Genomic DNA, 57,671 nt, shown 5'->3' with positions numbered 1-57,671 from the left:
ATGCCGTTACAGTTTCACCCCAGCGGTCATCCGGTTGACCCACAATTGCAACATCGAGAACACCTTCATGTGCATGTAGGACGTCCTCTACTTCACGTGGATAAATATTCTCCCCGCCGCTTATAATCATATCGTCCACCCGGTCATTGACATAAAGAAAGCCGTCTGCGTCAAGGTAACCAATATCCCCCGAATGATACCAGCCTTTATACATCGATTTCTCCGTTGCTTCTTCACGATTAAAGTAACCGACCATCATGCATGGCCCTTTGACAATAATCTCACCAGTTTCACCAACTGGAACAACATCATCCGGATCTGATGGACCATCCTCTCTCGTACGAACCACTCGAATATCGTGGTTAATGGCGGCTTGACCGGCAGATCCTGCTTTTCTTAACTGGTCATTCTCAGATAGAAAGGTTATCGCTGGTCCCATTTCTGTCATTCCGTAGGCTTGCACTAAACCAATACCAAATCGATCATGAAGAGCATGCACCAGAGACGGAGCCATTGGAGCAGCACCATACAAACCAAGCTTTAGACTTTCCGTATTGTATTGACTTAAATCTTCTTGCAGCAGCATGTTCCACATTGTTGGTGCTGCAAAAAACTTCGTTATCTTTTCTTGCCCTATTAACTGAAGGATAACCTTTGGGTTAAATTGGTGCAGAATAACATTGCTTGCTCCGACATGAATCCTTGGTAAAAAGGCACAATGGAGCTCCGCGCAGTGGAACATTGGAGCAGTCACTAGACCTACGTCCTCCGCCTCCAGCTTTTGAGCAGCAATGCAAAGCACACTTTGGTCTACCATGTTTCTATGACTATGCATGACTCCTTTTGGCCTTCCAGTTGTCCCGCTCGTATAGATAAACGCATAAATATCATTTTCATCAACCTCTGCCTGAATCTCTTCAATTGAGGAGGCAGCAAGTTTATCGTGATAGTTAGCTGCATAGGCTGGGGTCTCTTCATCAATATACCAAAAGGCCATTGATTCAAAACGATTTATGATCGAGGATATGACAGGCTCCAAAGCTTTTTCAAACAAAACCACTTTAGGACTAGCATCCGATAAAATAAACGCCACTTCTTCTGGCGTTAACCTGAAGTTTATTGGATTAAAGATAGCCCCAATTTTTGCACAGGCAAAGAATGCTGTTCCTAATTCCTCTGTATTAAACATGAATGTGGAAACCCGGTCGCCTTTTTTGACACCTTCGTTCAACAAAGCATTCGCTAGACGGTTTACCTGTTCACTCCACTCTTTATACGTATAGCGGACATTTTTCCTCACATCATATATTGCATCCTTGTTCGGGTATCTTTTTACCGTTAAATCAAAAATTTGTCCAATAGTGGTAGTCATCAGATTTCCTCCTTACAATCCTAGATTTTTGGCAATAATCGTTTTCATGATTTCATTTGTCCCAGCGTAAATACTAGAAACCTGAATATCACGGAATCTTCTCGCAATCTCGTATTCTTCCATATATCCATATCCGCCATGAAGCTGCAGGCATTCACCCGCAATTTTCTTTGCGGTATCCGTCAGCCTCCATTTCGCCATCGAAACCTTGGTTACCACATTTTGACCATTGATATGTTCAGCAATTAATTGGTCTAAAAACGCTCTCCCCATTTCTACCTCGGTAGCCATTTCTGCAATTTTAAACTGAGTATTTTGGAATTGGCTAATTGGCTTTCCAAAGGCTTCACGACTCTTCACATAGTCAATCGTTCCCTGAAGCATAACTTCTGCTGAAATTTGTGCTGCTATGGCAACAAGCAACCGTTCCTGCTGTAATTTATCCATCATATAGAGGAAGCCTTTGCCTTCATCACCTAGGAGATTTTCCTTAGGAACTCTACAATCCTCAAAAATCAACTCAGCTGTGTCCTGACTATGAAGACCCACCTTATTCAGTTTTCTACCTCTTGAAAAACCAGGCGTATCCCTTTCAATTAAAAGCAAGCTCACTCCTTTATGCTTAGGTACTGCATTGGAATCTGTTTTACAAGCTACTAAAATTAGATCCGACTGAATTCCATTGGTTATAAAGGTCTTTTGTCCATTTACTATATAATGATCACCATCTAGTTTTGCTGTAGTTTTGATATTAGCAAGATCAGACCCAGTTCCAGGTTCGGTCATCGCAATGGCCGTAATAAGTTCCCCTGTTACGCATCGTGGAAGCAAGCGTCGTTTTTGCTCCTCTGAGCCGAAAGTATTGATATAAGGAACAACGATATCATTATGCAGTCCCATACCCACAAGACCAGAACCGACTCTCTCTAACTCTTCATTTATTACAACCGAAAATCCCCAGTCGACACCACTGCCACCATATTTCTCATCTAAATCTGGACAAAGGAAGCCTTGCTCCCCCATCTTTCTCCATAAGGAGCGGGGAATCATTCTCTCCTCTTCCCATTTCTCATAATAGGGAACAGCCTCTTTCTCTAAAAATTTTCTTAAGGACTTACGAAAAATTTCATGGTCCTGTGTTAAGTATGGATGCTTCATATTGAATGCCTCACTTTCTATGTGTAACTGCCTGCCTTTTAAGCGTTGACTTGATTTAACTTTTGACGAAGCTGATAGTTTAATATTTTCCCAGAAGAATTACCTGCTGCATTTGGAACTTGTAGAATGTAGTTTATAAAGCGCTTTCATAAGAAGGGTAGCCTAATGTTGTTGGTTCGCCGATGGTAACCGCGGTTCCAACATTGCTATCATCTTTAGCTACGGTAATGACTTCTTCAAATTCAAGGTCACACACAACTACCTTCGCTTCTGATTGCTGTAATATTAGTGAACTTCTGAGGAGGTTAATAATGAATCATCCCAACCTATTGTAACAAAAGTATAGAATTTTTAGAATATTTAACTAAAAATTATTTACTAAACTTTTAATTCTATATTAATAAAGTCATGGGCCTTTTTGCATATTTTGTAGAATTATATATATTGAATATTCGAAAATTTGAGGATTATAATAGAATTTGGCAATATATAAATCTCGGATGGAGGAAATATCAAAATGAAGTTTAAAAGACTATCAGTTTTACTAACACTCATGTTAGCCTTTAGTACCTTCTTTACCACATTTGCTTTTGCAGAAGAGAACATAGACAAGCCAAACCTTGTCGCCCTTGGAGATTCAATAACATTTGGCTTAAACCTTGAAGCAGGCCAAACTAAAGCATCTCCGAATGCATTTCCTAGTTTAATAGCTGATGGTGAATTTGATGTTACAAACACTGGTGTCCCTGGACTAACGTCATTGCAATTAGCAGCTAAACTATCCAATCCAGATGAAGGAACTATCCTTGCTCTTAAATCTGCCGATATTTTCACTTTATATATTGGTGGAAATGATCTTTTACAGGCAACTGGAATATCTCAAATATTGAAAAGCCCCGTGCCAGTCAATTTAACTCCTGAGCAACAGATAGCATTAGTAGAAACTGCTATGAAGGCGGCAGAAGGAATCGCCAAAAACTTGCAAGATTCCATTGATGCCATAAGATTGCAAAACGAACATGCACCAATTATTCTCTATAATCTATATAACCCTATCCCGGATATTCCTGAAAGCGTTAATCCTTTTATTCACGGTCTACATATCCTTGGAAATCAGATTATTAATGGTGTAAATACAACTTTCATCAATCCGATTGAGAATCGAGAAGATGGTATTTTCTTAGCAGACGCATATACACCTTTCAACGGAAATCAAGCTCAGTTAATGATACCTGGAGACGTTCATCCAAACTTAAATGGACATCAAGCTCTTGCAGAAGCAGCAAACGCACCACTAGGATTAATCCTAATGGAAGAAGTTGCATTTGATTTATCTCCAGCAACCACTGAGGAAACAACTGGCCCAATAAGCATCGAAGTTTTATCAGGTAATCAGAAAGTTCTTGCCATGAGATGGCTGGAAAGTGAAAAGCCATTAACAGCAGAAGCATTTTATGATGAAAATGGTTCAGAGATTGGTAATGTAATCAATGAAAATAAATTTGAAGTAACGGAAAATGGAACTTACTATGTATATATGATGGATAGCTTATACAGAGAAAGTGTTAGCACCATTACAATCAAAAATATTAAATTAGCATCACCAACACCTACACCTGTACCGACACCGACACCAGCGCCGACTCCTGTGCCAACACCAGTAACGAGTGCACCTGTACCACAAGTAAAAGCAACTGGATATGCTATTCCGAATACGGCATCTCCTGCTTTTAATTTTGTTGCTGTTGGTTCAGTGGTTCTTTTAGCAGGATTTGTTACATTGCAAGTTCAAAGACGACGTCGACAAGACGCTTAAGCCAAATAAAAAGGTCAGCCCTCTTTCCCAAGAGGTTCTGACCTTTTGTTATGAAACAATTCTTTCCTTCGGAGCCACTCTTTTTTTCCTAACTTCTATCATCGTTAACACGATGGCAATGATTAAAAACAGACTACTGATCCGAAAGAGATTAGCAGTATCAGTGAATTGTGCTATTGTACCGAAGATAATACCGCTTAAGCCAATCCCTAAATCAAGTGATGAAAAGAACATTCCATTTGCCACACCTCTTCGATTTTCGGGTGTCATGGATAAAGTCCAGGACTGCAACGTTGGTAATGCACAGCCAAAACCGAGTCCAAACAATCCGCCCGCTATAGCAATCATTAAATTGGTTTGTGCATACGATAGGACCCACAGCCCAACAAAGGTAGCCAAAATACAGAAATAGACCATGCCGATTGGCCCTTTTTCATCAAACAACTTTCCTGCAAACGGTCTTGCCAACGTAGAAATAATGGCATTAAAAATATAAAATAAAAAGATCTGGTCAATGCCTCTTTCTTCCCCAAAGATGACGATAAAGGTTGAGACTGAACCATAACCAAGACAAATAATAAGGGTAATCAAAGATGGATACCAACTTGACTTCTCCACTAGTGAACCCAGGTAGGAAAATTTAAGATTTTCCTTTTTTGTTTGTAAAACGGCTTCAGGCGTTCGGTAGCTTACAAGTGCAAGCAGGACTACAGAAATAAAACCTAATATACCTGAAATAACAATGAGATTAGTAAAGGATGTAACATTGTATAAGAATATTCCTAGACTAGGAGCAATTATGAAACCAATTGTGGTTGAAAGCCCAAAATAGCCCATTCCTTCACCGAGCCTAGAAAATGGAATGACATCGACCGCCGCTGTGCCATTCACGGTTGTAGACCAACCCCACGCAAGACCATGCACGAATCGGATAAACAGGAATATCAAAACAATTCTTGATAATGGATAAAGAATAGTAATAATTAAAAGTATAATGGCACCAATTAATACAAGTGATTTCCTTTGCTTGTATTCAAGCATATACCCAATAAACGGCCTAATGAGAACAGCACCGATAGAAAACAACGCTGTAACAAGACCTATTTCCACTCCACTTGCCCCGATGGATTTAATATAGGGCGGCAATGTTGGTATTAGCATTTGAAATGACATAAACACAAAAAGATTCCCAACCATTAACATAATAAAAGATTTAGTCCACAAACGCTCTTTCAAGGAAACACCTTCCTAACTATTATCATTACGAATATTTGATTATTTCGTATTACTAAATAATAGCATAGACACCTTTTAAGATAAATAAGAATCATTTATGTTTCAGCGCTTCAGTTGCATAATCGTTATCATTTTTCAGTAAATTCAGGTATCATGAATAGTAGTAATCCAAATTAAAATGGAGGAAATATATGCAGAAAAGAAAAATCGTCATTACTCATACATTAGAACAAAACCTTATTGAACAAATAGAAGAAATTATCCCTGCTTGGTCAATCATTGTAGGAAAAGACAAGGAGATGTGGCAGAAGCATATACAGGACGCTGAAATTATTGCAGGCTGGAAAAAAGAGATAGAGAATGATAGCCTCGCCCCTCATTCAAAGCTAAAATGGCTTCAAACCTGGAGTGCTGGTGTAGATAGTTTGCCGCTTGAGTCACTAGCAACAAGAAATATCATTGTAACGAGTGCTAACGGCGTGCATGCTTATCCAATTTCCGAAACCATCTTTGCATTAATGCTTAGCTTAACGAGAAAGATTCATACATATGTTAGAAACCAACAAGAGAGAAAATGGCATAATTCTAATATGAAGCTGGAAATGCACGGAAAAACTGTTGGAATTATAGGGGTCGGAACCATCGGCAAAGAAGCAGCTAAAATTGCCAAGGCATTTGGAATGAAGGTTCTTGGGGTTCGACATTCTGGAAAGCAACAGGAATTTGTTGATGAGATGTACACCACCCATCAATTAAATGAAGTCCTTCCCAATTGTGATTATGTGGTAGTCACCCTGCCCCTAACCAAAGAAACCAACCGCTTATTCGGCGCCAAACAATTTGACCTCATGAAATCTTCAGCTTTCTTTATTAATATTGGGCGTGGTGAAATCGTGGTAGAAGATGATTTGATTTCCGCTTTACAAAGGGGACATATTGCCGGTGCTGGTTTAGATGTGTTTGAACAAGAACCATTAGCGGTTGATAGTCCTTTATGGGAAATGGAGAATGTGATTATTACCCCACACACCTCAGGTTCAACAGAGCATTATAATCAACGGGTTATTGAAAATATACTTATTCCAAACCTAAAAAACTATATTTCAGGTAACCGGCCTTCTGTTAATTTAGTAGATTATTCAAAAGGCTATTAGTAGAGGAGCAGTTGTATGCAAGAGATCACGGTAAAAAAGACTAGGAAAAGGCACACTTTATTTCTATCCTTAAAACTAGTAGTATCTGCGATTGTCATTTTCCTATTAGTTATTAATTTATTTCCAGTCAAACAAATCAAACAGAAAAGCTTTTTCAAGCATAATCGCCCATTGGTCATTGCACACCAGGGCGGTGAACTGTTAGCACCTTCAAATACCATGGCAGCCTTTAAGAATGCAGCCAATATGGGGGTGGATGTCCTCGAAACGGATATCCATATTACAAAGGATGGACACTTAGTTACGATTCACGATGCAAGTGTTAACCGGACAACCAATGGTCAAGGAAAGGTTGAAGATTTTACTTTAGCAGAAATTCAAGAGCTAGATGCAGGCTATCATTTTAAAAGTCTAGAAGGTAGCCATAATTATCGTGGCAAGGGTGTCTATATTCCGACGGTTGAGGAAATGTTTCAAACATTCACTGACATGAAGATTGAAATAGAAATTAAAGATGATAATCCTCCAGAAAGAATCGAGGAGATTGCTTCTAAGTTGTGGAAGCTAATTGAAGAATACCAAATGGAAGAAAAGATTTTAATCGGTTCCTTTGACCAAGATATTCTTAAAACTTTTGATAAGTATGCAAAAGGCCGTGTAGCCCTTTCAGCAGGAAGGCAAGAGGTAAAGAATTTTGTAGTTGCTCATAAATTTCTTTTACGTAATCTTTATGTACCAAAAGTGGATGCTTTTCAAATCCCTGTGGAAGACAGCGGTTTCGATTTAACAGATCAGAAATTAATCGATGGGGCACATCGACTCGGAATGGAAATCCATTATTGGACCATTGATGATCCAGATACAATGGAAAAACTTATTAACGCTGGTGCTGATGGTATATTGACCAATCGCCCCGATTTATTACTTAAACTAATGGTAGAAAAGGGACTGTAAGGGTTTTTGTTTTAGTGGAACTATCATGATATAATTCACCGAATACACAGAAAATATTAAGGGGAAATGAAATGGATTTCACGAATGTAAGTATAGTAGCTATCATTTTAGCAGTTGTTGCAAATATGGTCATTGGGGCACTCTGGTATTCCCCTGTCCTTTTTTCTAATATTTGGGTTAAGGCATTATGCAAAAAAATGGAGGATATCGATTCTAAGGGAGCTTACGTAGGTTATGGATTAACCACACTCGGGGGTATTTTCACTGCCGTTGTTCTCTCGTTATTTATTCAGTTATTAGATACGGTAACCATATTAGATGGAGCTTTATTCGGATTCCTGATTGGTCTAATCGCTGCGTTTAGAGAATTATCCCCTACCTTTTTTGAGAGTCGCAGCTACACATTATTCTTGATTAGTGCAGGCTATCATATAGTCGCCTTGACGGTTATGGGAATTATTATTGCTGCGTTTGTTTAATGCTAAAGGGTGCCGAATACGGCACCCTTTCTTTTTAATATATCGTTTGTACACCCTTGCCTGCTATTGTGGTCCATTCAAATTGACGCAGTCTAACTTCAAATAGTGTCAACGGATCACGGAACATTTCTGGGTTTGTATTCATTTTTTTTAGTATATCCTGATTCGTGGTTATTTGAGTTAGTGATTCCTCGATTGCTTCGTTAAGGACCTTCATTGGCTGTCTGAAAAACATTGTAATGTCTCGTTCTAATGATTTTTCAAATAGTTCAAATTGTTGGAAGAAGCGTTCAATCACAACCTGAGTTGGTTCAGAATAGCTATCATTTTTCACAAAGTCTTTGTATTTTTTATACAGCATGGTTTTATTTTGAGAAAATGCCCCAAACAGCTTCCCTGCGCTTTTCAATAAAAATTGTGAAGCGGTGTTGCGTAGTAAAATATTGACCTTTTCTAATTGGAAACGGCTCGTCATTCTATCGGTATCCCGACGCCAATCATCAAGCACCTTAAAGTCACATTCTGTGTTAATTCGCTCTTCCCCATACAAGCTATTCAAGCCTTCAGCCATTTCATTTAAGAAATCCTGTCCTTGCTCAAATTCCTCTTTGGAACTGATAATCCATTCTTGAAGGGATGTAAAATATTTTGGCATTACTTCTTGCTCCAAGTAATCTTGTATTCTAGTATTCATCACATCATTAAGCTCCAAATGAATCGTACTAATATCACTGTCTTCCTTGATTAATTCAGAACATTCTTGCAGTATTCTCGGTACATCGGCAGTAATTTTATTTTGAATGGATTCCTTAATCGCACGGTAAGACCTTGTGATTGCTTTTGTTTTTTGTGACTCGGCATCTTTTAATTGGTTAAGAGCACCATTTAACTTCATGACTACTTCTTCGTTCCAGCGAACCGACTCAATTAACTGATTCTCCACATCAATTCTCTTTTGCAGCAACCTGGAAATGGTGGTTCGAATGAAAAATAAAAGCTTTGCTAAGCGTTTATCTGCTATGTTTCTTTTATCCTTTAACGATTGAATAAAGCTCTTCAGTTCGACTAATTGCTGTCCACTTTCATATTGAGAAGAAAATGGTAATACTTGTGCTTCAGGTAAATAAGACTGAATCCTCGACCTAGTTTCGTCAAAAATTCTTATTGCTTCCTGCTCATTAGCAATCGTATCCATTTTATTCAAGAGAAAATGGATGGGAATATCGGGAGCAAGTTCATGAATTTGTGATAGAATCCCCTTCTCCTTATCTGTAAACGAAGCATTTGCATCTAAAACAAATAATACACTATCTGCCATTTGTAAATATTGCAGCACTTCATAGCGATCTTGGTGGCTGCCTTTTAGACCTGGTGTTTCAATTAGCGTTAGTTTCTGCTCATACAACAATGGAAAAGGCTGTTGAAATTCGATAATGGATTCCATTGCATTTCGGCGCCGATCCATTCGCTCTTGAAATTGCACGAAGTCTGCGAGGAGTACTGTCTCCTGATCGGTTATTTCATATATGTTTAAGTCCTCAAAGTCTTTAAACATAACAAGCGACGAAGTGGGGCTATCCTGTATCTCTTCCCCTAGAATGGTATTTATAAAGGCAGACTTCCCACTGCCACTTAATCCCGTAATCATCAAGTGATGGGTATCAAAATCATTCAACTGCTGGACCATCCATTTTAAGCGGTTGTTCTCACCCATATCTTGACTATTCGCCCAACGAATAATGGACTCAAAGAGATTTATACATTCTTCTAATTCGTCGATATGACTTTCTGTTTCGCCAATAAGATTTTCAGCCACACTGACAATTGACATACTAATACTTGTTGGAAATAGCTCATTCCATGATAATACCGCAGCTGATGCTATGACTGTATGTGTAGGAACGGATAATCGCAGCCAATTTGTTAATAGGTCTGGTACTAGGTCTTCTAGTGTTTTTATCGTCTGGCTGCCATTGATTAATGAAAAATACGTTTCATGATGGAGAGCAGATAACATCTGGAAATGGTTGTTATGACTAATATCAAGATTCAACAGAAGATGATTTAACTCTTTTAGCCATGTAAAATAGGACTCTTCACTTTTATAACTGTTCCATAGTGATGAAGTAAGCTCTTCAAACATCTGAGAATCCAAGGCATACAATTCAAATAGTCCCTGTGAGAAATAATTTGGATTTAAGCTTTTGGTAACGCCCTTATTTACATATGAATTCACTGTATCAAACCAATCAAGCGAACCCGTTCGTCTTGCTTCATTCAACGCTAGTTCAATACCATGATTCCAATCCTGCTGTTCCTCAAAGTAGGCACGGGCTACCGACGTCACATTCGGATAATCAGGGTTTGCATCGATTGTTCTTTTAATAATCTCGACTGCTGCCTCAGACTTTCCACGTTCAATATAAAGAGAAAACAACTGCAGGGCCACTTCTGTTTTTAATGTAGGATTATTTGTTTCTATGGAAAGATAAAGGTCCTCAGCATTTGAGAGCAGACCTGTTTCATAGTAGGCATCGGCAATATTTTTCCTCGCCCAAAGCTCAAGCTCCCCCACAATATTTTCCCATTTAAAAATAGCTGCCTCAAAATCACGATTGTGAAAATATATCTCTCCTTGCGCAAAGCGTATCGATGTTAAATCGGGCATATCCTTCTGAAGCTCTTCTTGATACACATCACCTAACACACGTATGGGCTGCAGGTTTTCATGTTCATTTATATACATTTGATAATATGACTTTTTGATTAACTGACTTTCCAACGTCATTTCCGTCCCTCCAATTACCACCACTTCTATGCATTCATATGGGAAAGAGGCAGAATTATTCCTCTATATGATTCGAACGATGTACTCACTTTTAGTCCCAATTATATCGATTCTATCAAACGATTTTATAATTAAGGTTTCAGTTATGTTTCAATTTGAATACATTGCACAAAAAGCGGCTTCTACTTTTGTCCCTTTTCACTGTATAATGAATCCAATCTACAAAAAGGAGCATTACTTTGGAAAAGGACGAAGCCATTTATTTAGCAGATTTGATTAAAAAATCAAAACCTGCTTCGTATGAAGTAAAAAAAATAGAAACAGTTAATGGAACGTTACCAATGTTTCATCAATGGACAAATGGGAAGCAAACCTTAGCAGGTTTTGATGTTACTCGGGTCGATAGCGACTCCAGCTATTATTTTCTATTCATCGATTGGCACCGCAATGACAACTATTATTTAGTGATTTATTTACATAACAAGTCCACCACCGCTGCGGAACTGCGAGTAATTGAACAAGTAGATGGAAGCCCTCATATCATATGGAAGTACAATCCTTTAAAGCGTGATGGGAAAAACAGCCAAAGAAAAGCTTATTTCAAGCAAATGTTCGGCTCAACAACCTTACAAATAAAAATTCCTGCCTCTCCTTTTGAAGTGGAGGAATTTTTCAACCAACTATTTAGACTCTGTCAAAACCGGATAAAAGCAGACAAGATTGTCGACGTTTTTGATTTTGAAGGATAATTATAGCAAAAACAGGGTGGCATCCAGCCTCCCTGTTTCTATAAAACCTTACTCAAAAAGGCTTTGGTTCGTTCTTCTTTTGGATAATCAAATAATTCATTTGGAACATTTTCTTCAACAATGAGTCCACCGTCCATAAAAATGACACGGTCCCCAACTTCCTTTGCAAAACCCATTTCATGTGTAACAACCACCATGGTCATGCCTTCTTTGGCAAGCTGCTTCATAACCTCTAAAACCTCGCCAACCATTTCTGGATCAAGTGCTGAGGTTGGTTCGTCGAACAGCATGATTTTCGGTTCCATCGCAAGCGCTCTTGCAATCGCGACACGCTGCTTTTGACCGCCTGATAAAGAATCGGGATACGCTTCTGCCTTATCCTCTAATCCTACTTTTCTTAAAAGCTCTAACCCTTTTTTTCTAGCTTCCTCTGCTGAAGTATTTCTGACCTTCATTGGGGCAAGCATGATATTTTCGATAACCTTTTTATGCGGAAAAAGATTAAACTGCTGAAACACCATCCCCACTTCTGTCCGTACTTTATTGATATCTGACTTCTTGTCGGTTATATCTATTCCTTCGATATAGACATGTCCATCTGTTATAGATTCTAATAGATTTATACAGCGCAGAAAAGTGGATTTACCAGACCCTGATGGGCCAATCACAACCACAACCTCTTGCGGCTTAACGGTTACATTAATATCCTTAAGAACTACATTGGTGCCAAAGGATTTTTTCAAATTTTTCACTTCGATCATTCTGTGGCTAGTCTCCTTTCAAGTCGGCTTAATACGTAGCTTAAAGAAAGTGTTAGTAAAAGGTAAATAAGCGCTGCTGTAATATATGGCTCCCATACACGGAAGTATTGACCTTGCATGGCTCGTCCCCAATACATGAGTTCAGGGGCCGCGACTAACGAAGCGAGAGAAGATTCTTTGATTAAAACAATAAATTCATTTCCTAGCGGTGGAATCATCCTCTTAAATGCTTGTGGAAGGATAACATAACGCATAGCTTGTACATGTGTCATTCCTAGAGAACGGGCTGCTTCCATCTGCCCTTTATCGATTGATTGAATTCCTGCACGGAAGATTTCTGCTATGTATGCGGCTGAGTTTAAGGATAGAGTTAGAATAGCAGCAGCAATACCATTTGTTCCCCCTGTAAACAGCGGTACTACCGCAAAATGAATTAACATAATTTGTACAAGCATGGGTGTACCACGGAATAAAGTGATATACACACCAAAAGGGAATGATAAAAATTTATTTTTCATCATCTTTCCTAACCCGATAAACAAACCAAGGATTGTCCCTATTAAAATACCCGCTAACGAAAGTCCGATTGTCAGCAGCGTCCCCTTAAGAAAAAAGGGTGCGTATTCAACTAAAATACTCCACTGAATATCCATTCATAATCCCCCTATAAATCCGTTGACCTTCTGATAAATGATGTAAGGCTAGGTATGAAACCAAAAATTGCGTAACTTCTAGTTTAAAAGAGTTACGCAATTTTCATTCTTATTGTTGGTCTTTTAGTAGTTGTACATCTGGATCTACCTTGAACCATTCCTTATAAATTTCTGCATAAGTTCCATTATCAAACACTTCGTTTAGCGCTTTATCGAAATCTGCTTTTATCTTACTTCCCTTCGAAAACATTAATCCGTAGAACTCTTGGGCAAATGCTCCCTTATCTTCAATGATGATAAATTTATCATTAGGATTATTTTTTGCATATTCTTCAATTACTGTATTATCCGCAACAACCGCATCTGCTCCACCAGCCTTTAGCTCAAGGATAGCTAAGTTATTGTTTTCAAACTTTTTAATTTGACTGCTGTTTTTTCCAAGAAGACCTTCAACCGCTTCCTGGCCAGTGGTTGCGTTTTGAACAGCAACCGTTTTATCCTTCAAATCTTCAGCACTTTTGATATCACTGCCTTCTGGAACCATAATCTTATTGGTAGATAAGAAGTAGGGTACAGAGAAATCATAGGTTTTCTTTCTATCATCATTAATGGTAATGGACGAAATGCCAATATCGGCTATTTTCTTCTCTAATTCTACGAAAATTGGATCCCACCCGGTATGAGCAATATCAAGTTCGTATCCTGCTTCTTTCGCAACCGCTTTAATTAAGTCAATATCAAAACCTACAATTTCACCCTTATCCTGATATTCAAATGGTGCATACGCTGCATCTGTGACAACGCGGAGTTTTTTCTTTTCCTTACCAGAATCATCCCCATTACCACTTGTTTCACTCGATCCGCAAGCAGTAAGAATTAACATAAAAGCCATGACCAGGAACGTTGTTATTAATTTAACCTTCTTCATTTTCTCAACCCCCTAATATTATTTTTAAAAAACTAATCTTTAAAACATTTTAAATTTTTAGAATATAAGTGATTATAACTTTTTTTGCTTACTTATTCAATATTTTATTAATAAAACTTTACTAATTTACTATATTCGTACGCTAAAAAAGCAATATAAAAATAGTAATTAATGGATAATGGTTTATTTTGGATTGATATTTTTTTATGTTTCCATTTTAACTAGGCAAATGCCCACACTCTCCACATATACCTACATAATCTATAGGGTATTAAATCAAAAAGGAGAGTTGCCCAATGTATCCTTATGGCTATTATCAAGGTCCACAACCACAGTATGAGTACAATCCATACGAACAGTTTGATGTGTATACGCAACCACAACAAGAACAATATGACCCGTATGATCCGGACAGACAACCGCAGCAACTTGAGCGAAGAGTTAGTCAGCTCGAAAGACAAAATGAGCGTCAGGAAAGGCAAATCAATCAGCTTCAACGTGACGTAACCCAACTTCAACGTCGCGTTCAACGTATTAACCAAAGACTACGTCAAGTCGAAAGACGCTTTAACTTCCCATTCACCCCATTTGATGGAGAATATTAATAACTAAATATATGAACCTGGCTGTTTATGCCAGGTTCTTTTTTACTTTGTTAGATTTGCTCTAATCAATGAAAAATTCTTGTCAGTGTTTCTGACACATTCACTGACAAAGCCTAAAAAATTCGTTACCTTTTACAATATACTCACATTGAAGGAGTGAAAAGTCGGTATGACAAATCAATTGCGTAAAGGAGTAGAAACACTTAAACTATTCTACATTAATGGATTAATTGAATCTGATCATTATAATGCTTCTAACCATAATCTACATTCCCTCACTTTTAACGAAATACAAAGTATTTTCCAAAAGACATTCCCCCAAAAAATTAACAAAAGCATCTTGAGGAAACCTGTACCAAAATCCAATCAGTGTAAGGAAATTTAACATACATTATTGTATAGAACTTAATCACAGAAGAGCGTGGTGAAACTAAAAAATGACAAATGATTTTTCTTATAAAGATAAAAAAGTAATTACAATTGGAATCGTTAGAGACCTAACAGGTCTTTCGGAGAGACAAATTCGCTATTACGAGGAAAGAAGATTAATTTTTCCAGAGAGATCCCCTGGCGGAAGTAGAAAATACTCCTTTGCAGATATTGAATTATTAGTGGAAATTGCGAACAAGATTGAAGACGGAGTCCAAACGCATGAAATTAGAAAAGAAATGCTTCAAGCTCAGAAGAAGCAAAATCAGAATGAGGTTAGAAGAAAAATGATTCAAGGACAATTGAATGCCCAGTTCGGCTTACGAAAAGGTCCATCTTCTTAATAAAGAAGATGGCTTTTTTCTTCTTCTTCCAAAAACCATGTCAGGAAACCTTACACAATTGTAGAATCTACATTAAATCCGTGTAAAAATACAAATACACCGAATGTTAAGAAAATTAACATGAATTTAAAGGGGGAGAAATGATGGAAACTATATTCTTAATGAACAGTCTTTGGGTAATGGTTGGAGCCGTTCTTGTTATTCTCATGATGGGAGGATTCATCCTGCTGGAGACTGGATCAACACGAATGAAAAATGCCGGACATATTGCAGGGAAAACGATACTTACCTTTGGTATCTCATCCATCATATTTTGGGCAGTAGGGTATGGCTTAATCTTCGGAGAAGGAAATCCACTCATTGGATTATCAGACTTCTTCTATTCGGGATATGACGTTGAAGGCTTAGCACTTTCGGGTTCAGTATTCTTTTTATTCCAATTAGCCTTTGCAGGTATTTCGTTAACCATTGCGTTTGGAGGCTTTGCTGAACGAGCTAAATTAGGAGCCTACCTCGTGTTTGCTGTACTTTTTTCGGTCATTGTTTATCCTCCTATTGCCCACTGGATTTGGGGAGGCGGCTGGTTAGCAGAACATGGCAAGCAAGATTTCGCAGGCTCAACGGTTGTTCACTTAACAGGGGCAATGGCAGCATTTGCAGCTACATTGATCCTAAAACCTCGAATTGGGAAATACAATAAAGATGGTTCAGCAAACAATCTCGCAGGTCATAACCAAGTATTTACGGCTCTTAGTGTTTTAATCTTATGGGTCGGATGGTTCGGATTTAATGCAGGCAGTACGGTTTCTGTTGATGGAGCATTCTTCGGTTTCGTAGCAATGAATACGAACTTAGCGGCGGGTGCCGGAGTTATTGCTGCAATGATTATCTCTTGGATTGTCATGGGCAAAGCAGATGTTCCAATGATGTTAAATGGTGCCTTAGCTGGGTTAGTTGCCATTACAGCTTCCTGTGCTTTTGTTGATACATGGGCTGCAGTCCTAATTGGCTTTATATCAGGAATTCTTGTATTTTACAGCATTCGCTTCTTTGAAAAGAAAGGGATTGATGATCCAATCGCTGCATTGTCTGTACACGGTACAGCAGGTATTTGGGGAACATTGTCAACTGGATTCTTTGCTACACCGGAATTAGCGACAATTGGAGAGCCAGGATTATTTTACGGAGGCGGTTTACACCAGCTTGGTGTTCAGGCATTAGGGGTTGTAAGCAGTGGTGCTTTTGCATTCATCGTTTCCTTTATCCTGTTAACAATCATGAAAGCTGTTATGAATGGCTTACGTGTAACAGAGGAAGAGGAAATTATCGGTCTCGACATGAGCGAGCATGGAAGCTATGGTTACCCTGAAATGGTCAAAGCAGAAAAAACGGCAATAAGTTCAGAGCCAAAGTTGAAGTTTTAATAGCTTTATTTCTATAGTCAGTCCCCATCCCCTTACATACGTCAAGGGGATGGAATTGTATTTTATTGGAGGTGAACTGAATGTATGAACAACTACTTAGAGATTAGAAGATTCCGTGATGACCAGATTATTTGGGTTTCTCGCAATCATTTTCAATTAAATCAGTTACATGATGAAATCATCACCTCAGTAATCACACTTTCTATTCAACAAATAGCAGAAAGATACGGTCCTATCCCCTGCCCTTTTACCTTTTTCATGATGGGCAGTGCAGGACGGTTTGAGCAATCATTATGGAGCGATCAGGATCACGGCATTATTTATCAGAAGCAAGGTACAGAAATAAATGAATACTTTTTGGCATTAGGAAAGGAAATCTCAAAGGGCTTGCAGATAGCAGGCTATGTCTATTGTGAAGGCGGAGTAATGGCCAGCAATCCTTTATGGTGTAAATCAATTTCACAATGGAGACAGCAATTAGACAATTGGCTGCTTGACTCAAGCTGGGAATTGATTCGCCAATTATTGATTTTCATTGACGGGCGATCGCTTTATGGTGACGCAAGCTTTCTAGAAAGTTTAAAAATGGAAGTATATCATACTATCCACAAAGAAAACCTCTTAAAAAAATTGCTCAGTAATACCCTTCACCTCAAAAAAGGAATTGGCATTTTAGGACAAATACTCGTAGAAACACACGGGCATCATTCAGGGTCGCTAAATATTAAGGAAAAAGCCCTTTTTCCTTATGTTAATGCGATACGTTTATTGGCTATAAAAGAGAATATATTTGAAACCTCTACTCTTTCAAGACTTGAAAAGCTGCCAGAATTTGAACTTTCTACTATTAAGAGAAAACTGTACACGCAACAGTTTTTAAAGTTACTAAACATTCGTCTATCACTAGCAAAACCTGACAATTACGAAAATAGCCATTATATTTCTATTGTTTCCCTTTCAAAAAAGCAAAAGGAAGAAGTAAAAGAAATACTAAAAAATGGGGCTGCCCTTTATCGTTATGTAAGAAATTTAGTAGAGAAGGAGGATATCTAATGGGAATGAGTGATATGATCCACTTTTTCAGACAAATGTCCGGCAGACTTGGTTCCAACGTTTATGCTGGTGTTCAAGGGCATGCTAACATGCAAAATATCTCCTTTATTCGAAAGCTCCAAAAAGAAATGAAAGAAAATAACTGCCTGGACACACCTCTTCCCGAACTAAAGATTGTGGTGTTTGATATTGAAACAACTGGTTTCTATCCTGAAAAAGGTGATAGAGTCATATCCATTGGCGCAATCAAGATGACAGGGAAGCGAATTATTGAAACAGAAACTTTCTATTCTCTAGTTCATTCTCCACATAAGCTCTCAGATGAAATCTCAGACCTGACCAACATTCGTGATGAAGAATTACAGTCAGCTCCACCCGCTTCTGAAGTGTTAATGGAATTTTTCAAATTTGTACAAAATAACGCTCTTGTAGCTCACCATGCTAAGCATGAACAATCCTTTATGCAAAAAATGACTTGGGATTTACTAAAGACTAGATTTGAGCACCGAATCATTGACACCTCCTTCTTACTGCGTCTTTCGAATCCTACGATAAAATCATTGCCACTTGAAGATGTGTGCAAGGAATGCGAAATAGAAATCATCAACCGGCATCATGCACTGGAGGATGCCAAACTGACAGCACTTATTTGGGGACATTATTTGGGGATTGCTCAAGAAAAGGGTTATCAAAATCTACGTGAAATATACGAATACCTTGCGAAGATAAAATAGAGCAAATGCAAAAAACAAGTATAGTGAAAAACTAATGTTCCATTTTTTTTATAGACTTGCTCACTAATCCAAGCTGTTTTATCAGTTGGCAATAGTAGAATCCTCGCATGATATCACTCCTTCTTACTCTTCTTTTTTAACCTCGAAAAATATTTTTTTACTATTTTTATTTCCCTCCAACCTTAATCTGACAATAATGAAAACGCTATCAGCTTTTTCGATTTGTTTGAATTGTCAGATTTTTGTGTTGACCAAGATTTAGATTGGGTGTAAGATTACTGAAAATATAATTTGTATTAAATATTCTAAGTAATTAAATTACCTCTAGTTATTCCTGAAAACAGGAAATTAGGCATGGGTATTCTTTTACAAACGATTTTAATTATCTAAAGCGTTGTATGACTAAAAGGAGTGGTTAGGTTGGGAAGTCAATGGATATTCCTTGACGGTGAATTCGTCAAGAAAGAGGATGCTGTAGTTTCAGTTTTTGACCATGGATTTTTATATGGAGATGGAGTATTTGAAGGCATTCGTGTTTATAGCGGAAACGTCTTTAGACTCGATGCCCACCTAAAAAGACTGTTCGAATCAGCACAATCCATTATGCTGAGAATTCCTTTTACACAGGAAGAAATGACACAATTAATTGTGGATACGATTAGAAAGAATGAATTGGACAGCGCCTATATCCGTGTTGTCGTTTCAAGAGGTAAAGGAAATCTTGGACTGGACCCTTCCTCCTGCTCGAAGCCAAGCGTGATTATTATCGCAGAGGAATTAAAAATGTTTCCTCAGGAATATTACGAACGAGGTATCAAAATTGTCTCTGTAGCTAGCAGAAGAAATCGTCCGGATGTCCTTAGTCCTCAAGTTAAATCACTTAATTATTTAAATAATATTCTTGTTAAATTAGAAGCTAGTCAAGCTGGTGTAGAAGAAGCTTTAATGCTCAATGATCAAGGTTATGTGACAGAAGGCTCTGCTGACAATATCTTTATCGTAAAAAATGGAGCAATCTATACCCCTCCTGTTTACTTAGGAGCGTTAGAAGGAATTACCCGAAACGCTATCATTGATGTGGCAAGAGCAAAAGGTTACGAGGTTAAAGAATCTCCATTCACCCGACATGATGTCTATGTTGCTGACGAGGTGTTCTTAACCGGAACAGCTGTAGAAGTTATTGCTGTTATTAATGTGGATGGCCGCGAAATTAGTGGCGGTAAACCAGGAATTGTAACAAACGACCTATTAGAAGAATTCAGAAAAATCGTAACAACGGACGGAGTGGCTTGTTATCCTGAATCTACAAACCACGCTATTGTCAGTTAGGAGATAAAACAATGCGAAGCGATATGATTAAAAAGGGGATTGATCGTGCTCCCCACCGCAGCCTTTTATACGCTACTGGGGTAACAGTGAAGGACCTAGAAAAGCCGTTTATCGGTGTCTGTAACTCATTTATTGAAATTATCCCTGGACACAAACACCTTAATCATTTCGGTGAAATTGTGAAAGAAGCGATTAGAGAAGCTGGCGGAATACCTTTTGAATTTAACACCATTGGCGTTGATGACGGAATTGCAATGGGTCATGTCGGGATGCGCTACTCCCTTCCCAGCCGTGAAATTATTGCTGATAGTGCAGAAACAGTAATTAATGCTCATTGGTTCGATGGTGTATTTTACATTCCGAACTGCGACAAAATCACACCTGGAATGTTAATGGCAGCAGTTAGAACCAACGTCCCTTCTGTTTTTGTTTCAGGGGGTCCAATGGAAGCCGGTGTTTCCTCAACGACTGGAAAGAACCTTTCTCTTACTTCTGTATTTGAAGGAGTTGGAGCTTACCATAGTGGAAAAATGACTCAGCAGGAGCTGCTTGATATCGAAACTGCAGCATGTCCTACTTGCGGATCTTGTTCAGGAATGTTTACGGCTAACTCGATGAACTGTTTGATGGAAGTGTTAGGCATGACGGTTCCGGGTAACGGAACAATTGTAGCCACTTCTAATGAACGGCATGAGTTAATTCGACAAGCAGCAAAACACTTAGTTGAATTAGTGAAAAACGATATTAAACCACGAGATATCATTACCAGAGAAGCAATTGACAATGCATTTGCCCTAGATATGGCAATGGGGGGATCGACGAACACTGTTCTACATACCCTAGCCATCGCTCATGAAGCTGGTATTGACTATGATTTACGAGAAATTAATAAGATTGCTGAAAGAGTTCCCTATTTAGCAAAAATTATGCCTGCATCCGATTACTCTATGGATGATGTTCACCGCGCAGGCGGCGTTAGTGCCATTCTTAATGAGCTATGTAAAGTTGAAGGTGCACTGCATCAAGATTGCTTAAGTATCACAGGTAAGACTCTTGCTGAAAATGTGAAAGAAGCAACAATAACAAATGAAGCTGTCATCCGAACCAAAGATAATCCGTATAGCCCTGTTGGTGGACTATCCATCCTATATGGAAACATTGCTCCTGATGGCGGAGTAATCAAAGTTGGTGCTGTGGATCCTTCCATTAAAACCTTCCTTGGTGAAGCAATTGTTTTTGAGTCCCAAGAGGAAGCTCAAGAAAAAATTAATAATGGCACAGTTAAGGCTGGTCACGTTGTCGTCATTCGTTACGAAGGACCAAAAGGCGGACCAGGAATGCCAGAAATGCTTGCTCCAACCTCAGCCATTGCTGGCCGTGGACTAGATAAAGAAGTTGCTCTTATTACAGACGGGCGTTTCTCAGGCGCCAGCAGAGGAATTTCGATTGGGCATATTTCACCAGAAGCTGCTGAAGGCGGTCCTATCGCACTCGTTGAAAATGGTGACAAGATTCTCATTGATTTACAAGAAAGAACAATTGAATTAATCGTTGATGACGAGGTTCTGGCAGAAAGACGCCGTGTTTGGCAAAAACCAGAGCCAAAAATCAAAACTGGCTACCTAGCCAAATACGCAAAGTTAGTTACATCCGCCAATACTGGCGGGGTTATGAAAATATAAAGCTATTAGTTAAAGATACTGCCGCTTTAACCTACTCAGGGTTTAGGCTCCCTTTTAAAGCCGGGGTTAAAGACTTATCAGTAGATTTGAAAAGTTTATAGAAAAATCGATGACGGGAATAAAGGAATAAGAAAATGTATTTTCAGAGAGCTGGGGTTGCTGGAAGCCCAGTAATACACCTTATTCCGACATCATCCCTGAGTGTTGAGCTGAACAGACCTATCTTAGTAGGCTCAATCAGGTGCTATCTTTAAGCACCTGTTACCAAAAGAAGCGGGTAAGTGATTCCTTTTAGCCGCTTCAAGAGGCAGTGTCCGTGAGGATGCTGTAAAAACCGGGTGGTACCGAGAAATGGAAGGCCTTTTCTCCCCGATATATTCTGCTTTTGTTTTCAACTGCAGTTTATTCGGAGGCGAAAATGGCCTTTTACTATTTAGGTAGATTTCTATAAGGAGGGATTACGAGGTGAAAGTAGAAGCAAAGCCGGACGTCCAAACCAGTACGGCACCGAAAACGGGTGCAGACCTGCTCATTGACTTATTAATTAATGAAGGTGTTGAAACGCTTTTCGGGTATCCGGGTGGTGCCGTTCTTCCAATATATGATGCAATTTATCGTGCAAGAGGCAGCATTAAGCACGTCCTCTTCCGTCACGAGCAAGGCAGCATTCATGCAGCTGAAGGTTATGCCCGGATAACTGGGAAACCTGGGGTTGTCATCGCAACTTCTGGTCCTGGGGCAACAAACCTGGTTACTGGGATTACAGACGCAATGATGGATTCTTTACCCCTAGTGATTTTCACTGGTCAGGTGGCAAGAGGTGTCATTGGAACGGATGCATTCCAAGAAGCAGACGTAATGGCTATCACAACACCTATCACCAAACATAATTATCAGGTGCAAAACATTTCTGACTTGCCAAGAATTGTAAAGGAAGCCTTTCATATCGCTTCAACAGGCAGACCTGGTCCGGTTTTAATTGATATTCCAAAGGATATTTCAGCAGGAGAATTATCACAGATACCTGAAGAAGTAACTATTCATCTTCCGGGTTATCAACCAACAACGAAGCCAAATCCACTGCAAATTAAAAAACTTGCGGATGCGATATCAAAGGCTATGAAGCCCGTCATTCTTGCTGGTGCTGGTATTCTTCATGGTAAAGCTTCTAAAGAGTTGACCGCTTTTGCTGAAAAACACAAGATTCCAGTAGTAACCACTCTTCTAGGTCTTGGAACGATACCAGCAACCAATCCTCTCTCTCTTGGGATGGGCGGCATGCATGGAACCTACAGTGCTAACATGGCAATGTACGAAGCAGATTTACTAATTAATATTGGTGCCCGCTTTGATGACCGGCTTACGGGGAATTTAAAACACTTTGCCCCAAATGCTAAGGTTGCACATATTGATGTTGATCCTGCTGAAATTGGCAAAAATGTTCCAACACAAATACCAATTGTGTCTGATTCCAAGGAAGCATTGGTTGAATTAATGAATCAGACGGCAGAATCACCTGATACTGTTGGTTGGTTAGAAACATTAAATAAGTATAAAGCAGAATTCCCATTATGGTATAAACACAATCCTAACGGGATGTCTCCTCAATGGCTGATTGAAGCGATTCATAAAGTAACCAATGGAGATGCTGTTGTTACAACAGACGTTGGCCAGCACCAAATGTGGGCTGCTCAATATTACAATTTTGAAAAACCACATCGCTGGGTTACTTCTGGCGGACTCGGGACTATGGGCTTTGGCTTCCCTGCTGCTATTGGAGCACAAATGGCTTCTCCAGGAAGCACAGTAGTAGCCATTGTTGGTGACGCTGGATTCCAAATGACACTACAAGAGTTATCCGTAATCTATGAACAGAACCTTCCAGTCAAGATCATCATTGTCAATAACGGTGCTCTAGGTATGGTTCGACAATGGCAGGAATTATTACATGGCAACCGAATTTCTGAATCTATTCTTAATACACAGCCAGATTTTGTGAAGCTTGCTGAGGCCTATCATATCAGAGGATTAAAGATTGAAAGCCAAGAAGAATTGATCACAAAGCTTCCTGAAGTGTTTGCTTATGACGGTCCTGTTTTAATGGATTGCCGAGTATTACAGCAAGAAAAGGTCTTCCCGATGATCGCTCCAGGAAAAGGAATACATGAAATGATTGGGGTGAAACCATCATGAAACGGATTATCTCTTTAACGGTTCAGGACCGAAGTGGTGTCTTAAACCGAGTCACTGGTTTATTACAGAGAAGACAATTTAATATTTCAAGTATTTCCGTCGGTCCAACAGAAACCGAAGGCATTTCAAAAATGACCTTGGTGGTTGAAGTCGAAGATGAGCAGCGCCTTGAACAAGTTACCAAACAACTAAACAAGCAGATTGATGTATTAAAGGTTTCAGATATTACGGATAAAGCAATTGTTGCACGTGAACTGGCTCTAATAAAAGTAGCCGGCAGCTCACAGCTTCGAAGTGAAATCAACGGGATTATTGACCCGTTCCGTGCCTTAGTAATTGATGTAAGTAAAGATAGCTTAACCATTCAGATTACAGGACGCCCAGACAAAATTGATGCGTTGATTGACTTACTTCGCCCATATGGAATTAAAGAAATTGCTAGAACAGGATTGACCGCCTTCTTACGCGGGCATCAGCCACAAGTTAACGAGTTAACTACCTACTCTCAAATAAAATAAACATTTTCGAAGGGATGATTATAATGGCAAAAGTATTATATAACGGAGATATTCAAGAGGCAGTTTTACAAGGAAAGAAAATCGCAGTAATTGGATATGGCTCACAAGGTCATGCACATGCATTAAATCTAAAGGAAAGCGGTTTTGACGTTGTTGTTGGTTTACGAGGAGGAAAGTCTTGGGATAAAGCAGTTGAAGACGGTGTTGAAGTAACTTCAGTAGCAGATGCAACAGCTCAAGCTGATGTTGTAATGGTTTTACTTCCAGATGAAATGCAGCCTAAAGTTTACGAAGAAAGCATTAAACCAAACCTTGAAGCTGGTAATGCACTAGTATTCGCACATGGATTCAATGTTCATTTCACTCAAATTGTTCCTCCTGCTGATGTAGACGTATTCCTAGTTGCTCCTAAAGGTCCAGGACATTTAGTTCGACGCACATACACAGAAGGCGCAGGTGTACCAGCACTATACGCTGTTTACCAAGACTACACAGGCCAAGCACGTGAATTGGCTCTTGCATACGCAAAAGGAATCGGTTCTGCTCGTGCAGGTGTACTAGAAACTTCTTTCCAAGAAGAAACAGAAACAGATTTATTCGGAGAACAAGCCGTTCTTTGCGGCGGTACTACTGCCCTAATCAAAGCTGGTTTCGAAACTCTTGTAGAAGCTGGTTATCAGCCTGAAGTTGCTTACTTTGAATGTTTACACGAATTAAAATTAATCGTTGACCTTCTATATGAAGGAGGATTAGAAAACATGCGTTATTCTATCTCTGATACAGCACAATGGGGTGATTTCGTTTCCGGACCACGTGTTGTTAATGAAGATACTAAAGCCCGCATGAAAGATGTCTTAACAGATATCCAAAATGGTGCCTTCGCAAAAGGATGGATTCTTGAAAATCAAGCAAACCGCCCACAATTCAATGCGATTAACCGCAGCGAAAACAAACACCAAATTGAGGTTGTCGGCCGTGAGCTTCGTGAATTAATGCCATTTATTAAAAAACCTGTAAACCAAAAGAAAGAAGTGGTGGTAAATGGTTCACGTTAACATCTTTGATACGACACTGCGTGATGGAGAACAATCCCCTGGTGTAAATTTAAACCAGCTTGAAAAACTTGAAATCGCTAGACAACTAGAAAGGTTTGGCGTAGATATTATGGAGGCCGGATTCCCGGCTTCCTCCCAAGGGGATTTCGAGGCAGTAAGAGCAATTGCCCGGAGTATTAAAAACAGTTCCGTCACAGGCCTGGCAAGAGCAACCAAATCGGACATTGACATTGCGTGGGACGCATTAAAGGATGCAGCGGAACCAAGGTTGCACGTTTTCCTGGCTACCTCCCCTATTCATATGAAATATAAATTGTTCAAAACACCCGAGGAAGTCATTCAAACCTCTGTTGATATGGTGGCATATGCCAAACAAAGATTCCCTCATATCGAATGGTCTGCTGAAGATGCTTCTCGTTCGGATCTTGATTTTCTAGTCAAGATCATTACAAAGGTCATTGACGCAGGAGCGACAGTCATTAACCTTCCTGACACAGTAGGTTATGCTACTCCAGCTGAATATGGTTACATGTTCCGATATATACGTGAGAATGTTCCAAATATCCACAAGGCAGCTTTATCGTGCCACTGCCACGATGACTTAGGAATGGCGGTTGCCAATTCACTTGCGGCAATCGAAAACGGTGTTACCCAGGTGGAAGGAACCATTAATGGAATTGGTGAACGTGCGGGGAATGCCTCACTTGAGGAAATCGCAGTCGCCCTAAATATTAGAAAAGATAAATACCCTTTTACAACCAATCTAGTTTTAAAAGAAATCAAACGTACGAGCGATCTTGTCAGCCGCTTTACAGGGATGATAATTCCTGGAAATAAAGCAATTGTTGGAAAAAACGCCTTTGCACATGAGTCTGGAATTCATCAGGATGGTGTATTAAAAAACACCTTAACTTATGAAATTATCACTCCAGAAATGGTTGGAATTCAATCGAATGATTTAGTCCTTGGTAAACATTCTGGACGTCATGCCTTTAAAGATAAAATTGAAAATATGGGCTTTACCTTATCAACTGAAAAGCTTCAAGAAGCCTTTACAGCTTTTAAGCAGCTCACCGACCGTAAAAAAGAAGTGACCGATGAAGATTTATTTACAATCCTAACGGATATTCAAACAGACTTTGTTGATGTAAAAAAATATGAACTTGTTGCTTTCCAAGTACATTATGGTTCAGCCAACCTTCCTACAGCCACTGTTGCACTTAACACACCAGAGGGCGTTCGAGTAGAAACGGCTCGTACAGGTTCAGGCAGCGTTGAAGCACTAATGAACACATTGGAAGCTTTAATAAAAGAAGAAATTCATTTAACCGACTTTAAACTAAACTCCGTTGGTCAAGGGCGTGACGCATTGGCTGAGGTGCACGTGAAAATGACCGTTGACGGTGTAAAGGTAAGTGGCCGCGGTTCTGCCCAGGACGTATTAGAAGCCTCTGCCAAATCGTTCTTGAATGCTGTAAATCGAGTATTTTACGCTCCTAATGCTTTAGTTCAAGCGGCATCGGCTCAAGCATAAAAGGCTTTTTCGCGAGGCGAATTTAAAAATGATGAGGAGGTTGCTTCGAATGAAAAAACGTATTGTATTACTACCTGGTGATGGGATTGGCAAGGAGGTTATTAATTCTGCAAAAGATGTATTGAATGCTATTGCGGAAGAATTTAACCACAGTTTTAACTTCGAAACCCATGAAATCGGAGGGGCAGCCATTGACCTATACGGCACTCCGCTGCCGGAAACAACAGTTGACGCTTGTAAGCAGGCCGATGCTGTACTATTAGGTGCGGTTGGCGGCCCGAAATGGGATAACAACCCCTCCCATTTACGCCCTGAAAGAGGATTACTTGGTATTCGGAAGGCACTTGATTTATATGCAAATCTAAGACCGATTAAGGGATTTAAGAATTTGCTGCATGCTTCTCCTTTAAAAGAGGAAATTGTAGCCGGCAGTGACTTGCTCATTGTCCGTGAATTAACGGGCGGCCTTTACTTTGGTACACCTAGTGAACGCCGTGATAATGGGCAATCAGTGGTGGATACCCTTCTCTATACTCGCAAGGAGATTGAAAGAATCGTAGACAAGGCTTTCCAGGCTGCTCAAGGACGGAAGGGACACCTTACATCCGTTGATAAGGCAAACGTCTTGGAATCTAGTAAGATGTGGCGTGAGGTTGTTGAAGAGAAAAAAGCACAGTATCCAGATGTTACGGTTGAACATGTATTGGTGGATGCAGCTGCAATGAAATTGATTACAAATCCTACACAGTTCGATGTCATTGTAACGGAGAACTTGTTCGGTGACATTCTTAGCGATGAAGCCTCTGTCTTAACTGGTTCTCTTGGAATGCTGGCATCAGCGTCCTTGAGTGAAGATGGAGTGGGTTTATATGAACCTGTTCATGGTTCTGCACCTGACATTGCAGGTAAAGGTATTGCCAATCCAACAGCCATGATCTTATCTACTGCATTAATGCTGCGTTACTCTTTTCAACTAAACGATGAGGCGAAGCTAATTGAAGAAGCTGTACAGTCTGTATTAGATAGTGGCTTCCATACCGCTGACCTTCATATCCCTGAAGGACGACAAGTTGGAACAGAGGAAATAACACGTCTAATTGTCGATTTTATTAAATCACAAAACGCCTCAAAATGTATCATGAGCTGTTACGTATAACTAGTCGCAGCTGGGCTCATTGGTCCAGCTGCTTCTCCATATCAAGGTCTTTTTTAAACCGGGGATGAACTCCCCCTCTTTACTAAATCTAGAAACGTGAGGAAGGACATTATGCAAAAACCAAAAAATATAATTCAAAAAGTTTGGCAGCAGCATGTTGTACATCAAGAAGCAGGAAAACCGGATTTACTTTATATTGATTTGCACCTTGTTCATGAAGTAACTTCTCCTCAAGCATTCGAAGGATTACGGATGAATGGCAGAAAAGTGCGCCGCCCAGATTTAACTTATGCGACAATGGATCACAATGTTTCTACACGTGACCGAAACGTAATCAAAGACCCTGTTTCTAAAAAACAAATAGATACATTGAAAGAAAATTGTCAGGAATTTGGCGTTGAACTCTCTGATCGTCAACATCCCGACAATGGAATTGTACATGTAATCGGTCCTGAACTTGGCTTAACACAGCCAGGAAAAACAATTGTCTGTGGTGATAGCCATACTTCAACACATGGTGCGTTTGGTGCTCTAGCGTTCGGAATTGGGACAAGTGAAGTGGAACATGTACTAGCTACACAAACACTCTGGCAGGCACCTCCAAAAACAATGAATGTGAAAGTTAATGGAAGGCTTGGAACTGGCGTTACGGCGAAGGATTTAATTTTAGCAATCATCGGGAAATTTGGGGTTCAATTTGGTACTGGTTATGTAATGGAATATACAGGTGAAGCGATTCGCTCTCTTTCCATGGAAGAGCGTATGACCGTTTGTAACATGTCCATTGAAGCTGGTGCACGAGCAGGCTTGATTTCTCCAGATGAAACAACTTTTGAATACCTAAAAGGACGCCGTCATGTTCCAAAGGGTGAAGCTTATGAGGAAGCAGTAGCAAAATGGCAGGCACTCGCCTCTGATGAAGGCGCACAATATGACGCTGTGGTTGAAATTGAGGCATCAGAAGTTGAACCACAGGTGACATGGGGAACCAACCCAGGCATGTGTATCCCAATTACAGCCTCTGTTCCTAATCCAGAAAATGAAGAAAAGGCAAATAAAAAAGATGAAATTTCTCGTGCCCTTCAATATATGGGGCTTGAAGCCGGTCAAGCAATTTCAAGTGTAGAGATTGATCATGTCTTTATCGGTTCTTGTACCAATTCACGGTTAAGTGATTTACGTAAGGCAGCTGATGTTGTACGTGGACACAAGGTTAATCCTAAAGTGAAGGCGATTGTCGTTCCAGGCTCGTTTAGTGTCAAATTGGCTGCTGAAAAAGAAGGAATTGACCAAATTTTTAAAGAAGCGGGCTTTGAATGGCGTGAAGCTGGCTGCAGTATGTGCCTAGCAATGAATGATGACATTGTTCCTCCAGGTGGACGCTGTGCCTCTACTTCTAACCGTAATTTTGAAGGCCGTCAAGGAAACGGATCACGCACCCACCTTGTCAGTCCAGAGATGGCCGCTGCCGCTGCGGTTGCAGGTCACTTCGTTGATGTTCGTAAGTTCACAGCACAGGAGGTACTATAAATGGAACCACTACGCATTCATACAGGAATCGTTTGCCCGTTAAATCGAAGCAATGTAGATACAGATCAGATTATTCCAAAGCAATTTCTAAAGAGAATTGAGCGAAGCGGTTTTGGACAATTTTTATTCTATCACTGGCGCTTTGATGATGAAGGTAACCTACGCAAGGATTTTTCAATGAATCATCCTAAATATCAGGGAGCTTCCATTTTAGTAGCTGGCGAAAACTTTGGCTGTGGCTCCTCTCGTGAACATGCACCATGGGCGATTCAGGACTTTGGTTTCAAAGTGGTTATTGCCCAAAGCTACGCTGATATTTTTAAAAATAACTGTGTAAAGAATGGGATTCTTACAATTGTGGCAAGTGAAGAACAAGTTCAAAGTATTATGCGGAAGGCTGAGAACGAGGAATACTCACTTACAGTGAATCTTGAAGACCAAATGGTTACGGATAATCAAGGGTTAAAGTTTACTTTTGATATTGCTCCCTATCCTAAAGAAATGCTGCTTAATGGCTGGGACGAAATCGGCGTAACGCTGAATTATGAAGATAAAATTTCCCAGTATGAGCTTGCACGTAAATAGAAAAAATGAGCTTGGACATCCCAAGCTCATTTTTTAGTGTCTCGGTGCCAATAACATGACTAAAACACCTACTATACATATTCCTCCGCCAATCCAGTCATACAAATCAGGAGCTTTTTTATCAATGCCCCATCCCCACAATAGCGAGAGCACAATGAAAACTCCCCCGTATGCGGCATAAACTCTACCGAATGACGGAAAGGATTGAAAGGTCGCAATTACACCGTACAAGGCTAATACAAGTCCGCCAATAAGGCCCCAATAGGACGGCTTCCCTTCTCGGAGCCATTGCCAAATCAGGTACCCTCCTCCTATTTCTGCAATCCCTGCTAGTATAAATAACATTGTTGCTTGAAACATTACAATCACATCCCTTGAATCTTTTTATCCTTTTTAAAAGAGTATAAATAATTTTATGCTTCATAGATTTTTATAACGGACAAGGTTAGGAGTGGTTTATTTGATTAAATTAATAATAATAATTTTATTAGTCCTTCTTTCCATTACTATACTCTTTTTTATCTTAACAAAAAATAAGCAGCAAATGATTCAGACTTATTCAATTTCAACTTTTATGGGATCAAGTATTGATGATGAAATTTTAGAACCAAAACCATCTATCATTGAAAAAATAAATGAGTTTTTCGATGATAATGATGCTGAGGATGATGGCATAGACGACGGTGGTGATGATGCGGGAGAATAGACACAAAGACATGTCACTATTTATATATTCGAATCAACATCTCCTTCCTCTTTTTAAAAATGGCTGTGTTATAACTGAATGTTGATTTCACGTTTGGAAAATAAACGGAGAAATTCCGCTTAAATTGTGAAATACCCAAATTTCCTTAAGAATAGGTGGAGGTTTTCCGCTTATATGATCAAAATCTATGGATTTTGTCATATTTAGAGCAGTTAAGCGGAATATCTCCGGTTATTTCTACTTCTAAAACTTCCTCTATATACATTAGCGGAAATTCTCCGCCTATTACTTCTCATACCCAAACGAAAATCAACAATGAATAATAACAGAGCCTTAAAAATAAAGAATGAACGAATGGGTTAGGTTTGATACTAAGTAATAAAAAGGAGGGATTGATATGGATGGGAAGTATAATACAGGCGATGATGCGAGTGTTGAGCTGAAGAAGGCGCTTAACAAAACTACACCAAGAAAGAATCCAAATATGAGTGAAGCAGAGTTTAAGTTGAAATACCAAGGTAAGAAACAAAACTAATAATAAAGGGCAGGTTTCCCTGCCCACACTACTTTAACTTAAGGCTTTTTTGCGTCGATTATAAGTGAAGGAAATAATAATTTTTCCCCTCTATTCCTTGGGTCAAACTTTTTTGAACGAAAAATAACTCCATCTTTGGCATGCCATTCATTGAAATGAAAATTACCTTCCTCATCACAATACTCAAGTAAAGTTACTTCATATCCTGCTGCTTCAAACATTTTAGATAGAGTTTGATAATTATGGACAATTTTATGACTTGCAGCGGGATGGTCATTTGGACCTGGACCGCCAACTTTTACTATATTTTGATATTCCTCATTTGGAAAAAATCCATCTGGAACCGCACAACGAACATACCCTAAAGGCTTTAGGTATTGATAACAAAGTTTTGCAGCCTGCATTCCTTCTTCAAATGTTAAGTGTTCCCAAACATGTTCAGCAAGGATCGTAGTTATGGAATTACGAACAAACATATTATCCCAAGTATTCTCATTGATCAAATTAAGTTCTTCTTCCTGTGTATGTACCCAGCCTGGATTATTGTTGTACTCCCCTGCTCCAATCACAACTTTAATTTCCTCTTTTCTTTTTCCCATCGATTTCTCCTCTATTTCCTCTTATTAATTTTTGCTTCTGCTTTCTTCTTATTTTCAGCAACCCGAAATTTAACAATTTCACTAATTACTTCATATGGCAGCGGCTTGTCTTTAGGAAACTGGACTGCCCCTTTTGAACTTTTAAATTCGGATAATTCATGTTTAAAAGCCTCAATTCCACTAGGAGCTGGATAAAATCCAATGTGATTTTTATTGGCCGCGAAATGCACTAGATTTCCATGTAAGTAAAAAGTCGGCATTTGATAACTTATCTTTTCTATTGCATCTGGTGCCGACGCCTTTATTACATTCCTTATCTTTTGTAGCTTTTCTTGCACTTCAATTGGAAATTGTACGATGTATTCATCAATAGAATTAAATGTTTTGTTTTCTTCCATGGTTTTTCCTTTCAAATTCAAATACATTTTTGATTTATTATATTTCTATCCAAAATCTTTTTATGATATTTCCATCTTCTTCAACAAAGTCTGTATCGGGTATACCTCCATTATTAATAATCGTTTTGAAGGAACCTGTATTATCTTCATTACACAAAACCAGAGCTTTTCTAATTCCTAACTCTTTAGTTTTTTCAAGCGCCAATGACAGTAATTTCGTCGCATATCCTTTTCGTCTCTCTGAAGGGCGGATTCCGTACCCAATATGTCCGCCACTATTTAATAGAGTTTCTGTTAAACGGTGCCTTATATTTACAACACCCAGTATTCTCTTTTCCTCATTTATTAACCAAAAGGTTGAATCTGGCACCCAGCCTTCAGGTAGATTACTTCCTTGCTCATTATCCTTTAAAAATTGGACCATTGCCTCAAAGTTTGACGGGTCTTTTTTTATAACCCAAGGTACCATATCCTCCTTGCTTTCTAACCATTCTTCATAAAATGAGTGGTATTCTTCCTCTAAATCTACACTTGGTTTAATTAAAGATAGCTGGTGGTTTGAATCCACTACCAATCTTTCATAGGTTACTTTATTGTCCTCTTTTACCAAAAGAAACACATCAGGATTACGTAGATTCCGCCAATCATCAAATCCGAATTCATTATTATAATGATTTAATAATAATGACAGTAAATTTCCATGTGTAACAATAATGGTATTTTGGGCTTCACTATTTAAAACTTCCTCTACTACGCTCACGATACGATTCACTGCTTCATAACTCGACTCCCCGCCCTCGAATTTCAAATCAAAATCGTCAAAGGTAGCTTTTAGTTTTTCAAGCCAGTCGGTAAGGTTCTCAGAACTAAGCACCCGTTCTGTTAATAATTCATTAGTTTCTATTTCCAAATTCATTCTCTTTGCAAGTGGCTCTATCGATTGCAGTGTACGCTTATATGGACTAGCAACAATACGGTCAAATGGAATTTCGGTAAACATATTCGCTAAATGAATGGCTTGTTTAAAGCCTGTTTCTGTAAGTGATGCTTCAGGTGGCTGCCCTTGTGCCTCACAATGCCTGATTAGGTAAATTTTCTTCATTAAAATCACTCCTAACTTTATTCTTCCAACGTTTTCCTGAAGCCATAAAAAGGACGATATCCTTGTCCTTCATAAAATGAACGCGATGTACTGGAGGCAAGCATTTCAATTCTTGTTTTCGGGTATAAACGGTGGACGTGCTGAAGTAAATCCTTCCCGATACCCAGCCCACGATACTTTTTATCAATTAATAGTTCACAAATGTAAAGCGTTGTTCGTGTGTCCGTTAACCCTCGAATATAGCCAACAACTCCGTCACCTTCTGCTTCTACAACAAATGATACAGTAGAATTTTCCCAAGCTTGCTTCGTGTCTTCATTCCTTTCAACTAGATTACTCCAGCCCTCTTCTCGATTTATCTCTTGAATCCTATTAAAATCAGTCTCTTGATACTGTCGGATTTTTATCTTAATCATTGGTTAAACCTCACAAAATGGTTATCTCTTAGAACAGGGACCGTTTGGTATGTATTTAATTGGCTGCAATGCAACACATCCGCCCCAAATCCTTTTTCACGCAATTCCCGGCCGCTTCCACAATCCCAAATCAATTCATCTAACCTTGATTCTGCATGATAAAATGCCCCCATACAAACTTCTGCTTCTGGTGACTTTTTCCCTTCTAAATACGATAGAATTGCACCAGCACCTAAATAATCCTCAATAGCTGGACGAAGTGTATCTTCCTCTTCTTTTCCATCACTCCACAGTTCGCCGCAGGGGATTACCGTAATACTTGCATTCTTTTGTAATCTTAATTGGTTGGCAACAGCTGCTACGGATGAAGCATTTAGCAAAGAACCGATTAACAGTGCAGGCACTTTAGAAGTGATCCATGTACAAAAGGCGCCATTTAGTGAGGTTAGTACATACTTTTTATTTGTATGTTCCTCATTAAAGGATACGGGTGATAATGTTGGTTTCCCTGCTTTGGCTGCTTCTGCTCTTCCTAAAATGTATTCCGCATTGATTCTTTGTGCGTAATCTTTCCCATCTAAGCTAGGAGGATATGGAAAAATCACTGCATCATAATTTAAAGCTGTAACAACTGTTGATGAAAAGCTGAGGACATCGACAATAATGACAATATCACCACGATTGGCTGCCTCTCTTGCTCCACGTCTGCCCCATTCCACACGACAAGTGTAAGGAGATTGATCAAACATCCTATTACCACCTTTTATATGAATATAAAAAGCCCTATCTTTAGAGAAGTAAGGCTTCAACTAATCTACTCTATTAAAGCTTTTTCTTGATTAATTACTTCCTGAATGATTTTGTTTCCATAGGCACCGCGATGGAATGCGTTGGTGTCAGACCAGTAAAGCTCTCTAAATGAAACCCGGAATTATAAGTCTTTTCATCCACTTTCCTCCCCTATGTATTCTCAACTGTATATATTCATCATTTAAACCTGTTAATCCTTTCAAAAAAAAGAAAATGCCTTACCCCCATAGGAGTAAAGCACGATTTTTAAATATCATCTAAAATGTTTTGATTTTGATTTTCTTCGTTAAAGGTCAATACCTCTTCAGCAGGTTGATAGGATTCACCATAAAAATGTTGATCCTTATAGGTATGGATCTTATTATATGTTTTTCTCATGCCTTCAAATATCAACTCTTCAGACTCCTTATTTGGCGCCCAATAGAGGATTTCCATTTTATTTACCTCATTTGTAGCTAGCGAACGCCTTTCATACCCGATTGAATTGGCATGTTCAAAGCCTTCACGTTTATAAAAATGCAGCCTTTTTCCGGAATCACTGTCTTTATAGTTAACAGGTTCCACTTCTAGAATGATTGGCTTTCCTTTTTGTTTCATTTTTTCGATAAGCTTATGACCAAGTCCCTGCCCACGCGCATCTTTTGAAACAAATAGATAATCAATAAAAACAAAATCATCTAATTCTGCATACATCAAAACATGATTAGGACCTTCATCTTTATGATAAATATCAGAACGCTCTCGTAATAAAGTTTCCATATGCTCTCTAGACTTCATTTCCTCTACAGGAAAATATTGATTTAGTTTCTCATACCAATGCATTACACTGCTCCTCTTGTAAATGTCTTATTGAGGAAAGTATGTGTAATTTTACGCTTACTCATTCTTCGTCTCATTGTCTAGCTGTTCGGGAACAAAGGGTCATTCTTGTTCATGCTGATTACACTATGATACAATCGTTTTTATTACCTTCAAAAGGAGATACAATGAAAACTGAAAAAGTAAAAATGTTGAGCGCTGAACTTTATAATCCAGCGGACCCAGAATTGTTGAAAGACCGTATAAACGCCCGAAGGCTCACCAGATTATACAATCAAACAATCGAAACCGATGAGGAGAAACGGACTGCTCTTTTAAAAGAAATATTCGGCTCTACTAAAAAGAATATATACATAGAACCTACCTTTCGCTGCGATTATGGCTACAACATCCACGTTGGAGAAAATTTCTACGCAAACTTTAATTGTGTCTTTTTGGATGTATGTGAAATTCGAATCGGTGATAACTGCTTTATTGCCCCTGGCGTCCACATCTATACTGCGACACATCCCCTTAATCCCAATGAAAGAATTTCGGGCATAGAGTTTGGAAAACCAGTGACCATTGGTAACAATGTATGGATTGGAGGAAGTGCCGTTATTAATCCTGGTGTCAACATCGCAAATAATGTCGTAATTGCCTCAGGAGCAGTCGTAACAAAGGATGTACCTGATAATGTTGTAGTAGGTGGAAATCCTGCAAAAATCATCAAACAAATTGAGGTTTAAAGAAATAGTCTAAAGCTTGGTTACAGGCTCTTAGACTATTTTCCTAATGAAAAACCTTGGAATAGTCGTCCGCCAAATGGCTGTAGGATTTCATCAACCAATTCGATAACCTTATTTTTATCAGCAGTTTTATAAAAAATAGCAAACGCCTCGACAAAATGTCCTGCAAACTTCTCGTCAAAGTTCCTTAGCGAACGCACTATCCATTTAGAAGTACCAATCCATTGTCGATTCGTTCTTAAGACAAATTCGCTAGCCAATTCAGCAAGTGTATTGGCGATAAAGATTTCCTCTGCTCTATTGGTGCAGCCAATAAAATCATCAAGTGCATCTGTAATAAAATAGCGCTTTACTTTTATGGTAGCAGCAGACCATTCTTCTGGACCCTTATCTAATAACTCATTTGCCTCATGTTTTATGAGGTCGAGGATACCGCAATCTTTTATGACAATTCCCTCTGAAACCATTTTAGGCAAGGAAGGTCTTGCTCGTTCACAATCACTTTTAAAAAAGTCCTTATAAGATGTTAAATTATGTACAAAAACCTCTATATTCCAACCATATTCAACGACTGACTCTCTATATGCAGATTTAAGATTACTATCAAATATCACAATATCAAGATCTGATGTTTCTGTGGCCTCACCTCGAACGACACTCCCTGCTAATAAGGCTCCATGACAGTTTGGATAATGGTTCAAGGTAAACAGTTCAGCAGCTTTGCCTGGTTCTATTCTATTAATCTTCCCCACCCCTTTTCCTATATAAAATTCACAGATTCCAAATGAGTTGTATCTCCTTCTAACACAAGTGTAAAACCATTTTCATCCATTTCTACAATGGTAAGACTCGTGTCATGGATATATGGGGGATCCCATAGAGTTTCAATGGGCAAATTCTTAAAAAATGAATACAAGCATTTGATTACAACCGAATGAGTAACAATTAATATATTCCCAGATTTATATTCTCTTTTTATTCGATTTAAAACCTTACTGGCTCTAGCCCGTGTTTCTACAAATGTTTCTCCTTCAACAGATGTATATTGATGAGGAGCATTCCAGAATGCCTCAAATTGAGTTTGATACAATTCTTTAATCAACGAATGAGTTTTTCCTTCCCATTGACCGAGTTTAATTTCCCTTAAATTTTCATCGTAAATGACGGGAATATCTCTTTCTCCCCGTATCAAGCTGGCAGTGGCTTTCGTCCTACCGCTAGGACTTGCGAAAATAGCGGTTAACTCTGTTTCTTTCAATCTTTCACCTAGAGATACCGCATTTTTTATACCGTTTTCTGTTAGATTTGAATCCAGCCAGCCTTGCATTCTTTTTTCTTGGTTCCACTCGGTTTCGCCATGCCTTGTTATGTATAGTGTTATCATAAGTTTCTCCCTTAATGAATAAATTCACTTCCGTTAGTCAAATCTACTTTAACAAAAAAAAGGCCTCGCATTCGACCTTTTATAAAATATTTTGAAGTGTTTCTAAAATATACAAGATAAATTGATACACCATTGAGATTAGCTGTGATAAAAACTCAAAAAAAGCGTCCAGCAATCCACATCACCCTTTCATCACGTCCTATCGTATACTATGCTTTTTGGGACGAGTATGAACCGGATAATAGCGTACTTTTGTTACAATACAAGAGAAATAATACTTTGGCTGATACTAACGATGATGACACTCTGACCTAAACCACTTACGATTCCTGTTGTTACCCTTAATGGATTATTACTCATTCGAATTTTCCTTTTTTGGGTCCAACCATCCAAAACCATCGGAAGATTTAAGGCGATTCCCAGCCAGAGTGGAAAGTTTAATTCAAATAAAAATAATAAAGGAAAAAATAAATACCCCAATAAGATCCCTGTGCATCTCGCACATAATGGCAGCGTATGACCTTTAATGGTTAAACTTCTAGACTTCATCCGGTGACAAGGTACAATATCCGTTAACATCTTTAGTTTAATCACAATTTGGTCCTCCATCACAATCTGGTCCGCAATCAAAATCTGGGCAGTCTGGCGTACAATCTAGCTTCTTCTTTTTTCGATACTTTTTCTTTCCATAATAAAATAGTACAAACAGCAGCAACAAAATACCTGCTGTCAAAGCAATTATGCCAAACACCATTTCACCGTTTAGTAAAAACACAACACCTACCACAAAAGAAATAATCATTCCAGTTAGAAGTAAAAAAAACATAATCTTCCCCTTTTTCTCTAGTTAGTTCTCTTATTCTTGAACATTAATATTCCTACAATAAAGGATAGAATAGGTGAAATAATAAGAAATTTAAATACGCCTGGAGTTGCTAAACAATATAAACTGAGCGGTAGTGCCCAGAGGGAACAAAGTATAAGCAGTTTTGGTTTGATGAAAATGCTTGCGTAGATAGCCAATGAAACAGGAATTAAGTACATAACAGTAAACGAAGTGAAGACATCTGCTTCTACGCTTGAATGAGTATAAGGGTTATATAATAAAATAAAACTACAAAATATAAGACTTCCAATCCCGCTATAAGCCCCTATTAATCTCAAAGTCTTCACTCTCTTTCCCCCCTAAAAATCACTTTTTTAACTCATTATATTCCATAAAAGTGGTAAAAATCCTTTTTCTAATGAAAGGAAAAAGGGAGCGGCCTCTTTGTGCCACTCCACTAACGAAACTAAAACTCAGGCAGTCTGTCAAGATTGTTTTCTTTTATCCCATCCGGTTCACTGCGAATAATATCTCTTCCGTATTTATGAAAAACATCAACACGGGCAATTTGTCCTGATTTCGCTTCCGTTAAAGCTGTAATGTAATCCAGTTCTCTTCCTGAGCTTGTTTTAAACGCAATAATATCTCCATCATCATTTTTTCTAACGGCTACAAATTCCTCCTTTCCTTCAGGATTGCTGTTAGCTGCCTCTACCTGGGCCTGCTGCTCACTTTGATGCTTGTACTCTTCATAAATTTCCTCATAATTCTTACCTTCCATAACATCCACCTCCGAACGTATGTTAGTATTTTTAAGCTATTGGTGAAAAAATATACAAAATACACAAAACTGACAAAAAAGGTCATAAACCGCACGTGGTATAATTTACCTAATTGGGGGCGATCAAATGGAATCAAATAAGGAAAATATTTGGTTTTTTATTAAGGATTCGCAACAGCAAGGTCCTGTATGCCTATTTGAATTACAGAAGTTATTAGAACAGAAAGTACTCTCAGGTGACACCTTTGTTTGGAACAAATCAATGAACAGCTGGCAAACGGCAAAAAGTCTTGATGTTTTTACAGACAGTATTTTTGAATCCACTAGAATTCACTTACTCCCAGATAAGTTTAAAACAAAAGAAGAATACGAAGAAGCAACCTATCCTCATGGAAGACCCTATGTACGATACCTTGCTAGGTTTTTGGACCTTTGCTTATTTTCAATACTTTTCATTCTATTTGTATCTATTTTATTTCCAGCATTCGTTGCGGAATTCTCAAATTTATATATATTTATCATAAGTTTGAATCTCTGGATTATTGTTGAGCCTGCCATCATTGCAATTTTCGGCAATACTTTTGGAAGGGCTTTCTTAAATACTAAGATTAAAAGCCTAAATGGTGAAAAACTCAATTTCAAAACCGCCTTCAAACGAAGCATTTTTGTTAGTGCTGCCGGTATGGGATTTGGAATCCCTATAGTAAATTTTATTTGCTTCTTTTTTTCCTACCGGGACCTAAAGGGTCATGGAATGTCTACGTGGGATCAAAAAATTGGAACCGTTATCTTATATGGAAAGGTTAGTATATCGAGGCTTTTTATTGCAGGAAGCTTTCCTATAGGGATGTTAGCAGCAGGATTCTATCTTTAGAGATATAGAATAATGGGCTGTTTCCACTTTACTAGAGCTTTTCCACCTAAAAAGGCAATAATAGTTTTATACTGTTTTTATCTTGGAGTGAAGAAAAGTGATGAATTTCAATAAATTCCATGAACCACGAGACAATGGGGGACTGCTTTCGGAGATTTCCGGTAAACATCTTGATATAGAAAAAGCCATATCAGAGACAGAACAGCTTTTCCAGCAATGCCAGGTGAATGAGCCTGCGGCACAATTCAACATGACACCCATCTCCGTTCCTTTTTCGAAAAAAATCATAGAGAGACTGTTTCGATTATTTGCCAAGCCCTATAGCCTTTTGGAACCTACACAGATTTACGTTGATTCTAAAGGGGATGTGTATCCTGAATGGAAGCTGGAGCTAGATAAAGAGTATGAAGTTTTAATGAGTAGATTGACTAGGGAAGTAAATATTGAGGATTATGGCGGGGTTGGGGATGGAAGAACAGATAATACAGCCGCTTTTAAAAGAGCGATTGGAAAGGGATTCGTTAAAGTAAACATTCCTGAGGGCATCTTTATTACAAAAGGAATAGTTTTGCCATCTTGGACCTATCTCATTGGGGCTGGTAAAAGTAAGACCACGATCAAATTACATCATACGGCTCCAAAGGGAACTGTATTAATTACCAATGCCAACCATTGGAGAGGAAATCATCATATATTTGTTAAGGGAATGACGCTTGATTGGAATGTCGAAAGGCTTGGGGATGCTAAAAAGACGAGTACCTGGGGCAATCATTCTAGTTGTTTAACGTATGCGAATGTCGAGTATGGCTGGGTGAAGGATGTTGAAGGTGTGAATCCAGGACTCCACTGCTTTGATATTTCCTCAACTTTATACAATTATGCTGGAGATGGATTTCGTGCTTGTGGCGGGAGTAGATATGTTTGGCTGGATGGTTTAACTGGTTATGGTTTTGGAGATGACGGGATTACGACTCACCATAGCGACTATATTTTCATCTCTCATTCCCATATGTGTGACCCGAGCGGTCGTGCCCATCAGGAAGGTTTTTCAAATTCAAATGGGATTGAAGTGGATGATGGTTCAAGAAATGTTCTCTTGGTTAATAACTCAACAACGAGGTGCTTCGGAGGCATTGAAAGTAAGGCACATCAAAATTCCTCTGCTGCCTCGAATGTAAAAATTATCGGTCATATTTCTGTAAATGATAATCGATCCTATAACTTCCGCCATATCGGTCACCACATAAGCACAGATACCGAATCAAAATCGGCATACAATATTACTGCTATAAATCTTGCAGCCATTAATCCTGTTTTTACTGAACTTTATAAAGATTCGACGCCACGTGGATTGGTTGTCTCTGCATATAAAAATGTCGTAATCAATCATTTTACATTGATTGGTGACCCGGATTACGACTATAAAGGGAACCCAGTTATCGCTGTACAGTATCGAGCTAGGAATGTGGTATTAAATAATATTTCTCTTAAGGGTTTCAAAAGTGCTAGTGCCGATATAAAGGTTTATGGAAGAGAAAATCGGGCTGATTCTGTCTCTATAAATAATGTTGAGGTTTGTGAATCTGCCCCAAAGGCTATTGATATAGGTATAGATGTAGAAGACATTCACGTACAACAAGTAAACGAACTAGAAAATGCGTCATATCATCTATGACGCTTTCCTTCTTTTTCAACAACAATCTCGTCGACCAGCTTTTCAGCTACTTTTCGATATAAATTGCTCAATTGTACGAGTGAAGAGAGCATAAGTACCTGTTATAGATAAGCAGAGGTTCGATACTACATTTTTGATACTTCATCATTTACATCTTTAACCCGCTCATTGATATCCTCATTAAAATCAGCAACATTTTTTTGAGAGCGCTAAATAACTACTATAAAAAGAATCAAGTTTGATGTATGCAAACAGCCAAATCATTCGATTTGGCTGCTTCTTCAATATCTTTGCTGCCCTTACATCAAATCTTCTAATTGTCTGGTTGTTCGTGTCGGCTATTCTAGTTAATTAACTATCAATATATCTAGAAATAATTTAATTGTTGAGTATTGTTCCTGAATAAATTGCATTTGTTCTTACTCCAGGTTTTATTTCTCCATTTATAGAAAAAATATTTTTATCCATTAATACTAAGCCTTCGCCACAAGGTGCATCAAATGGAACCTTTCCTATCGATCTCCAAGTATCATTTTTTGCATTATATATTAAAATATGTTTATTCCAATTAAACTCATGAGGATCAGCATTAAAATATTTAGTTCTAAAAGCTGCTAATTCTTCTCCTGTTAATGTACCTAAATTTTTAACTGCATTATCATAAATTTCTTTATTGAAGCCTCCAATTACCAGCATTTCATCATTATTTAATTTTACTGAATTTGCTCCTAGTAAAGAAATTTCTTTTTCATCCACTTTTACTGATGAAACTTTTGACCATGTATTTTTTTCTATATCATATTTATACCCATCAGTATAAGCAGTTGAGCCTCCACCACTAAATACATATATGCTTCCATTTAATAGTTGAGCTACACTTTGATTTCTAGCACTTTCTCCTGGTATTGATGCTAATTCTCTAGTTGCAGAAGTTGTTAAATCATATTCATATAATTTATTACTATTTTGTCCATTTTGCTTACCAAGTCCAATATACAATTTTCCATCTTTCTCAACTGCGATACCATCACTTATCGTAAATGGCAGATCTCCTATTTTTTCTACGCTCAATTTTTTATTTTTATCAATGGTTAGGAACAGAATATCGTCTGCATATTCTTTATCTGGACTTCCTCCAATATAGTAAATCCCTTTATCTGTAGTGATGGAAGATCCATATCCTATCTTATGATCAAGATTAGTATGTTCTACCATAGTTAATTTATTTTTACCCTTTTTAAATACATATATATCAGAGTAATGTTCCTTTGTCCCCCCATTTAATACGGTTTCATAAGGAAAATTCGCTCCTCCTCCTACGATTAAATAATTTTTATAAGAACCTGATAACACTCCAGCTGTTCCTATATTCTTTTCATATCCCTTTTGTGCCTCCAACTCTCCTGCATGTTCCCATGCTATTCTTTCGACTGATTTTACATTTTCGGAAGCGCTTGCTTTGACCCCGATAAATGCTCCTATAGAGAGCATTAATGCAATTGCTGCTATCAAATATTTTTTCAAGACAATTCCTCCCCGTATTGTTGAAATCTAATTATCTGAAACTATTTATTTTCTCTGACCCTACAAAAAATCCTAGTAAAGCTTACTTGATAAATTTTTAGATGTTTTCATGTTAATTGATTTTGCGTTTTCAAAATTTTGCATAGCAAGTCCGGTACATAGGAGGTCAATAAGATACAATTGAGAGATTTTAGATACTAATGATCCACTATCTAATGGACTATCCTTAGCGGACGACAATAATACTAAATCAGCAAACCTTGTTAATGGAGATTTAACATAACTAGTTAAGGCAATCACTTTAGCTTTATTTTCCTTCGCAATTTCTACAGCATCAACAATATCTTTTGTACTGCCTGTATGACTAATAGCAATGACAATCGAGTTCTCCTTCATACACGATGCTCTCATGATTTGAAAATGTGAGTCAGTGACAACACTAGCATGTTTTCCAATTCTCATTAAGCGATTTTGCATATCTAACCCAGCTATTCCTGAAGATCCAATCCCAAATATCACTACATCATCCGATTGATTGATCATGTCTATTCCAGCTTGCAAATCTTTTAAGCTGATAATTTCAGATGACTCATTTATTGCTTGTACCATATTATTTCTTACTTTTTTAATGATGGTTTCATGGCTATCTTTTTGTGCTGTCAACAAGTTTTCTTGTGCTAACAAAAACTTAAAATCCTGAAACCCTTTAAATCCAAGTTTTCTAAAAAAACGTAAAACTGTTGCTTCCGCTGCACCGCTAGCCTCTGATAACTCTGTTAAAGAATGATAGAGCACCTGTTGAGTATGATCTCTAATGTATTCATAAATTTTATTTTCTGATTTCGTAAATGTATGCTTATTTTGCTCCATTACAATGGACGGTTTTACACCTTTCATTGTATTCATAGGGTTCATGGTCATCTCATCCACCTCCAAAATTTGAAAACAGCATTCCAATTTTATAATACAAGAAGCTGATGTTTAAATTATAGAGTGGACATAATGTAATGCCCAGAGTTTTATAGAAATAATTTTAGTATTAGAAGAAACTGTTACGAATAGATCAATATTGTATGACTTTTCGTAACAGCTCTGGTACTTAATTTATTCCGCTCTTATGATCATCTTTTCTGTGTATTCGGCCGCTTCATCAGTTGCCTCAAATAATTCACCATAAACATTATAAATAGAAAGATTATTGTCCAATTTAAACTCCGCGGTATATGCTCTTGGTTTAATATTTGGAATAACTCCTTCAAATATGAAACGGAAATTATCTGTATTTTTGACTAAGTCCAACTGTATTTCCTTGCCTCCTATTAAGCCGTTAATGCGTTTATTCCCAATTAGCATTACAAAGTCATCAAATACAACCTCTATTTGAATTTTATCGCCCGGACGGTACGGTATTGGATTTTTAGATAAACTATTAAATGAGGTTATTACTGGTTTTGGTGCTGGTTTGTACCTCTGCCATTCTGATTTTAAGAAATCCATATTAAATTTGATATAATCCATTGCAGTATTAGCCGTTCCTTCATAAAATAAGCCAATATCACCGTTTGATAGGTTGGTGAGACTAGAATATCCATATTGACCTTCTTTAACAAGCTGGCTATATTTCCAGTTAAAAGAATACTTTGTCCGGCCATTTTCATATGTTCCATCTTCCTCAATTAACCCGACCTTAACAGTTCCATTTACTCTACTAACACGATCGCTTGCACTAGAGAAGATGACAGCTTCCTTGCCATCAACCTGTCCTTCATAACGAATAGCCGACATTTGACTGTATGGTGCCGTTAAAGCCTTCTCAGTCACTACATCAGATTCCCATGTTTCTCCACCATCAAAGCTTGTAGCAATTTGTGCATAGCCTGAGTAATTTCGCATGAATAATTTTAGCTGGCCGTCCGGCATTTCGACAACTTGTGATTCTGTAATTTCATGAGCACTATTAGTAAAATATCTTTCATTAATGATCTCTTCTCCTACTACCCTGCCTTCGTTTGGTGATTCCCCGCGGTGCCATGTTTTTCCATGATCATCACTATAAATAATGGCACTCGCCTGTTTATTATATTCATTTAGAAAATAAACAGGAAATACTAGTCTTCCTTCATATGGTCCCTCGGTCAACTGTATGCCGTTTCCTGGACCTGTACCTAAAAAGATCATCCATTCCTCTTTTACTTCATCATTTAAATCAATAGGTCCTGTCCATGTTTTTCCTTCATCATCACTATAATACAGCTCAAGATAAGATGTCTTAAAAGGTTTTAGTGGTGAAGTTTGGCTGAAATAGTTATCTATTTTTTCACCTTTTAAATATAAATTTCTATCTTCATCAACCGAATATTCAGTACGTGTTCCACTTTCGTCATACACGATTCCATTTTCTCTAATTGTGTATTCCTTGTTATTTTCATCTTTTAAATACATGTATACCTTTCCATCTACAGTTTTAAAACCAGTTCCTTTATACGCATTTGTACCAAAGCCCCCCATAAGTCCAGCTCCATGAGGAAACCCGTCAACAAGCGTAAAAATTCTTTCATTGGATTTATCCTGTAACAATGTCAAGTCAATATTAGATGCTTGATCCGGGTAATCATTGATGACAATTCCGTCTTCTTCCCATGTTTGCCCTTGATCAAAGCTTCGTCGGATTACAGCATCGATATTGTTTGGAGAATCCCCTCCGTGAACAACACGGCGGTCAATCCCCGCAATCAGTGTTCCTTTTTCAGTATAGAGCAACGCAGGAATTCGGTAATTATTTGAATCCATGAAGCCTGGATAAAAAATGCTTAGAGGTTTTGTTACTGTATCAGGTAACGGGTTTTCTAATGATTTAGCTTTGGTTTCCCCAGTAATTGTTGTTAGTACCTCATTAGAAAGCGGCTCATTAAATACCTTCACAAAATCAATATTACCGTTGAATGGATATTGATTGCCTGATGACCGTTCCGTCCGTCCTAATTGTGAGCTGTTTGGAGCATAAATGTTACTTAAAAATTTCCTCGGAGTCTGTGTATCTGCCTTAATTAATTCACCATCTAAAAAATACTTATACCCTTCTTCCTTGTCTACAACCATCGCAAGGGTATGAACTTGATTTTCTTTTAATTTCACCTGGGCATTAACATGGACATTCGTCTTCGTTTCTCCAGGTTTCTCAAAGCGATTTTCACTTCCTATAGCTGAAGGCGTAATGTATAGATGAAAATGGCCGGCACTGACTTGATTATTACTTAAAGAAAAAAGGGACATAATGGACGAACCTGTATACTGAAATCTTACAATAATCGTTCCTTCATCCATTCCTTTCAGCTGATCAACTTGATTATTTAAGTTCGTGAAGTATCCGTCTTTAATCCTTTGGTTTTCTACGTGTAAAATCGGGTCTGGTGTATTAGCAGATGACATAGCAGAAACATATTTGTCCTGTCCAAAAACGAAAATCGTTATTAGAAATGAAACCATGAAAATTGAAAATTTCCTCGCCAAAACTATCTCTCCCTCAATTAAATAATGATGTGATTACCTTACTTCTCTTACAAACAAGATGGAGCTAATGGTTTCCTGATAGCGTTTACATCACTTTTTACAAAAGCCACCTCCTTCTTCCTTTATTTCGATTACATGATGGTAGATTTCTATTATGATAGGTAAATATTAACTTACCTGACAGTCAGTTGTCTATATATTTATAATATTGACAATTAACTTTCATTCTTATTACCTATATTTGATTAAAAAAATTTTTTTCACCCTGTCTTTTTTCCCCTTTTTCTCCTATAAAGTAGGTTAGATCCGAAGGGTTTATTTTTATTAATACTTTGGGGAATTTTTTATACAATTGGTGGTGTCATATACGGTGCTAATAATTAGAGGGCACTGATAATCTTTTGGATTTTCAGCGCCCTCTTTACAAAGCAATATGTTTTTTCTTAAAGCATCTTCTCAATAACTGCATTTGCCGTACTTTCTTTATTCAGAATTGACTCCTTGTTTGTCCTCCTAAAATACTCCATATAGAGGATGTCTAACAGATAGAGCTGGGCTAGCTTAGCAGATAAACTTCCCCCTTGAAGCGGACCTTCATTAGCACCGCAAAGCAAGGTAATATCAGCGTTATTGGTCAAAGGCGATTTTGCAAATCGAGTGATAGCGATGACCATTGCTCCTCTTTCTTTTGCAACCTTTGCTACTGCAATGGTATCTTTTGTCGAACCCGAATACGATATTACTACAGCAACATCCTTTTCTGTCATCAAGGCAGCCGACATAATTTGTAGATGAGGATCTAAAGAACACTCTGTTTTATTGATAATCCTAATAAACTTATTTTTTGCTTCCATAGCCGTCATTAAAGAAGAACCTACTCCAAAGAAATAAATTCTTTCGGCCTGAATCATCCTATCGACTGCAATAGAAATATCAGCTTCATTTATCAGGTTAAATGTTTCTGTAAGCGCGCTGACGTTTGTAGATAATATCTTTGAGGATACTTCTCCTATCGTATCCTCCAACGTTATATGTCCTGAAATCTGGTTCGTTTCTTCACCATGTGATATGCTGTGTGCCAGGGCAATTTTAAACTCCTGATAGCCTTTTAGTTTCATTGTTTTACAAAACCTAAATACGCTAGATTCTCCAACCTGACAAGCATCAGCTAGGTCAGTGATGGACATATAGATAACATCCTTCATATGATCGAGGATGTAATCAGCTACTTTCTTTTCTGTATTCGTAAATGCATTATATCTTGAACGGATAAGTGAAAATATATCTACTTTTTCCATTAAGCACCTCCTAGTATCCACTTCTTAAATGCAGTGAGACTGCACCCAGAATCCCAGCTTTATTTCCAAGGGAAGCCTTCATTATTTTCACGTCAGAAAAACTTTCCATTGTAAGCTCTTTTACTTTACTTGAAACCATGTGTACAAGCTTTTCCTGTTCCATCACTCCGCCGCCAATAATAATCGCTGGTGGGTTGAATATATGAATTAAGGAGGCAATACCCAATGCTGCTTCAAAAACCCAATCATTAACAATACTTGCTAATCTGATATTTCCTTGATTTATTTTTTCAAAGATAACTTTGCCATTTATACAATCAGGATCAATTTCTTTCGCCTTCCGTACCAAGGCTGTTGTCGAAGCATATGTTTCATAACAACCTTTGCCGCCGCAATTACAGGTATTTCCTAATGGGTGGGTAATGATATGCCCAAATTCAGCCGCAACACCATTATGGCCTTTATATATTTTGGAATTTATAACGATGGCACCGCCAATGCCTGTTCCAAAGGTTAAACAAAGAAAGTCCTTAAATTCCTTGCCTGCACCAAAATACTCTTCACCTAAAGCAGCTGCATTTACGTCATTTTCTATTTTAACAGGAACCTTGAATCTTCCCTCTACTATTTCCTTTAATCTAGTGCCGGTATAGTCTGGTATATTTTCATTGGCATAAATAATATACCCTTCCTTACTATCAACCTGTCCAGCAGTACTTATGCCGATAGCATCAAATCCTTCGAATTCTCCGATTACTTTAATTAGTTTTTCAACTACATGCTTTCCGCCTTTTTTACTTTCCGTATCAACTTCTCTAAATAACTCCATATTTCCCTTTTCATCAGAGATACCAAGCTTTATGGATGTTCCTCCGATATCTACAGCTAATATTTTCACTTCACTCACCCTTTACGTAACCACCATAGGCGGCATAAATCCCACGAGAAAACTCGGGGATTTATTTGTTAAAAGTTTTACCATTCATTTTATCGCATTAATAAATCTCTTCGTAATTTCCATGGGTCTTGTGATTGCAGTTCCAACAACTGCGGTATGAACTCCTCGATCAAAAACAGTCTTAAGGTCCTCTGGAGTCCAAATACCACCTTCAGCAATAACCGGAACATTAATATCCTTAACGATTCTTTCAATTAATACTACATCAGGTAAATGCCTGCCAAGCGTGTATTCGGTATATCCGCTTAACGTTGTACCAATACAATCAAATCCTAATTCATAGGCTAATTGAGCTTCTTCATAAGTTGAACAATCTGCCATAAAAATTTGGTCATTATACTTTTGTTTTATCATTGGAAATACTTCACTTATGAACTTACCATCTGGTCTAACTCTGTTGGTAGCGTCTAATGCAATAATATCGACTCCTTCTTTATAGAGAAGGTCAATTTCTTCCATAGTCGGAGTGATAAAAACTTCTGATCCTTCATAAACACGTTTAATGATACCGATAATCGGTAAATCAACTGTCTTTTTGATTTCTCTTATGTCTTCTACACTATTTGCTCTAATACCACAAGCTCCTCCGAGCATTGCAGCATAAGCCATTCTCCCCATTATAGAAGGGCTATGAAGCGGTTCCTCAGGAAGGGCTTGGCAGGAAACAATTAGTTTTCCTTTGATTTGTTCAAATATTTTATCTTGGTTATTCATATAAAAGCATCTCCAAGCTGAAAATTTATTCTTTGACTGCTCCAATCGAGATTCCACTAGTAAAGTACTTTTGGAAGAAAATAAAGATAAGAAGCATTGGAACAGCAGCTACTGTAGCTCCTGCCATCTTATAAGCAAAGTTTGGATTTAAGTCTTGCATTAATGTTGCAATACCTACCATCAAAGTTTTCGAATTCTCATCTTGGCCGACAACTAATTGCCATAAATAGTCATTCCAAACTTGAACAAAATTTAATATAAATAAAGCACCTATACCCGGTTTCACCATTGGAACCATAATTCTATAGAAAACAGTAAATTCACTAGCTCCGTCAATTCTTGCCGATTCCCTTAATGAATCTGGAATGCTGTCAAAGAAACCTTTCAGCATAAATACTCCAAACGCTGTAGCCACATTCGGCCATATCATACCATTAAGACTATTTACCATCCCTAAATCTTGTATGATCCTAAATAAAGGAACAATCATAACTTCTTTTGGAACCATTAGACTTGAAATGAAAATAATGAAAATAACATTCTTCCCTTTAAACTTAAGCTTTGAAAAAGCATAAGCAGCAAGACAGCTTACAATAATTAGAGCAATAGTAGAGACTAGAGAAACAAAAATACTATTAAACGCCCATCTAAATGCTGGCTGATTATTAAATACATCCACATAGTTGCTAAAGGTAATTGTCTTTGGAAACCAATCCGGCGGCATTTTTACAACATCCGAGCTGTTCTTTAATGAACTTGTAAACAGCCAGTAAAGTGGGAACAGGTTAAGCACAGCAAAGAAAATTACTAGACCATTCAATATGATGTCAATTTTTTCTTTCTTTTTCTTATTTTTATTTCCTTTTCGAAACATACCCATCATCCCCTAATCCTTCTTAAACATAGCTCTTAACTGTGGAATAGATAATACTAGTGCAATTAAGAACATGATTACACCAACAGCAGAGGCTGTACCAAGTTGATTGTATTTAAAGGCGTTATTATATAAGAAATACATCAGTGTTGTAGACGCATTGTTCGGTCCGCCGCCTGTTAATAGCTGAATGACAACAAATATCTTCAACACAGCAATAATGTTCATGATAATAATGTAGATTGTGGTAGGCTTAACCATTGGGATAAGGATTTTAAATATAATTTCTAGCCTGCTTGCGCCATCAATCTCCGCTGCTTCAAAAATATCCTTCGGTACCCCAATCATCGATGCTACGTAAAGAATGATTGCCGAGCCTACGTTGGTTGCAAAAGTAACAAAAATAATAACGGGCAGCACAAGATTTGTATCACCTAAAAAGTTAACTGATGTTAATTCCAACTGCCTTGCTGCATACGGGATAAGTCCATTGGCTGGATTTAAGAGAAAGCTCCATACCATACTCATGACAACCATTGAAACCATAACGGGAATATAATAACTGCCCCTAATAAAGGACACGTATTTTGCATTTTTATCAAAAATTGCTGATGAAACGAACAAGGCGAAGATTACGGTTAATGCGACAATAAATACGACAAAAACAACTGTGTTAATAGTAGATTTAACAAATACAGGATCTGCAAATAATCTGTTATAGTTTTCAAAACCAATAAAAGTTTCTGATTGGTAATTGATTCGATATAAACTTAGCCTGATTCCTTCAATAATTGGATACACAACAAATACTAGAAAAAGCAATAACTGTGGTGCTATAAACAAATATCCGGTTAAATTTTCTTTAATGGATTCCCTTTTGATTCTCATTGGTTTTCCCTTACCTTTCTATGGCTTTCTAAAACCCCATTTTCCAAGGCTTTAGAAAGCCATAAGTCATTGCATGCAGGGTTTATTTATTAAAAATTACTGAATTTGCTTTTGACTCTTCAATCACTTTATTACCACTTTCTTGATAACTCTTAACAGCCTCTGCTGCTGACTTTTGTCCAGTATATAGGGCTTGAAGTTCTGGATATAGAACTTGTCTTAATTGGCTGTATCCAGGGACGTTTCCTGTGAAGTTAAACATATACTGAGCATTTTTATCGTATGCTTCGAATAAAGGCTTTTCTGCCTTGAATTCTTCAGCCACAGATGTTCTAACCGGAACACCATTTTTTGAAGCTTTTACTAATTCAGGATCAGTCGAGAAGAATTTCACAAAATCCTTACTAACTTTCATTCTCGTTTCATCTTCCGTATTAAACACTGCTGCACCCGTTACATAAGTGAAAGTCAAAGGGTCTCCACTTTCAGATGGGATGTTAGCCAGTCTTAAATCAAACTTTGGCGTCTTACCGCTTTCCATATCCGCTTTTGCATTGTTAAATAAAACTGAGTTTGTGAAGCTGATTGCAAGCTGCTGATTCTGGAACATAGCATTTACATCGTTTGAAGATACTGATTCAACACCAGGATTCGTTAATCCATCTTTATAAATCTTCTTTAACCATTCAGCCGCCTTCTCACCTTTTGCATCATCAATTACAAGGTTTCCTTTGCCATCAAAGAACTCATTGCCAAACATTCTTAAATAAGCAAGGTTCCAAGTATCTGCCTGATTATTTAGGGCGTACAATGCCATTGGAAATGCATTCGAATATTTATCTTTTGGCAGGTCTGTTTTTAAAGTCTTAAGAATTTTTTCATAGTCTGCTAGAGACCAGGTTTTTATTTCATTTTCGCCGCCAAGATACTCCTCAAGACCTGCAGCCTTGAACATATCCGCATTATAGGCTAAAGTACCTGGCATATGTGAGAATGGATAGAAATAAACATCGTCACCGAAAGTTACATTTTCCCAGTAATTTTGTGTAATATCTTTCTTCGCTTCATCATCCACGATGTCATTTAATGGTACGAGTGCGCCTCTATGTGCGTAGTCTCCCATTGCGAAAACGCTTTCGAAGAAAATATCTGGAGGAGTTCCTCCATTAAGGTTAACGTTTAACAGTTCATCCCTTTGATCTCCTGCAACAACTTGAACGTTCACCTTTACATCATGGTCCTTATACTGTTTTGAAAATTTCTCAGCAGCATATTTGAAGAAACTGTCGTAGTCCGCTCCTTCTTCAGAAGGGTCCATAACCCCTTTCCACTGAGGTGTTAGCCAAACTGATATTTCCACCTGATCTTTTGATTTTGATTCACCATTTGATTTGACAGGGTCTTTTCCTGTACACCCAGCAAGAATGGAAAGTACCAGTACGACAGCTGCTGTCAATGCTAGAAAACGTTTTTTAAACATTGATTTCTCCCCTTTATAAAATATTTTTTATTTTATTGAAGACAAGCTTTGATAAAAGCCTGTGACCTTCCTCATCAAGATGCATGTAATCAATGGTATTCATGAAAACGGACCCCTTGGTATCTAGGAATTCCGTACCTTGAACTTTAAGTAGCTCATTTAAATACGCAGGCATTTCTACTGATTTTATATCACAATTTTTCCCCATTGAGTTTCCTATGCTAGTTTCATAGTACTCTTTACCGATTGGGGGAGGTGCAATGACTAACACCTTTGGAGTGCTGCCTTTTATCCCAGCAGGTGTATTTTTCGCTTTAAGTGAAAGCCTGGCAATCCCTTGAGCGATATTATAAGAAGTAAGATTAAATCTTTCTTTCGTGTCATTTGTACCAAGCATGATAATAACGAGTTCTAGAGGTGCATGACTCATTAAACATGGATGAATATAGGTAAATGCATTTAATCCTTCAAAAAGCGGATCATCTACAACACTAGTTCTGCCTGAAAGTCCTTCTTCAACGACTTGAAACTCATCTCCTAAAAGTTCAGCTAAAAGATTGGTCCATCTAACTCCCTCAGGAAATCTCTCCATCGTTTTTGCGTCATAACCCCAAGTATTTGAATCTCCAAAGCAGACAATTCTTCTCTTCATTTCTTTCATTACCTTCCATATTTATGAATGGCCGAATCAATTAACTTTTTAATTCCCTCAATCTTGTTTAAATCTTCACCGTGTACTGGCTCTAGTGGACCTCTAACACTTCCAACATTTACTCCTCGTAATTGTAAGATTTCCTTAATTACAGAGTACATACTTCCATTAAGTGAACATAAAGCAATAATGATATCGTTAATATCTCTTTGGATTTTTCCTGCTTGTTCAAAATTTCCAGAAGCGACAAACTCTTCTGCTTTTAGGAATAGCTCTGGCATTGATGCATAGGTACCACCGATTCCGCTATCAGCACCAATTATTCTTCCAGAAACATATTGTTCATCAGGACCATTAAATACGATAAAATCTTCGCCGCCTGCAGCTTTAAAGCGTTCAATATCCATTACAGGCATAGAGGAATTTTTAACTCCAATTACTTTTTTATTGTCTAGTAGTTTCTTAAATAGATTAATAGACAGATTGTATCCTGTGGTTTGCGGGATGTTATAAATAATAAACGGAAGTTCAGTTGATTCTATAATCTCCGTCCAATACTTATAGATGGAGCTTTCAGGAAGCTTAAAATAGATTGGCGGAATAGCTGATAATGCATCATAGCCCAGCTCCTCGGCATATTTCGCTAAAATTCTACTTTCTCTAGTTGATGGTGCACCAACGTGAGCAATTAAAGTAAGTTTCCCTTTTAGTGTTTCTGAAACATATTTTAATGTCGCTTTTCTCTCCTCAAGGTTTTGGTAAATACATTCGCCCGAACTGCCTCCTACGTATAAACCTTTTACCCCTTTTTCATACAGATAATTACAAAGGTCTTTTGTTCTGTCCTCCGAAATTTCTCCTAAATCATCATAGCAAGCATAAAATGCAGGAATAATCCCTTTAAATTTATCTAATTTCATTTTTCTTCCCCACCTGGAATGAATTTTAATGGTAACGTTTACAAGTTAAATATAACATAACTAAATTTTCCTGTAAATAATTTTCACCATTTTTATAAATTTTGAAAAAAATATCCAACAACAAAATTCATTAAAGTGGCACCGCTGATTTAATACTGTCAATCAACGGTGCCGCTTTCCGTCCTTTTCTATAACGATTTCGTCTACCAGCTTTTCTGCTACCTTTCGATACAAATTACTCATATGTACAAGTGAAGAAATCATAAGTACTTGTTCAAGGTAGGGAGCGTTTTGGTCTTCCATTTTTGATACTTCTTCATTAACATCCATTACCCGCTCATTTATATCCTCATTAAAGTCAGCCACATTTTTTTGTGATAGGTTTAAATAACTATTGTAGAAAGATTCTAACTCGATATCTTCTTTTATAATCCTTTTATTTAACCCATCCAGTGTTGTCTGAATATCGTTAATTGAAAGAGCCCCTTTTAACTGATAAATTAAACTCATCAAAATCAAATGCTCTTTTGAGTACTTCTTGTTTTTTATTGGAAAGATTAGCTTTCCTTTTGCATAATTATTAATCATCGTTTTGGTAAGAACCTTTTCCTCATCATTTCGCTTTGAATCTCTAAATTTGTTTTCAAATAACTGAATGACTTGGTCCATATATAAATCAATATTCGGAATTTCATCTAGTGTCAAGTTGCTATGAAGACCAAGCTGTTCAATAATTTCACGGATTTTTTCCATACTAATAAACCTCTTTCCAAATAGTATCTGAATAACATTATATCGTAACATTTCCACATTGACTAGGTATTGTATTACGAGTATTATTATAAGTAGTTATAAAAACTACATCATGTAATTAGGAGGTATTATATGAGCAATTTTATTCGGGAACCAATTAATGGACTAACTCATTTAACTGGAGCGCTGTTATCGTTTGTAGGGCTTCTTGCAATGGTAATCAAAGTTTCGAGTACGACCTCATCAAAGATGGCTATTACTGCCGTCATCATTTTCGGAGTCAGCATGATACTTCTCTATTCTGCTTCTGCCACCTACCATATGGTAATAGCTAGAGATCATGTGATTGCCTTTTTAAGGCGTTTAGATCATTCGATGATTTTTATTTTAATTGCCGGGACCTATACGCCTTTTTGCTTTATCAGTTTAAATGGAACGACTGGCAATATTCTATTTTCGATTATTGCAGCGGTGGCTTTAAGCGGGGTTGTTTTTAAGATGGTCTGGTTTAATTGTCCGCGTTGGATTTCTACTGCCTTGTATCTTGTTATGGGCTGGATGATTGTGTTTGTGTTCTCGCCATTAGCAGGAAGCATGGATAGGTTGGGGCTATTTTTATTAATACTCGGAGGTATTTTTTATACAATCGGTGGAGTTATTTATGGGGCAAAGCCAAAATTTCTTCAATCCAAATTCATGGGCTTTCATGAGATCTTCCACATCTTTATCATGCTTGGGAGTTTGTCACACTTCTTATGCGTGTTTTACTTTGTTATATGAAATAGAAAATCGCCAATTGGACGTAACGGATTTTGTTTTGAAGTACAAAACTTAAATAGTTTGGAAATAAAGGTTAAATTGCACACAAAAAGACACCGTAATTAGCACGGTGTTTCTTTTGTGTATTTATTATTATTTCTTGTTTTACTAGTCGCACCTCGTTAATCGAATAAGAAAAAGACTGCTGTTTTTGCAGCCAATTTTTTAAGGAAAGCACCCGATAGTTGAAGAAGACAATAATATAATTTTTATAGTAAAATAGTAGTATTTGCAAAAGGAGGCTCATTTTTATGAATATTTTAATTTTAGGTGCAACTGGACGAGTTGGAAGTCAAATAGTTACTTATGCCCTTCATGACAGACATCAGGTTACTGTATTAGTTCGCACTCCAGAGAAGATTCAAATAAATAATGAAAATTTAACCATTATTCAAGGGAATGTTTTAAATAAAGATGATATCGTACGTGCAATGCTTGGGATTGATGTAGTTATTAGTGCACTAAATACTGATGGCACAACTACTCTATCAGAAAGTATGCCACTTATTATCGAGGCTATGGAAAGCGAAAGTATTAATCGAATAATAACTATAGGAACTGCAGGTATCCTACAAAGTAGAACCACGCCAAATTCTCTGCGTTATCAATCAAGCGAATCAAAGCGCAAGTCAACCCATGCTGCGAAAGAACATCATAAAGTTTACGATAGGCTTAAACAATCAACACTCGAATGGACTATTGTCTGTCCTACATATTTGCCTGATGGAGAAAGTTTAGGAAAATATCGTGTGGACAGTGATTTTTTGCCAGAGGGTGGAGTTGAAATTTCTGTGCAGGATACAGCGGAATTTACATTTAGACAGATAAAAACAAACGATTATATAAAATCACGTGTAGGTATTGCCTACTAATAATAATCCTTAATATCTAAAAATAGGAATGAGGGTCTAAAAATAAAACGGAATAATAAGTAAAGGAGATGTTGTAAAATTAACATCTCTTTTTTTGGCTAAACTGTCCCGTTTGCTTATAAGGAAATCAACAAAAAAGCGGGTAATCCTTCCTGAATCACAACCAAAAAGGACATCAAACTGTTGCAATTTGATGTCCTTCTCCTAATGATTATTAATATTTTGTACTCGGAAACAAAATCTGTTACCCATATAATGCGTTTTCCACTTTAAATTAAGAGTTCTTTTTATTATCTCTTGCAGCTTGTTTTCTTGCTTTCTTACTTAATCCTTGTTCTGCACCAAATTCCGTATCAGCCTTGCTTCCACCAGTATGAGGCTGGTTACGATTGTTATTTTTATTGGTCATTTTGTTTCCCTCCTATTTATATATGTATGTTGGGCTAGCAACATCTTTTATAATGCATAAAAGGATAGGGAATTATACCTATTTTTTCTTTATTTCTTTATCAGAGGAAAGTATAAAAGTAAGCATTA

59 protein-coding genes and 1 pseudogene (1 of these 60 cut by a window edge) are annotated in these 57,671 nt (G+C 37.9%); 26 read left to right on the top strand and 34 right to left on the bottom strand.

The window, feature by feature from the left end:
• From M3189_RS21280 to M3189_RS27025, 3 genes are all read right to left on the bottom strand, one after another.
• Nucleotides 1-1,372, bottom strand: the 5' portion of a protein-coding gene (locus M3189_RS21280) for a fatty acid--CoA ligase (protein ID WP_251637627.1). Its footprint begins 191 nt before the window's first position; 1,372 of the gene's 1,563 nt are visible here — the first part of the coding sequence; its start codon is at nucleotides 1,370-1,372; the stop codon falls past the left edge of the window.
• 12 nt (nucleotides 1,373-1,384) lie between these two features.
• Nucleotides 1,385-2,530, bottom strand: a complete 1,146-nt coding sequence (locus M3189_RS21275) for an acyl-CoA dehydrogenase family protein (RefSeq protein WP_251637625.1) — start codon at nucleotides 2,528-2,530, stop codon at nucleotides 1,385-1,387.
• Nucleotides 2,531-2,663: 133 nt separating this feature from the next.
• Entirely contained in the window at nucleotides 2,664-2,786 is a 123-nt protein-coding gene (locus M3189_RS27025) for a hypothetical protein (RefSeq protein ID WP_285889764.1), read from the bottom strand.
• Between the two features lie 261 nt (nucleotides 2,787-3,047).
• Here M3189_RS27025 and M3189_RS27020 point away from each other — a divergent pair, with 261 nt between their 5' ends.
• The gene (locus M3189_RS27020; protein ID WP_285889763.1) at nucleotides 3,048-4,346 is read left to right on the top strand and encodes a GDSL-type esterase/lipase family protein; all 1,299 of its coding nucleotides are present in this window, start codon (nucleotides 3,048-3,050) and stop codon (nucleotides 4,344-4,346) included.
• A 48-nt stretch (nucleotides 4,347-4,394) separates the two neighbouring features.
• Here M3189_RS27020 and M3189_RS21260 read toward each other — a convergent pair whose 3' ends face one another.
• The gene (locus M3189_RS21260; RefSeq protein WP_251637616.1) at nucleotides 4,395-5,582 is read right to left on the bottom strand and encodes an MFS transporter; all 1,188 of its coding nucleotides are present in this window, start codon (nucleotides 5,580-5,582) and stop codon (nucleotides 4,395-4,397) included.
• Between the two features lie 191 nt (nucleotides 5,583-5,773).
• Between M3189_RS21260 and M3189_RS21255 the strand changes: the two genes are divergently transcribed.
• The 3 genes from M3189_RS21255 to M3189_RS21245 all read left to right on the top strand — a co-directional run bounded on the left by M3189_RS21255 (nucleotide 5,774) and on the right by M3189_RS21245 (nucleotide 8,169).
• A complete protein-coding gene (locus M3189_RS21255; RefSeq protein WP_251637615.1) occupies nucleotides 5,774-6,736 on the top strand; it encodes a D-2-hydroxyacid dehydrogenase in 963 nt (320 codons plus the stop codon).
• A 15-nt stretch (nucleotides 6,737-6,751) separates the two neighbouring features.
• On the top strand, nucleotides 6,752-7,690 hold the full coding sequence (locus tag M3189_RS21250) for a glycerophosphodiester phosphodiesterase (protein ID WP_251637613.1): 939 nt from the start codon (nucleotides 6,752-6,754) through the stop codon (nucleotides 7,688-7,690).
• 71 nt (nucleotides 7,691-7,761) lie between these two features.
• A complete protein-coding gene (locus M3189_RS21245) occupies nucleotides 7,762-8,169 on the top strand; it encodes a DUF1761 domain-containing protein (protein ID WP_251637611.1) in 408 nt (135 codons plus the stop codon).
• Nucleotides 8,170-8,203: 34 nt separating this feature from the next.
• Here the strand turns inward: M3189_RS21245 and M3189_RS21240 are convergent, their stop codons facing one another.
• A complete protein-coding gene (locus M3189_RS21240) occupies nucleotides 8,204-10,957 on the bottom strand; it encodes a GTPase domain-containing protein (RefSeq protein ID WP_251637609.1) in 2,754 nt (917 codons plus the stop codon).
• Between the two features lie 239 nt (nucleotides 10,958-11,196).
• On the opposite strand from M3189_RS21240, the gene M3189_RS21235 reads away from it, so the two are divergent.
• Nucleotides 11,197-11,706, top strand: coding sequence for a hypothetical protein (locus tag M3189_RS21235; RefSeq protein ID WP_251637601.1), 510 nt, complete (start codon nucleotides 11,197-11,199; stop codon nucleotides 11,704-11,706).
• 38 nt (nucleotides 11,707-11,744) lie between these two features.
• Here the strand turns inward: M3189_RS21235 and M3189_RS21230 are convergent, their stop codons facing one another.
• From M3189_RS21230 to M3189_RS21220, 3 genes are all read right to left on the bottom strand, one after another.
• Nucleotides 11,745-12,467 (bottom strand): amino acid ABC transporter ATP-binding protein, encoded by a 723-nt coding sequence (locus M3189_RS21230; protein ID WP_251637599.1) that lies wholly within the window; start codon nucleotides 12,465-12,467, stop codon nucleotides 11,745-11,747.
• A complete protein-coding gene (locus tag M3189_RS21225) occupies nucleotides 12,464-13,120 on the bottom strand; it encodes an amino acid ABC transporter permease (protein WP_251637597.1) in 657 nt (218 codons plus the stop codon). Before M3189_RS21225 ends, M3189_RS21230 begins: the two co-directional genes overlap by 4 nt.
• 109 nt (nucleotides 13,121-13,229) lie before the next feature.
• Complete coding sequence (locus M3189_RS21220; protein ID WP_251637595.1) at nucleotides 13,230-14,048, bottom strand: basic amino acid ABC transporter substrate-binding protein; 819 nt, start codon at nucleotides 14,046-14,048, stop codon at nucleotides 13,230-13,232.
• A 296-nt stretch (nucleotides 14,049-14,344) separates the two neighbouring features.
• On the opposite strand from M3189_RS21220, the gene M3189_RS21215 reads away from it, so the two are divergent.
• From M3189_RS21215 to leuD, 14 genes are all read left to right on the top strand, one after another.
• Nucleotides 14,345-14,653, top strand: coding sequence for a hypothetical protein (locus M3189_RS21215; RefSeq protein WP_251637593.1), 309 nt, complete (start codon nucleotides 14,345-14,347; stop codon nucleotides 14,651-14,653).
• A gap of 437 nt (nucleotides 14,654-15,090) precedes the next feature.
• Entirely contained in the window at nucleotides 15,091-15,426 is a 336-nt protein-coding gene (locus M3189_RS21210) for a MerR family transcriptional regulator (RefSeq protein WP_251637591.1), read from the top strand.
• Between the two features lie 143 nt (nucleotides 15,427-15,569).
• Complete coding sequence (locus M3189_RS21205; RefSeq protein ID WP_251637589.1) at nucleotides 15,570-16,850, top strand: ammonium transporter; 1,281 nt, start codon at nucleotides 15,570-15,572, stop codon at nucleotides 16,848-16,850.
• A gap of 84 nt (nucleotides 16,851-16,934) precedes the next feature.
• A complete protein-coding gene (locus M3189_RS21200) occupies nucleotides 16,935-17,903 on the top strand; it encodes a DUF294 nucleotidyltransferase-like domain-containing protein (protein ID WP_251637586.1) in 969 nt (322 codons plus the stop codon).
• Nucleotides 17,903-18,637, top strand: a complete 735-nt coding sequence (locus M3189_RS21195) for an exonuclease domain-containing protein (protein ID WP_251637584.1) — start codon at nucleotides 17,903-17,905, stop codon at nucleotides 18,635-18,637. The genes M3189_RS21200 and M3189_RS21195 overlap by 1 nt, the downstream gene beginning before the upstream one ends.
• Nucleotides 18,638-19,057: 420 nt before the next feature.
• Entirely contained in the window at nucleotides 19,058-19,966 is a 909-nt protein-coding gene (gene ilvE, locus M3189_RS21190) for a branched-chain-amino-acid transaminase (RefSeq protein WP_251637582.1), read from the top strand.
• Between the two features lie 11 nt (nucleotides 19,967-19,977).
• Entirely contained in the window at nucleotides 19,978-21,648 is a 1,671-nt protein-coding gene (ilvD, locus tag M3189_RS21185; RefSeq protein WP_251637579.1) for a dihydroxy-acid dehydratase, read from the top strand.
• 465 nt (nucleotides 21,649-22,113) lie between these two features.
• Nucleotides 22,114-23,841 carry an acetolactate synthase large subunit gene (gene ilvB, locus M3189_RS21180; RefSeq protein WP_251637571.1) on the top strand — a complete coding sequence of 576 codons (1,728 nt, stop codon included), beginning with the start codon at nucleotides 22,114-22,116 and terminating at the stop codon, nucleotides 23,839-23,841.
• On the top strand, nucleotides 23,838-24,359 hold the full coding sequence (gene ilvN, locus M3189_RS21175) for an acetolactate synthase small subunit (RefSeq protein ID WP_133370386.1): 522 nt from the start codon (nucleotides 23,838-23,840) through the stop codon (nucleotides 24,357-24,359). Before ilvB ends, ilvN begins: the two co-directional genes overlap by 4 nt.
• Nucleotides 24,360-24,382: 23 nt before the next feature.
• Nucleotides 24,383-25,414, top strand: coding sequence for a ketol-acid reductoisomerase (gene ilvC / locus M3189_RS21170; RefSeq protein WP_251637569.1), 1,032 nt, complete (start codon nucleotides 24,383-24,385; stop codon nucleotides 25,412-25,414).
• Nucleotides 25,401-26,948, top strand: coding sequence for a 2-isopropylmalate synthase (locus M3189_RS21165; protein WP_251637566.1), 1,548 nt, complete (start codon nucleotides 25,401-25,403; stop codon nucleotides 26,946-26,948). Before ilvC ends, M3189_RS21165 begins: the two co-directional genes overlap by 14 nt.
• 49 nt (nucleotides 26,949-26,997) lie before the next feature.
• Nucleotides 26,998-28,104 (top strand): 3-isopropylmalate dehydrogenase, encoded by a 1,107-nt coding sequence (leuB, locus tag M3189_RS21160; protein ID WP_251637563.1) that lies wholly within the window; start codon nucleotides 26,998-27,000, stop codon nucleotides 28,102-28,104.
• A 111-nt stretch (nucleotides 28,105-28,215) separates the two neighbouring features.
• Entirely contained in the window at nucleotides 28,216-29,634 is a 1,419-nt protein-coding gene (gene leuC / locus M3189_RS21155; RefSeq protein ID WP_251637561.1) for a 3-isopropylmalate dehydratase large subunit, read from the top strand.
• Nucleotides 29,635-30,219 (top strand): 3-isopropylmalate dehydratase small subunit, encoded by a 585-nt coding sequence (leuD, locus tag M3189_RS21150; RefSeq protein ID WP_251637559.1) that lies wholly within the window; start codon nucleotides 29,635-29,637, stop codon nucleotides 30,217-30,219.
• Nucleotides 30,220-30,252: 33 nt separating this feature from the next.
• Here the strand turns inward: leuD and M3189_RS21145 are convergent, their stop codons facing one another.
• Nucleotides 30,253-30,579, bottom strand: a complete 327-nt coding sequence (locus M3189_RS21145) for a YnfA family protein (protein ID WP_251637556.1) — start codon at nucleotides 30,577-30,579, stop codon at nucleotides 30,253-30,255.
• A gap of 100 nt (nucleotides 30,580-30,679) precedes the next feature.
• Between M3189_RS21145 and M3189_RS21140 the strand changes: the two genes are divergently transcribed.
• Both M3189_RS21140 and M3189_RS21135 read left to right on the top strand, forming a co-directional pair.
• The gene (locus M3189_RS21140) at nucleotides 30,680-30,925 is read left to right on the top strand and encodes a hypothetical protein (protein WP_251637554.1); all 246 of its coding nucleotides are present in this window, start codon (nucleotides 30,680-30,682) and stop codon (nucleotides 30,923-30,925) included.
• A gap of 397 nt (nucleotides 30,926-31,322) precedes the next feature.
• Complete coding sequence (locus tag M3189_RS21135) at nucleotides 31,323-31,460, top strand: hypothetical protein (RefSeq protein WP_251637553.1); 138 nt, start codon at nucleotides 31,323-31,325, stop codon at nucleotides 31,458-31,460.
• 38 nt (nucleotides 31,461-31,498) lie between these two features.
• Here the strand turns inward: M3189_RS21135 and M3189_RS21130 are convergent, their stop codons facing one another.
• From M3189_RS21130 to M3189_RS21100, 7 genes and pseudogenes are all read right to left on the bottom strand, one after another.
• On the bottom strand, nucleotides 31,499-32,059 hold the full coding sequence (locus tag M3189_RS21130) for a class I SAM-dependent methyltransferase (RefSeq protein ID WP_251637551.1): 561 nt from the start codon (nucleotides 32,057-32,059) through the stop codon (nucleotides 31,499-31,501).
• An 11-nt stretch (nucleotides 32,060-32,070) separates the two neighbouring features.
• Nucleotides 32,071-32,457, bottom strand: coding sequence for an iron chaperone (locus M3189_RS21125; RefSeq protein WP_251637549.1), 387 nt, complete (start codon nucleotides 32,455-32,457; stop codon nucleotides 32,071-32,073).
• Between the two features lie 37 nt (nucleotides 32,458-32,494).
• The gene (locus tag M3189_RS21120) at nucleotides 32,495-33,025 is read right to left on the bottom strand and encodes a GNAT family N-acetyltransferase (RefSeq protein WP_251637656.1); all 531 of its coding nucleotides are present in this window, start codon (nucleotides 33,023-33,025) and stop codon (nucleotides 32,495-32,497) included.
• 72 nt (nucleotides 33,026-33,097) lie between these two features.
• Nucleotides 33,098-33,559: pseudogene (locus tag M3189_RS21115) on the bottom strand (histidine phosphatase family protein); the annotation flags it as partial.
• A gap of 17 nt (nucleotides 33,560-33,576) precedes the next feature.
• Entirely contained in the window at nucleotides 33,577-33,975 is a 399-nt protein-coding gene (locus tag M3189_RS21110; protein WP_251637547.1) for a GNAT family N-acetyltransferase, read from the bottom strand.
• The gene (locus M3189_RS21105; RefSeq protein ID WP_251637546.1) at nucleotides 33,972-34,724 is read right to left on the bottom strand and encodes a 2-phosphosulfolactate phosphatase; all 753 of its coding nucleotides are present in this window, start codon (nucleotides 34,722-34,724) and stop codon (nucleotides 33,972-33,974) included. Before M3189_RS21105 ends, M3189_RS21110 begins: the two co-directional genes overlap by 4 nt.
• Nucleotides 34,725-35,031: 307 nt before the next feature.
• Nucleotides 35,032-35,607 (bottom strand): GNAT family N-acetyltransferase, encoded by a 576-nt coding sequence (locus M3189_RS21100; RefSeq protein ID WP_251637544.1) that lies wholly within the window; start codon nucleotides 35,605-35,607, stop codon nucleotides 35,032-35,034.
• A 164-nt stretch (nucleotides 35,608-35,771) separates the two neighbouring features.
• Here M3189_RS21100 and M3189_RS21095 point away from each other — a divergent pair, with 164 nt between their 5' ends.
• A complete protein-coding gene (locus M3189_RS21095) occupies nucleotides 35,772-36,332 on the top strand; it encodes a sugar O-acetyltransferase (protein ID WP_251637542.1) in 561 nt (186 codons plus the stop codon).
• A gap of 35 nt (nucleotides 36,333-36,367) precedes the next feature.
• Here M3189_RS21095 and M3189_RS21090 read toward each other — a convergent pair whose 3' ends face one another.
• The 5 genes from M3189_RS21090 to M3189_RS21070 form a co-directional block, all read right to left on the bottom strand.
• Nucleotides 36,368-37,075 (bottom strand): nucleotidyltransferase domain-containing protein, encoded by a 708-nt coding sequence (locus tag M3189_RS21090; protein ID WP_435368113.1) that lies wholly within the window; start codon nucleotides 37,073-37,075, stop codon nucleotides 36,368-36,370.
• A 17-nt stretch (nucleotides 37,076-37,092) separates the two neighbouring features.
• A complete protein-coding gene (locus M3189_RS21085; RefSeq protein WP_251637537.1) occupies nucleotides 37,093-37,716 on the bottom strand; it encodes a histidine phosphatase family protein in 624 nt (207 codons plus the stop codon).
• Nucleotides 37,717-37,971: 255 nt separating this feature from the next.
• Nucleotides 37,972-38,310, bottom strand: coding sequence for a DUF2085 domain-containing protein (locus tag M3189_RS21080; RefSeq protein WP_251637535.1), 339 nt, complete (start codon nucleotides 38,308-38,310; stop codon nucleotides 37,972-37,974).
• Nucleotides 38,303-38,542 (bottom strand): hypothetical protein, encoded by a 240-nt coding sequence (locus M3189_RS21075; RefSeq protein WP_251637533.1) that lies wholly within the window; start codon nucleotides 38,540-38,542, stop codon nucleotides 38,303-38,305. Before M3189_RS21075 ends, M3189_RS21080 begins: the two co-directional genes overlap by 8 nt.
• A gap of 466 nt (nucleotides 38,543-39,008) precedes the next feature.
• Nucleotides 39,009-39,323: a DUF3892 domain-containing protein gene (locus M3189_RS21070; protein ID WP_251637531.1), complete on the bottom strand. Its 315-nt coding sequence runs from the start codon at nucleotides 39,321-39,323 to the stop codon at nucleotides 39,009-39,011.
• A gap of 127 nt (nucleotides 39,324-39,450) precedes the next feature.
• Here M3189_RS21070 and M3189_RS21065 point away from each other — a divergent pair, with 127 nt between their 5' ends.
• On the top strand, nucleotides 39,451-40,197 hold the full coding sequence (locus M3189_RS21065) for an RDD family protein (protein WP_251637529.1): 747 nt from the start codon (nucleotides 39,451-39,453) through the stop codon (nucleotides 40,195-40,197).
• Nucleotides 40,198-40,297: 100 nt separating this feature from the next.
• On the top strand, nucleotides 40,298-41,872 hold the full coding sequence (locus tag M3189_RS21060) for a glycoside hydrolase family 55 protein (protein WP_251637654.1): 1,575 nt from the start codon (nucleotides 40,298-40,300) through the stop codon (nucleotides 41,870-41,872).
• 378 nt (nucleotides 41,873-42,250) lie between these two features.
• Here M3189_RS21060 and M3189_RS21055 read toward each other — a convergent pair whose 3' ends face one another.
• From M3189_RS21055 to M3189_RS21000, 12 genes are all read right to left on the bottom strand, one after another.
• Nucleotides 42,251-43,396 (bottom strand): cyclically-permuted mutarotase family protein, encoded by a 1,146-nt coding sequence (locus tag M3189_RS21055; RefSeq protein ID WP_251637527.1) that lies wholly within the window; start codon nucleotides 43,394-43,396, stop codon nucleotides 42,251-42,253.
• A 72-nt stretch (nucleotides 43,397-43,468) separates the two neighbouring features.
• Complete coding sequence (locus tag M3189_RS21050; protein ID WP_251637525.1) at nucleotides 43,469-44,302, bottom strand: MurR/RpiR family transcriptional regulator; 834 nt, start codon at nucleotides 44,300-44,302, stop codon at nucleotides 43,469-43,471.
• Between the two features lie 198 nt (nucleotides 44,303-44,500).
• Nucleotides 44,501-46,882, bottom strand: a complete 2,382-nt coding sequence (locus tag M3189_RS21045; RefSeq protein WP_251637523.1) for a sialidase family protein — start codon at nucleotides 46,880-46,882, stop codon at nucleotides 44,501-44,503.
• Nucleotides 46,883-47,349: 467 nt separating this feature from the next.
• Nucleotides 47,350-48,204, bottom strand: a complete 855-nt coding sequence (locus tag M3189_RS21040; RefSeq protein WP_251637521.1) for a MurR/RpiR family transcriptional regulator — start codon at nucleotides 48,202-48,204, stop codon at nucleotides 47,350-47,352.
• 10 nt (nucleotides 48,205-48,214) lie between these two features.
• Nucleotides 48,215-49,111 (bottom strand): ROK family protein, encoded by an 897-nt coding sequence (locus tag M3189_RS21035; RefSeq protein WP_353057464.1) that lies wholly within the window; start codon nucleotides 49,109-49,111, stop codon nucleotides 48,215-48,217.
• A gap of 75 nt (nucleotides 49,112-49,186) precedes the next feature.
• Nucleotides 49,187-49,876: an N-acetylmannosamine-6-phosphate 2-epimerase gene (locus tag M3189_RS21030; protein ID WP_251637518.1), complete on the bottom strand. Its 690-nt coding sequence runs from the start codon at nucleotides 49,874-49,876 to the stop codon at nucleotides 49,187-49,189.
• Nucleotides 49,877-49,901: 25 nt separating this feature from the next.
• Nucleotides 49,902-50,750, bottom strand: coding sequence for a carbohydrate ABC transporter permease (locus tag M3189_RS21025; protein ID WP_251637516.1), 849 nt, complete (start codon nucleotides 50,748-50,750; stop codon nucleotides 49,902-49,904).
• Between the two features lie 12 nt (nucleotides 50,751-50,762).
• Nucleotides 50,763-51,638 carry a carbohydrate ABC transporter permease gene (locus M3189_RS21020; protein WP_251637514.1) on the bottom strand — a complete coding sequence of 292 codons (876 nt, stop codon included), beginning with the start codon at nucleotides 51,636-51,638 and terminating at the stop codon, nucleotides 50,763-50,765.
• An 82-nt stretch (nucleotides 51,639-51,720) separates the two neighbouring features.
• Nucleotides 51,721-53,118 carry an ABC transporter substrate-binding protein gene (locus M3189_RS21015; RefSeq protein WP_251637512.1) on the bottom strand — a complete coding sequence of 466 codons (1,398 nt, stop codon included), beginning with the start codon at nucleotides 53,116-53,118 and terminating at the stop codon, nucleotides 51,721-51,723.
• A gap of 13 nt (nucleotides 53,119-53,131) precedes the next feature.
• Nucleotides 53,132-53,770: a GDSL-type esterase/lipase family protein gene (locus M3189_RS21010; protein ID WP_251637504.1), complete on the bottom strand. Its 639-nt coding sequence runs from the start codon at nucleotides 53,768-53,770 to the stop codon at nucleotides 53,132-53,134.
• An 8-nt stretch (nucleotides 53,771-53,778) separates the two neighbouring features.
• A complete protein-coding gene (locus M3189_RS21005) occupies nucleotides 53,779-54,690 on the bottom strand; it encodes a dihydrodipicolinate synthase family protein (protein WP_251637496.1) in 912 nt (303 codons plus the stop codon).
• 162 nt (nucleotides 54,691-54,852) lie between these two features.
• Nucleotides 54,853-55,443 carry a DUF1836 domain-containing protein gene (locus M3189_RS21000; protein WP_251637494.1) on the bottom strand — a complete coding sequence of 197 codons (591 nt, stop codon included), beginning with the start codon at nucleotides 55,441-55,443 and terminating at the stop codon, nucleotides 54,853-54,855.
• A gap of 132 nt (nucleotides 55,444-55,575) precedes the next feature.
• Here M3189_RS21000 and trhA point away from each other — a divergent pair, with 132 nt between their 5' ends.
• Nucleotides 55,576-56,223 carry a PAQR family membrane homeostasis protein TrhA gene (gene trhA / locus M3189_RS20995; protein WP_251637492.1) on the top strand — a complete coding sequence of 216 codons (648 nt, stop codon included), beginning with the start codon at nucleotides 55,576-55,578 and terminating at the stop codon, nucleotides 56,221-56,223.
• A 290-nt stretch (nucleotides 56,224-56,513) separates the two neighbouring features.
• Complete coding sequence (locus tag M3189_RS20990) at nucleotides 56,514-57,134, top strand: NAD(P)-dependent oxidoreductase (protein ID WP_251637483.1); 621 nt, start codon at nucleotides 56,514-56,516, stop codon at nucleotides 57,132-57,134.
• A 274-nt stretch (nucleotides 57,135-57,408) separates the two neighbouring features.
• On the opposite strand, the gene M3189_RS27015 is transcribed toward M3189_RS20990, so the two are convergent.
• Nucleotides 57,409-57,543 carry a hypothetical protein gene (locus tag M3189_RS27015; protein WP_256988982.1) on the bottom strand — a complete coding sequence of 45 codons (135 nt, stop codon included), beginning with the start codon at nucleotides 57,541-57,543 and terminating at the stop codon, nucleotides 57,409-57,411.
• Nucleotides 57,544-57,671: the final 128 nt, after the last annotated feature.

The sequence above is a fragment of the Neobacillus niacini genome (assembly GCF_023715415.1).
GTDB lineage: Bacteria > Bacillota > Bacilli > Bacillales > Cytobacillaceae > Neobacillus > Neobacillus niacini_C.
This window is presented reverse-complemented; position numbering and strand designations above follow the sequence as displayed.

Bases quoted from the DNA above. Each gene is read 5' to 3' on its own strand.
- M3189_RS21275 (WP_251637625.1), bottom strand. From the start codon at position 2,530: ATGAAGCATCCATACTTAACACAGGACCATGAAATTTTTCGTAAGTCC.
- M3189_RS27020 (WP_285889763.1), top strand. From the start codon at position 3,048: ATGAAGTTTAAAAGACTATCAGTTTTACTAACACTCATGTTAGCCTTT.
- M3189_RS21255 (WP_251637615.1), top strand. From the start codon at position 5,774: ATGCAGAAAAGAAAAATCGTCATTACTCATACATTAGAACAAAACCTT.
- M3189_RS21250 (WP_251637613.1), top strand. From the start codon at position 6,752: ATGCAAGAGATCACGGTAAAAAAGACTAGGAAAAGGCACACTTTATTT.
- M3189_RS21245 (WP_251637611.1), top strand. From the start codon at position 7,762: ATGGATTTCACGAATGTAAGTATAGTAGCTATCATTTTAGCAGTTGTT.
- M3189_RS21240 (WP_251637609.1), bottom strand. From the start codon at position 10,957: ATGACGTTGGAAAGTCAGTTAATCAAAAAGTCATATTATCAAATGTAT.
- M3189_RS21230 (WP_251637599.1), bottom strand. From the start codon at position 12,467: ATGATCGAAGTGAAAAATTTGAAAAAATCCTTTGGCACCAATGTAGTT.
- M3189_RS21225 (WP_251637597.1), bottom strand. From the start codon at position 13,120: ATGGATATTCAGTGGAGTATTTTAGTTGAATACGCACCCTTTTTTCTT.
- M3189_RS21220 (WP_251637595.1), bottom strand. From the start codon at position 14,048: ATGAAGAAGGTTAAATTAATAACAACGTTCCTGGTCATGGCTTTTATG.
- M3189_RS21215 (WP_251637593.1), top strand. From the start codon at position 14,345: ATGTATCCTTATGGCTATTATCAAGGTCCACAACCACAGTATGAGTAC.
- M3189_RS21210 (WP_251637591.1), top strand. From the start codon at position 15,091: ATGACAAATGATTTTTCTTATAAAGATAAAAAAGTAATTACAATTGGA.
- M3189_RS21205 (WP_251637589.1), top strand. From the start codon at position 15,570: ATGGAAACTATATTCTTAATGAACAGTCTTTGGGTAATGGTTGGAGCC.
- M3189_RS21200 (WP_251637586.1), top strand. From the start codon at position 16,935: ATGAACAACTACTTAGAGATTAGAAGATTCCGTGATGACCAGATTATT.
- M3189_RS21195 (WP_251637584.1), top strand. From the start codon at position 17,903: ATGGGAATGAGTGATATGATCCACTTTTTCAGACAAATGTCCGGCAGA.
- ilvD (WP_251637579.1), top strand. From the start codon at position 19,978: ATGCGAAGCGATATGATTAAAAAGGGGATTGATCGTGCTCCCCACCGC.
- ilvN (WP_133370386.1), top strand. From the start codon at position 23,838: ATGAAACGGATTATCTCTTTAACGGTTCAGGACCGAAGTGGTGTCTTA.
- ilvC (WP_251637569.1), top strand. From the start codon at position 24,383: ATGGCAAAAGTATTATATAACGGAGATATTCAAGAGGCAGTTTTACAA.
- M3189_RS21165 (WP_251637566.1), top strand. From the start codon at position 25,401: ATGGTTCACGTTAACATCTTTGATACGACACTGCGTGATGGAGAACAA.
- leuB (WP_251637563.1), top strand. From the start codon at position 26,998: ATGAAAAAACGTATTGTATTACTACCTGGTGATGGGATTGGCAAGGAG.
- leuC (WP_251637561.1), top strand. From the start codon at position 28,216: ATGCAAAAACCAAAAAATATAATTCAAAAAGTTTGGCAGCAGCATGTT.
- leuD (WP_251637559.1), top strand. From the start codon at position 29,635: ATGGAACCACTACGCATTCATACAGGAATCGTTTGCCCGTTAAATCGA.
- M3189_RS21145 (WP_251637556.1), bottom strand. From the start codon at position 30,579: ATGTTTCAAGCAACAATGTTATTTATACTAGCAGGGATTGCAGAAATA.
- M3189_RS21135 (WP_251637553.1), top strand. From the start codon at position 31,323: ATGGATGGGAAGTATAATACAGGCGATGATGCGAGTGTTGAGCTGAAG.
- M3189_RS21130 (WP_251637551.1), bottom strand. From the start codon at position 32,059: ATGGGAAAAAGAAAAGAGGAAATTAAAGTTGTGATTGGAGCAGGGGAG.
- M3189_RS21125 (WP_251637549.1), bottom strand. From the start codon at position 32,457: ATGGAAGAAAACAAAACATTTAATTCTATTGATGAATACATCGTACAA.
- M3189_RS21110 (WP_251637547.1), bottom strand. From the start codon at position 33,975: ATGATTAAGATAAAAATCCGACAGTATCAAGAGACTGATTTTAATAGG.
- M3189_RS21105 (WP_251637546.1), bottom strand. From the start codon at position 34,724: ATGTTTGATCAATCTCCTTACACTTGTCGTGTGGAATGGGGCAGACGT.
- M3189_RS21100 (WP_251637544.1), bottom strand. From the start codon at position 35,607: ATGCATTGGTATGAGAAACTAAATCAATATTTTCCTGTAGAGGAAATG.
- M3189_RS21095 (WP_251637542.1), top strand. From the start codon at position 35,772: ATGAAAACTGAAAAAGTAAAAATGTTGAGCGCTGAACTTTATAATCCA.
- M3189_RS21085 (WP_251637537.1), bottom strand. From the start codon at position 37,716: ATGATAACACTATACATAACAAGGCATGGCGAAACCGAGTGGAACCAA.
- M3189_RS21075 (WP_251637533.1), bottom strand. From the start codon at position 38,542: ATGTTTTTTTTACTTCTAACTGGAATGATTATTTCTTTTGTGGTAGGT.
- M3189_RS21070 (WP_251637531.1), bottom strand. From the start codon at position 39,323: ATGGAAGGTAAGAATTATGAGGAAATTTATGAAGAGTACAAGCATCAA.
- M3189_RS21065 (WP_251637529.1), top strand. From the start codon at position 39,451: ATGGAATCAAATAAGGAAAATATTTGGTTTTTTATTAAGGATTCGCAA.
- M3189_RS21060 (WP_251637654.1), top strand. From the start codon at position 40,298: ATGAATTTCAATAAATTCCATGAACCACGAGACAATGGGGGACTGCTT.
- M3189_RS21050 (WP_251637525.1), bottom strand. From the start codon at position 44,302: ATGAATACAATGAAAGGTGTAAAACCGTCCATTGTAATGGAGCAAAAT.
- M3189_RS21045 (WP_251637523.1), bottom strand. From the start codon at position 46,882: ATGGTTTCATTTCTAATAACGATTTTCGTTTTTGGACAGGACAAATAT.
- M3189_RS21040 (WP_251637521.1), bottom strand. From the start codon at position 48,204: ATGGAAAAAGTAGATATATTTTCACTTATCCGTTCAAGATATAATGCA.
- M3189_RS21030 (WP_251637518.1), bottom strand. From the start codon at position 49,876: ATGAATAACCAAGATAAAATATTTGAACAAATCAAAGGAAAACTAATT.
- M3189_RS21025 (WP_251637516.1), bottom strand. From the start codon at position 50,750: ATGTTTCGAAAAGGAAATAAAAATAAGAAAAAGAAAGAAAAAATTGAC.
- M3189_RS21020 (WP_251637514.1), bottom strand. From the start codon at position 51,638: ATGAGAATCAAAAGGGAATCCATTAAAGAAAATTTAACCGGATATTTG.
- M3189_RS21015 (WP_251637512.1), bottom strand. From the start codon at position 53,118: ATGTTTAAAAAACGTTTTCTAGCATTGACAGCAGCTGTCGTACTGGTA.
- M3189_RS21010 (WP_251637504.1), bottom strand. From the start codon at position 53,770: ATGAAGAGAAGAATTGTCTGCTTTGGAGATTCAAATACTTGGGGTTAT.
- M3189_RS21005 (WP_251637496.1), bottom strand. From the start codon at position 54,690: ATGAAATTAGATAAATTTAAAGGGATTATTCCTGCATTTTATGCTTGC.
- M3189_RS21000 (WP_251637494.1), bottom strand. From the start codon at position 55,443: ATGGAAAAAATCCGTGAAATTATTGAACAGCTTGGTCTTCATAGCAAC.
- trhA (WP_251637492.1), top strand. From the start codon at position 55,576: ATGAGCAATTTTATTCGGGAACCAATTAATGGACTAACTCATTTAACT.
- M3189_RS20990 (WP_251637483.1), top strand. From the start codon at position 56,514: ATGAATATTTTAATTTTAGGTGCAACTGGACGAGTTGGAAGTCAAATA.
- M3189_RS27015 (WP_256988982.1), bottom strand. From the start codon at position 57,543: ATGACCAATAAAAATAACAATCGTAACCAGCCTCATACTGGTGGAAGC.